Origin of the sequence: Pseudomonas kairouanensis (assembly GCF_004682055.1) — a bacterium.
In the GTDB taxonomy this organism is placed as follows: domain Bacteria; phylum Pseudomonadota; class Gammaproteobacteria; order Pseudomonadales; family Pseudomonadaceae; genus Aquipseudomonas; species Aquipseudomonas kairouanensis.
Genome location: NZ_QUZU01000049.1, coordinates 1 through 43,680 on the forward strand (window position 1 = coordinate 1; position 43,680 = coordinate 43,680).

Consider the following 43,680-nt stretch of genomic DNA (forward strand, 5'->3'; position numbering starts at 1 on the left):
CCCTTACCACCTGGATAACTGGGAAGGCGACTGGATCATCTCGTACCGTGGCGACTTCATCTTCCCCCAGAGCATCTACCAGAACGCCCGCAAAGGCGCGATCAACCTGCACCCAGCGCCGCCCAAGTACCGGGGGCTGGGCAGCCAGCATTACGCGATCTACTACAACGACGAAACCTACGGCTCGACCTGCCATCACCTGGCCCCTTCGGTGGACAGCGGGCAGATCATCAATGTGGCGCGCTTCAACGTCGCGCCCGCCGAAACGGCCTCATCGCTGCGCCTGCATGTGGGCGCCTATTGCCTGCAGCAGTTCATTCACCTGCTCACCGACTACATCCTGCTGGGGCGGCCACTGCCGGTCTCGCCGGAAAATTGGGGCGAGCGGCTGTACAAGCAATCGGAACTCAAGCCCTGGATGGAGAAGATTCGCGCCCAGGAGCCGGAGCATCGTTGCTTCAAGTAGTTTTTTCTTGGCCGTCACTTCAAGCCGCTGGTGGCTTGAAGTGCTCACTGCGCGCTGACGCGACGGGTATGAGTGCACCTATGTTTGAGTTTTCGAGTTTTGCAGCTGCGCTGGGGGTTTATGTGATCGGCACCGCCAGCCCCGGCCCTGGCAACCTGGCCATCGCCAACACCTCCCTGAACTACGGGCGCACACCGGGCCTGGCATTGGCGGCGGGGGTCATTTCCGGGTCGTTGTGCTGGGGCGCGATGACCGCGGCCGGCGTGTCGGCGCTGTTGATGTCCAACACCCAGATCATCCTGTGGCTCAAGGTGCTCGGCGCCTGCTACCTGTTCTTCCTGGCCTGGAAATCGGTGCGCAGCGCGCTGGCACACAACGCCACGACGGTGACCAAGGTGCGGGCAAAACAAACCCGCAACCTGGGCTTTTATTTGCAGGGCTTGGGCATTCACCTGACCAACCCCAAGGCAGCGTTGACCTGGTTCACGGTGACCACCGTGGGCCTGAGCGTCAACGCGCCAGCCTGGGCCAGTTTTGTGCTGGTGGCGGCCTGCGCGTTGCTGGGCTTCCTGATTTTCTGCACTTACGCCCTGGCGTTTTCCGCCCATTCGGCAGAACCGTTTTTCACCCGGACCCGCAAGTCCTTCGGGCTGATCTGCGCAGCGTTCTACTCGATGGTTGCCATTGGCTTTATCAGTTCGTTGTTCTGACTCCACCTACAAGTGGCCAGCGTGCACCTGTCCCCGTGCTGACCGGGTAACAGGTGACGCACGAAGGCCCGTTTCCAGGAACCCCCCATGTCCTTGTCGTATGATTTGATGCTGGCGTTTGCTTTGTTTGCGTTTGTCACCTCCGTCACCCCAGGCCCCAATAACGCCATGCTGTTGGCCTCGGGCGTGAACTTCGGGTTCCAGCGCACCATCCCGCATATCCTGGGGATCAGCTCCGGGTTCCTGGTGCTGGTGTTGGCGGTGGGGCTTGGGCTGGGGGCGGCCTTTAGCGCCTACCCTGTGCTCTACACCATCCTGCGTTACGCAGGTGCGTGCTACTTGCTGTACCTGGCGTGGAACATCGCCCGTTCAGGCCCTGCCTCCGAAGACACCGAAAGCAAAGGCAAGCCCCTGGGGTTCTGGGGGGCGGCGGCGTTCCAGTGGGTCAACCCCAAGGCGTGGGTCATGGCGATTGGGGCGATCAGCACCTACACCCCCTTGCAGGGCTACACCCTGAACGTGGTGATCATCGCCACGGTATTCGCACTGATCAACGCACCGAGCGTGGGCGTATGGGCCGGGTTCGGCAGCGTGTTGCGCAATGTGCTGCGTACGCCGCGCTGGTTGCGCGTGTTCAACTTCGCCATGGCGGCGTTGCTGGTGATTTCGCTGTATCCATTGTTGCTGCACACCAGCTGATCTCTCGGCGACAAAAAAGACGTCCACGGACGTCTTTTTTGTCGCCGAAACTCAGTCCGGTATAGCCGCCCTTCGCAGCCCCAGCACCACCACAAACAACACCCCCACGGCGCCCACCGACAGCATCAAGCCCTGCGTACTCACATACGACACCATCGCGCCTGTCACCACCGGCCCAATCACACTGCCCAAGGTATAAAACATCGCAATCGCCGTCATGGCCGTTGACACCTGCTGCTCCCCCACCCGGTCCCCAGCCTCGATGACCGCCAGCGTGTTCATCCCGCCAATGGCCCCGCCCCACAAAAACACCACCACGGTCGCCAACCAGGGAAACGGCTGGCTCAGGGGAATGGCCAGCGTACCCGCCAGCAACACCAGGCCGCAGATCAACTGGCCAACCCTGTAGGAACTGCGGTCGGCCAGCCAGCCGATGGGCAATTGCAGCACGGTGCCGCCAATGCCGAATACCGAGATCAGCAAGGTGGCGGCGGTGAGCAAGTAGCCGGCCGCCAGGCTGTAGCCGGCCAGGAACGAGACAGACGAGGTTTCTGCATAGCCGGCGATGAAGGCGCCGCAGAGCGCCGTGGGGATCAGGCTGAAGACCTTGCCGTGGCGTTTTTCGGTCGGAGTTTGCGGTTGGGTGTCGTGGCCCTTGAGGGTCAGGGCCAGCGCACCAGAGATGAGCACGATCAGGGCGCACGCGTAATACGGTGCAGCGCTGGCGACACCGAATACCACCAATAGCAGGGGGCCGACGGCGATGCCGAGGCCCATCAAGGTTTCATGGATGCCAATGGCTCGACCGCGCTGGTCTTTCGAGGCGACGGTGACGATCCAGGTGTCGCAGGCAATCCAGCGCAGGATCAAGCCGATGCCCAGCACAAAGTTGAGCGCAAAGATCACCGCCAGTTGGGTGGTGAGGGTCATGCCGATCAGCGCCGTCACGGTGAGCGCGGCGCTGAGCAGGTTGGTTCTGACCAGCCCCAGGTGTGCCAGCAAGCGCGGCACCCATTTGTACAGCAGCAGGATCGCCAGCCACGAAGCACTGACCACCAGGCCGATCCTGGCCGGCTCCACGCCCCGCTGCTCCAGCGATAGCGACAGCAGTGGCGTGACGGTGCCGATCTGTACGATCTGCGACAGCACCGAGAGGCTGTTGATCTTGGTCAGGGCAAACCAGCGCTGCTTGTCGGTGTATTCGATACTCGGATTTTCCATGGCAGGGCCACCTGGGTCAGACCGCCGTGAAGTGCTCGAACTGCCACGGGCACAGTTCACCTTCGGGCTTATGGAACAGGGTGTTGATGGTATCCAGGGGCGTCCAATCGGTCTGGATGCCTGTGAGCGTCCCGAGAAAGGGTAGCGCGATTTCCAGCACGCGCTGGTGGTCCATCTGTTCCGGTTCGACGATCCCACGCTCGGGGTTTTCAAGCGCCCAGAGGATGCCCGAGTACACACCGGCGGCCACTTGCAGGCTGGTGGCGGTGTTGAACGGGGCCAGTTGGCGCGCCTCGTCGATGCTCAGGATCGAGCCGTACCAGTAGGCGTTCAGGGCGTGCCCCATCAGCAACACGCCGAGCGCGTCGACGCCGCCGGGGGCAATCTCGTCGTTCAGGATCCGCTTGCGGTCCTGGAGTTTCCAGCCCCGCCCCACGTATTCATGCACCGAGAGCAGCGCGTCGTTACACGGGTGGTAGGCGTAATGCACCGTTGGCCGGTACAGCAGACGGTCGCCGTTCTTGACCGTCAAAAAGTCCGGGAGCGAGATGGCTTCGTTGTGGGTGATCAGCAGGCCTGTGCAGGGCCCGCCGTTGGGCGTCCAGGTTTTTACCGGCACCGAGGCGCCAGGGCGCTCAAGGTAGATGGCGTTGTTGGAACCGAACTGATGATGACGGGCAAAGGGCGGCCAGGTTTTTTCGTGGGAGCCCCAGCCCAGTTCGGCAGGCTGGCCAGCCTCGCTGACAAAGCCATCGACGGACCAGGTATTGACGAACTCGTCATCGGCCTTGATCCGCGCCGAGCGCTGGGTGTCGCGCTCGGCGATGTGGATCACCTTGACGTTCAGCGCCATCGCCAATTCGCCCCACGCCACGTCAGTGCGCAACTCCGGCACGGCAACGTCCAGTTGCGCCGCCAATTGCAGCAAGGCTGATTTGACAAAATGCGACACCAGCCCAGGGTTGGCCCCATGGGTCACCACCGCCGTCGGCCCAGGGCCAAGCGCTTGGCCAAGGGTAAGCAACTGGTCGCGCAGCGCGTAGTTGGAGCGCTGCGACGTGCTCAGGCTGGGTTCGTTGTAGGTGCCCTCCCACGGTTCGATGCAGGTATCCAGGTACAGCGCGCCTTGGGCATGGGCAAAGCGGATCAAATCGGCGCTGCTGACATTGACCGACAGATTGACGATGAAATCACCCCGCTGGACCACATCGCGCAACACCGTTGCCAGGTTATCCGGGGCCAGCGCCACCTCGATAAAACTCACCCCCAGTTCGACAAACGCCTGCTGCTGTTCGAGCTGCGGCGCGATCACCACCACCGACGCAAGGTCGATGGTACGGGCCCGCACCAGCAAGCCGAGGGTGGCCTTGGTGATCGAGCCGAAGCCGATAAATACCCATTTCCTGCCAGAAAAAATCGCGTCCTTGCTCATTTCATAGGGCCTCAAGGGTGGGTTCGCAGGCATCCAGGTGCTGGCTGCCGGGGGTGGCGGTTTCGCTGAAATCCGGTATGCGCCCGGTGGCGAAATACTGCTCCCACTCGCAGAAGATCTTGGGCACGTAGATCAGCGGCATGTCGTGGCGATACAGGGCTTTTTCCGACTCGGCAAAGGCCGGGTCCTGGTGATTGGCGTACCAGTAGCGGTTGTTGTCATGCAGGTACACGGGGCACTTTTCGACGTTGGTCATCTGGATGTAATTGCCCAGCGTCCTTTGCGCGATACGCTGCCACCCCTGCAACACCGCACCGTACAACTGGCTGCGCTCTATTGCGGTCAGCTCATAGACCTCACGGCTGAACTTTTGCAGGCTCATGTCCCGGCAAAATATCGAGAACGCGTAGACGTCGGAGTTGAAGTTCACGGCGGGAATGGGTGCGGCCATCAACGGGTCATACAGCGGGTCGTCCAGATCCTCCGACTGCGGGCAAAACGCCACGGCATCAAAGTCCTCGAACAGCACTTTCACGCCAGTGACCGGGCACGTCAGGTAGAGTTTTTTGTTCAGCGCGCCCCCGGTCGCCAGCGCCTCGGCCGAGTGTTCACCCAGGGGGCTGAACAACGCCGACAGGCGCCGTACCTCTTGGGAAACGTTGTAGCTGTTCTGCTCTGGGTGAACGGTGGGGCAGATGATCAGGCAGGCCACGGCGGTTCGCGCTTCAAGCGCTCGCACATAGGCCTCGAAGCATTCCCGTACCTCTTGCGTGGTGCGGGCAACCGCCAGCATGTAGCGGTTCTTGCTGAATTCCCGTCTACCGGCTGCGCACCCCAAGCAACTGATAAACCACTCTTTGACCTCATCCAAAATCTGTTGGTCATCCATGAAGCACCGTCCTGGTCACTGTCCAAGTGTTGTGACTGCCTGGCTGAGGACGGCTGAACTCTCTGGAACCCGGCGTGTTTGCGCAGCGATTAGTACATCGCCAAAAAGCTGAGCACCAATACTGTTAGGAAATAAGGTTATAAAAACTCCCACGTTGAGGCCCCGTCACCCACTCAAAGAAGGCAGCTGACGGGGTTGCGCAACTTGACCCAGAGGCGTTACCGAGGCTTGCCCAGGTAGACGCGCAGCACCAGGCGCTGCACCCAGCTTCCGTATGGCGGGTAGAACAGCTGGATGGGGAACCACCGCCGGCGATTCAACACCGCCTTGCCGTGGGACAAGGTGCGGAAACCTTCCTCGCCATGGTACGAGCCCATGCCGGAATTCCCCACGCCACCAAAGGGCAGGTCGTGCTGCAGCACATGCCAGGTGCAGTCCCCCAAGGTCACGCCGCCGCTGTGGGTTTGGCTCAACACGCGCTCGGTTTGCCGGGTATTCAGGCCGAACGGGTACAGCGCCAACGGCCGGGGTCGGGCCTGGATGTAGGCGATGGCCTGGCCTAAATCGCCGTATTCAACGATGGGCAGCAGCGGGCCGAAGATCTCCTCCTGGGCCACGCTCATGTCATCGGTAACGCCGGTAATCACCTGCAGCGGCAAACGCCGTGGCGAGACCTGCCCGCCCCCGCATTGCAGCACCACGGCGCCCTTGTCGCGGGCATCGGCCACTAACGCCTGCAATCGCTGGGCATGGCGCTCAGTGATGACACAGGTGTAGTCAGCGTTAGCGTCAGGGTTGGGGTAAAGCCGCTCGAACGCGCGCTTGACCGCTTCGGCAAACACCAGTGCCTTGCCTTCAGGCACCAGCGCATAGTCGGGGGACACGCAGATCTGCCCCGCATTGAAGCCCTTGCCATGGGCCACGCGCATTGCCACTTCATCCAGGTCGGCATCGGGGCCAACCAGTACCGGCGACTTGCCGCCCAGTTCCAGAGTCACCGGCACCAGGTGCTCGGCGGCGGCCTGCATCACCTGACGCCCCACCTGGGGCGCGCCGGTGTAGACCAGGTGATCGAACGGCAAGCGCGTGAATGCCTGGGCACTGGCCAACTGGCCGCCAAATACCGCGACTTCATCTTCGTCAAATACTTCGGCGAGCATTTCCTGCAGCACCTGGCGGCTGTTCGGCGAATACTCCGAGACCTTGATCATCGCCCGGTTCCCCGCCGCCAGTGCCGCGATCAGCGGGCCCAATGTGAGGTAAAGGGGGAAGTTCCACGTACCGACGATGCCCACCACGCCCTTGGGCTGGTACTGAACCCAGGCCTGGTTGCCCAACAGCAGCAGCTCGGTCTTGCGCCGCTCGGTTTTCATCCAGCGCCGCAGGTGGGCCATGGCGTGGCGTGCCTGAAGCACCGAGCCCAGCACCTCGATCTGCAGGGTTTCGAAGGCCGCACGGCCGCCGTAGTCAGCCTCAAGGGCACCGACAATGCGCTGTTGGTAACGACGCAACGCGGCCACCAGGCGCTTGAGGTTGTTCAGGCGCACACTGCGCGGGGGAAAAGGCTGGGCGTTGAAGGCCTGACGCTGGCGCTGCAGCAGCCACTGCATGCGCTCGATTTCCTGGGCGTCGAAGGCGTGTGACAGATCGTTCATGATTCATCCTTTCGGGTCTGTTCAGTCGTCACCTACGAGGGTGCGTTGAATGGGAAACAGGGTCAGAAGCGATAGCCAACGGTGAAGGAATACACGTCGGGGTTGGCTTCGATATCGATCTTGCGTTTGATCTCGCCAACACCCGGTGTCTGGGTCTTGATGGTGGCCGTGCTGTCGATCCAGTAACGCGTGTAGGCCAGGCCAATGCTCCAGTGATCGGCCACTGGGATATCCACGCCGACCTTGGCCACCGCACCAAACGAGTCGTCCAGGCTTGAGCGGCTGGAGGTGCCGCCGAACGCCCTGGTGTAGGCGCTGGTCATCTTCCCTTCGCTGAACCAGGTGTAATTGGCCCCTACCGCCACGTAGGGCTCAAGGCCGAACACCTTGAAGTTGTAGGCCAGCAGCACGGCTGGGAACCAGGCGTGGGCGCTGCCGACCTTGCCCAATGACGCCGCGGAACCTGCGCCATCAAAATGAATGACCGGTGGTGCACCGACCTGAAACACCAGCGACCAGGGGCCTTGCAGCTTGCGCTCGTACACCAGCGCCAGGGTTTCGCTGTCGCGAATCACCGCCTTGACGTGGTCGGGCGTGGTGCCGGGCGGGCCGGTCATGTCGGCAGAATCGGTGTTGAACTGGATATCGGCATAGCCGATACGCACGCTATTGCGCGGCTCTGACTCGTCGGCTTGGGAATACGCAGGCAGCAAGACGACGCAAGCCGCCAGCATCGGGGCAAACATAGGTTTCATAGTGGCCTCAAACGTTGTTGTTATTGTTCAGCGGTACTACAACTGCCGATGCTGCAGCGCGACGCCCTGCGACGGGAGGTTGAAATGTGCCAATGCGGGGGTTAATTTCTGCCATCGCCAAAGGGGGATTCTCTGGTGCCTCAGCTGATCGTCGCTTCGTATGGAACGTCCCAGGATGTACCGCAGCACAACATGCTCGGCCTGTCGGCGCTGGCTGCCGAATTGCAGGCCCAGGGCTTGGACCCGGCGGGCTTGCTGACCGGCACCGACTTGTCACTGGTGCAAATGCGCGATCCCAACACGCGAATTTCCCAGCGCCAGAAAGTCGCGATCTTCGCCAACATGCAGCGCCTCGCACGCCACCCCGACAGCGGCCTGCGCGCAGGCACGCGGCAACGCATCAGTGATTTCGGGGTACTGGGCCATGCCCTGTTGAGCAGTGAAGTCTTTGGCGAAGCGGTCGACTTCGGCATCAAGCACATTCGCCTTCTGGGGCCGGTGTTCGAAAAGTCATTCCGGATCGATGGCAACGAAGGGGTATTTGCGGCCCAGGGCTTCTACGCACTGGGGGAACAACTGCCCCTGGCGACTGAGTTCTGGTTCGCCTCGGTCCAGTCACTGGTCGAATGCGTGCTGGAAAAGCCCTTCCCCGCCGTGCGGCTGCTATTGCCCTACCCTGCACCTGCGCACTGGCAGCGTTATGAAGAGGTGTTTCGCTGCCCGGTAGAATTCGACAGCCCGGTCATGGAATGGCACTTCGACGCCTCGGTGCTGGAACAACTGTGCCCCAACGCCAACCCCATCACCTCCGCCCTGTTGACGGGTTTCTGCCAGCAATTGATCGCACGCCTGCCCGAGGACACCGACCTGATCGAGTCGGTACGCCTGGCCTGCCTGAGCCGCACCGGTCATTTCCCGAGTATCGAAACCGTGGCGGCCACCCTGAACCTCTCGACACGCACGCTGCACCGGCGCCTGTCCGAACAGGGCCGCACCTACCAAAGCGTGCTGGACGAAGTGCGCTGTGCACTGGCCATCGAGTTTCTTCAGCAAAGCAATATGCCCATGGAGGACTTGGCTGCCCAGATCGGATTCTCCGACGCCGCCAACTTTCGCAAGGCATTCAAAAAATGGACCGGCCAGTCGCCGGGGGACTATCGCAAGGGGTTGCGTAGTGGCGGGTGATGTTTCTTTTGTAATGAGCAGGCGCCTCGGGGTTGGAATAGGCCCAGAGGCGCCCGCCTTCACAGCGGTGGGTTACTTGAACGACAGCTTCTTCTTCAGCTCATCACCGATCAAAGCGATGTTGAGCTCCTTGCCCGGGTTGTTGTTGCAAAAATCCGTCAACACCGAGATGTAAGCCGCACCCAAGCCCTTGGTCAGGGTGGCGGCGGTGGTCGCGGCAATGGTGCCACCCACTGCGCTGCCCACGCCCGGGATCATCTTGAGCAGGCCGGTCACTACCGCGCGCCCCAGCAAGCTTGCCGCACTCGACCCCAGCGCCGAAGCCACCAGGGTGGTCAATGCGCTGGTGCTGACTTCCATGCCAAAGGTCACGCCGATCTTGGCCAGCATCCCCACCTGGATCGGCACCAGCACAAACGAGTCGGAAAAAGGAATCGGCGTCGCCCCCGCCGCCGCTGCCAAGCCACTGGCAATCAATACCTCTTTCTCGGCCTGCTCGACCTTGATGCGCATGGAGGATTGATGCCGCGAGTTCAGCGCATTAGCGAATGCGCGCTTTTTTGCTTCGGGAATCAGCCCCGCAGACGCCACGATCAGTTCATCGATGCCTTTGATGCCGAACTTGAACACGTTGCCTTCGTCATCTTCGACCTCTTGCGCTTCGGCACGCACCCGCACCACGGCCGAGGCGCCGGGCAGCAGTTCCTTGACCTTGAGGTGAAAGTCGATGTCCTTGGCGAACATGCTTTTGGTGACCACCGCCACCACCGGAATGGACTTGTCGATCAGCAGGCGGCACAGGTCAATTTCAGCCTGCTCGATGCGATCACCGCCTTCCTGGATGCAAATCCACGCCGCGTGGATGTGCTTGTTTTCATCGTGATGCCCATCGCGTTCTTCAAGGAAGTTTTCCAGGTCCTTGAGGATCGCTGTGTAGTCCTTGAGCTCCAGGCCTTTGCTGTCAATGATCGTGATCGGGTGACCGTCCTTGGAGATTTCCTCGATCTGCTGCGTCACCGGGGTGCCGGAGCCGGTCTTGGCCAACTGGCCACGGAACACCGTGTTGATCAGGGTGCTTTTGCCTACGCCTGTCTTGCCCGCGACCACGATATTGACCTTGCCGGAACCGCGTACGGCGTCACGAATGACGTCGTCGATTGCGTCCTGCTGCCGATCAGCTACTTCCACCATTACCGCCTCCTAAATAATCAAGAAAAGTCGATACATCAGATCGTCTGCAGCTGCTTGCATGCCGCTGCGTTTAGTTCCACGAACGCATCCCATGTCATCGTTCGCGAGTAAATCAATTCGTATTGCCGCTCCACACGGCAGATATCCGGCCGGGTTGCGTAAATGCGGCAATCACCGCGGTGCTCATCCAGGTGCCGACACACGCCGTCCCCACGGTCCATCCCGGCGGTTTGCGCCAGCAGGTGGACTCGCTTGCAACACTGCATGCAGCGGTTGCAGGGGAATGCCTGGCGGTGTTCAGACATAGGTGTCCAGGGCAACCTGGCACTGCACCAGCAGCTCGCGGTCTTCACTGAGCTTGCGTTCGGTCTGGTTGAGGCTGCCGCGCAAGGCCTTGAGCTTGTCGTTCACCAACGCGAAGTTGCCCTTGATATTGGCCTCCACCACCTCGGTCAGCGCCCGTGAAAACTCCCAGGCAATGTCGTCCCCCAGGCTTTTGATCGCTTGGTCACGACGCTCCTGCGCCTGCTGCTCCTGGCGCGCCTGGTCTTCCAGACGTTGCTGCTCGGGGTCACCGGCAAACGCGGAGTAAATCAACTGACCGACCTGATACACAACGCCAATGGCGGGTAACACCTTGCCCACCACCTGCTCGGCCACCTTGCCCATGGTGGCCGGGCCGATCCCCTTGAACAGGGCGGGCAACCATTCCTTGCCAAGCTTCATCGCCGTCACCACATGCTCAGCCTTCAACGCGCCGCCTGCCTGACGCACACCGGCTTCCAGCAGGCTCATGTCGACCACCGAACCCTTGGCCTCAAGGGTCGGCGCTTCTGAAACGCCGGGAATGTTCAAGTCGACGGTTGCCTGCATGCCGGGGTTCTGCACACGCACCTGGTCGAACATCTCTTCAAGCAGTTGCGCCGCATCCAGGGCCAGGCGCTTGAGCTCATCATCCAACTCCCCGCACACCTGTTGGTTGGCGTGACGGATAAGCCCGTCGATCTTGGCCTGGGCACCATCAGCATCCTGATGCATTGCCATCACCGCGCCCTTGGCGACGCCCTTTGCCTTGGCCTGCACCGTGGCCTTGAGCAACGAACGCAGATCAATTTCACGTCGGGCGATTTGCGCGTAGAACGCATCGATGCGCGCACTGGAGGCCTGCTCGCGTTGCTGGTCCAGCAATGCCACGGTCTCACCCACGAACCCACTCAGTTCAGTGGCCACGCCCGCCACAATCTGACGTTGTTCGAGGGAGGCAAAAAACCGATTGAGTTCACTCTCGAACTTGGGAAACCCCGAGTTCTGCAGCAGGTTTTGCTTGTGTTCAAGCTTGGCCTTGAGCGCAGTACGGGCGTTGACTTCCATGATCGGTATGGCCTGCAGCACCGGCGGCAAACCCCGCACCTGAGCCAGTTGCTGAATGCGTTCGCGCAGCTGGTCCTTGATGCGCTCGGCTTCCAACGGTTCCAGCGGGTTCTTGCGGTTGAGCACCAGAAAGATCTGCTTGTTGCGCGCCACCAGTTCCAGCAGTGCCGACAGCGTGGCCTCCTCTTCCACTACGCCCAAGGGGTTGACCACAAAGATCACCACGTCGGCGCCGTACAACTGCTCACGCGTAACCTGCTCGTGGGCTTGCGGTGCGTCGATGCCGGGGGTGTCGAGGATCTCGAAGTCGCCCCAACGATAGCCCTGGATCTTGTAGGTTTGCGGGGTGTCGGCCACTTGTGCCAGCTCGGCGCCGAGCAACGCGTTGATCAGCGTGCTTTTACCGGCGTTGTACACGCCGTATACCATGATGGTCGCGGCGGCATTGGCCTTGCGGGCCGCCACGCTTTTACGAATCGCAGGGATGGCCGTGGGGTTGTAGACGCCGCACAGTTCATCCACATCGTCGTACAACGACAGCACATGGGACATGGGAGGTTGTTGGGTCATGACCGGGTAGTCTCCACCAGGGAATCGAGTTCATCATTCAAGCGGGCAATCTCGTTCACGAGCACCTCGCAATAGTTCTGCATGCTGGCGCGCACGGGCTCGTACAGGCTCATGACGTGCTCACCCAACAAGGCCGGCACCGCATTGGCGAAGGCATCCAGGGCGGCCTGGCGTTGTTCCTCCAGGTTGTCGCCGACCACCACCTGGTGCGTGGCATACCGCGCCTTGGCGCTGCGGCCGGCCAGGCTGGAAGTGCTGCCCAGGGATGCCCCGAGCAAAGCCCCTGGCAGGCCTCCCACGAGAAACCCCAGCGCTCCTCCGATCAGCGTCCCGCCCGCGCCCCAGGCCGTCTTCGTGCCCGATTCGGTACCGGCGCGGTATTGCTTGGCCTCAGTGATTTCGCGGTACGCCGGCAACGCGCCCAAGCGGCTCGCGTCGAAGGCCTTTTTCAATCCGTCGCGCTGTTTACTGCCGATGAGCGCCATGGCCTCGTCCGCCAGGTTGCCCATCACCGTCGCTAATTCTTTACGCAGCTTGCTTTCAAGCTGGTCGTCTTGGCCGGCATCGAACTGTTGGTTGACGTAGCGGCTCATCCGCGCCGCGCCCGCCAAACCCAGGTTGCGCACCTCTTGCTGGATGCCATTGCCTTGCTCACGGATCTGCTGCTCGAAACCCTTGGCAAGCTCGGCCACCAGGGCCAGGTCCGCCGCCGTATCCTTGATGGCGTTGCGCAGGTTCTGCATCGGCGTGGTCAGCTTGAGCCGCAGCCCGTCGCTGACGCAGATGCCGTTGAGCGTTTCGAACAAGGCCCCTACACCGCTTTCGGCCAATGCCTGCGGATGGGTTTGGGCAAAGCGCGTCGACAGCGGCAACACCCGCGTGCTGTGCAAGGCAGTGGCCTTGAGCTTGACCAGTTCATCACTCACATACTGGACCTGCGCCTGCTGATCCTTCAGGGGTTTCATGACGATCTCGCAGGTCTCGTTGCCGTCGTCGTCCTCGTCTTCCTCGGTGGTATCGCTGCCGGTCAGCAACACCATCAGGGGCTTCTCATCGGCCAGCAATTGCGCGACTTCGCCCATGTCCGAATCCCGGCCCGGCGCCTGGGAGCTCATGGTGTAGAGGATAAGGTCGGCGTGCTCGACGTACTCACGCGCCAAGTCACCATTGGCACGGTTGACCGAATGCAGGCCGGGGGAATCGACCCAGGTCAGGCCAGGCAGGCGAAAACCCTGTATCGAGCTGGTGGCTTCGGTGGCGCCGACGCGAAACTGCAAACTGTGCTCGGCTTCCTTGTGCTTGTCGCCGCCCTCCACTGCGGTTTGCTCGGCGGAGAAATACACCGGCTGCACCGTCGCCTGGGCCTTCATCGGCGCCGTAGGTTCGGTGTGCCCCCAGGCCACATAGTTGCCCAGCGAACTCTTGCCCGACTTGACCTTGCCGTAGACGAAGACCAACAGCGAGTCGTTGAAACCCTCGCGAAATTGCGCGCCTTTGACACGGGACTCGACTTGCTTTCGCCACACCTCGAACTGATCGGCCAGGCGCTGCGACAGGCTGTGCGCCAGGGCGTGCAAGGGGTTGTCGGTGCTGATCGCATTGAGCATCGTCAGGGTGTGGTCAATGTTGCGCTGCACAAACGCCTCGCGCTGGGCATTGAATGCGCGGTCCTTGGCGTGGATGTCGCTTTTCTGCTGCTCGAAGCGGGCCTGGAGGTGCTCGAAGGCGCCCATCAGTTCGTCGCGGGTCACACCACTCATACAAGCTGCTCCACGGTTTTCTTCAGTTGCTGCAAACGCTTGATGCGCGCCGCCGATTGCTGGAGTTGCGCCAGGACTTGCTGGTCTGGCTTGGATGCCGCCAGCGGTGCGGTAAGGGCTTCAAACGCATGGAGTTGCACCAGGAAGCGCTTGCTGTTCACTGCGGCAAACGTGGTGTCGGCGCGCAGCAGGGCCTTCATCGTCTCGCCATAGGCCGAGCCCGAGGGTTTCCTGGCGGCCACAGCCTGCTCGATCTGGCTGGCTGTTTGGCCCGCCGCCATGGCCTTTTCCGGCTGGCCCAAGGTGTGTGCAGCAGTTTTGAGCTGTTGGTTCAACTGATCGCGACGGTCCTTTTCCAGGTTCGCGATCCGCTCCTTCAAGCCCTTTTCCTTGTGCTCGCGTTCGGCGGCTTGGGCTTGCTTGCGTCGCTCAGCGTCGTCGGAACTGGTGTTTGAAGAACCCGACGACTTGCTGTCATCGGTTGCCACATCAATGACCGCTTTGACCACCAGCAACGCGGCGGCACCGATCAACCAGGGTAGAGGCATTGCAAGTCTCCTTGACTTAAAGGCTATTGAGCGCTTCACGCGCGGCCTTGAGTTCGGCGGTCTTGGCGGCAAAGCTGCTTTGCACGCTGCTCATCAGTTCGATAAAGGCACTGGCCTTGTGGCCATAAGGGGCGCTGAGGGCCTGGCTCTGGAATTGCTCACGCTCGATGGCCTCATCCAGCACGGCACACAATTCGACACCGCGCTGCAACAGGCGCTGCTGGCGGGCTGTCGCCAGTGACGAGACCAACTCGGTCGACAGTTGCTCAAGGTGCAAGGCCAACTGCGGTATGCCGCTTTTGGCCTGCATCCCTTCGCGACCCAGCGTGACACCGCGCTGATAGCGGCGGCTGGAGACTTCAAAGCAGGTGGGCTGGAACCCCAGGCATCGCAGCACCTGGCCTTCGACGCATTCACGCACCTGGGCCATCGCACCGTTCTGGTCTTTGTCCTTGAGGCTGAACACCATCACCAGGCGCTCTTGCAGCGCGTCACCCAGCACCTCGTGCAACTTGAGCAGCAAGGTGATCTGCTCCTCATCCAACTCCCCCGGCGGGGCGTGCACGAATAGCACGATATCGGCGATATCCAGCCCTTGCATGGCCTGCTGGGTGTCACTGTGCTCGATGCCCAGGCCCGGTGTGTCCACCAGCACAAAATGCTCAAGCTCCAGTTGCTGATTGACGCGGGTGGTGCGTACGGCACCGGTGGCGAAATATTCCTGCTCCACATGGCCGCCCAGCATATTGAGCAGGGAGCTCTTGCCGGCCTTGACCAACCCCCAGGCGGCGATGCGTGGCTTGGTGGGGCCTGCCTCCGTGTGTTGCTGCTTGAGGCGTTTGCACTCGGCCTCAAGTGCATCGATATACAGCTCTGCCTGATCCATAAACCTGAAACTCCTTGGAACGCCGTCGTCCAACGACAGCGCTTGATCTCGCTGCGGCCTATCAAGCCATCCGCCAATAGTGACACATTGCCATTACTTCCCGCAGCCCACGCATGAATGCCTAGCGGCGTGCCATGAGTTCGGCAGCCGCGGTTTCAAGCCATCCCGCCGCACGCATCTTGAGGGCCGTGCTGCCGCACTTCGGGCAGGCGGCGAACCAGTCGCCCGGCATCAAGGCATCGCTGCGCGGTGCAACGGTTTTCTTCCAGTGGCAGTCTTCACACACAAACGTGAAAGGCTTGGGTTTTATCGGCATGAATACGTTCTCCTGGATGGCGATGCCGCACATTATTCGGTGACCGGCAGCAGTGCTTGCAGCAATTGCACCTTGCGTTGCAGCTGGGCGACATGCTCACGCTCTGCGCGCAACGCCGAGCGCAGCTCGCGGTTTTCCACTTCCCAGATCTGCGCCCAGCGCAGATCTTTCTGGTAATGAGCGACCATTTTCCAAAGCTCGCTCAACTTCAAACAGTGCTGTATCAGCACCAGCAGGATGATGCCCATCACAGCCAGCGCCCCCGTCGAAACCACTTCCGACATACTCATGTTGATGTCCTTTCCTGCCTTCGATGTATTCCGAAGACAGACACACGATATGTAGTGATTCACGACAGGTCTAGAATGTAGACTTATACAGGTAAAGTATTCACACACATGGAGCGGGTATGAAACGCAAGCAGTCCGTCGAACAAGTGCGCTGGGACCTGGCACTTCGCTATCGCCTGATCGAGACCGTCGCCTGGTGGGAAGGCCGCCTGAACACGGGGCACTTGATCCAGAGCTTCGGCATCAGCCGCCAACAGGCGTCCAAGGACATCAACACCTACATGAAGGAGCATGCGCCCCGAAACTTGACATATGACAAGCAACGTAAAGGCTACGTCCCCAGCAAACACTTCAAACCGCTGTTCATCGACGACAGCGCCAGCGCCTACCTGCACCTGCTTTATCAGAACAATGAACGGGCCCTGCACATCGACGGGCTGGCCCTGGCCTACGCCCATACCAAGGTGCTGGAAGTGCCCGACCGGCCGATTCGCCCGCAAGTGCTGCGGCCTCTGCTGGCGGCCTGCCGCGATGGTTTGCGCCTGGAAACCGAGTACGTGTCCCTCAACACCCCGAACGTGGAGATCCGCCTGATCGCGCCCCACACCCTGGTGTACACCGGGATGCGCTGGCATGTGCGCGCCTACTGCGAGAAGAACCGCCAGTACCGGGACTTCGTGCTCAGCCGTCTGCGCGGTGAGCCGGACCTGCTCGACGCGTCGCAGAACACCCAGGCGCTGGACGAGGACTGGAACACCGAGGTGCCGATCATCTTCACTCCCGATGGCCGCTTGAGTACCCCGCAACAGGCGATCATTGAGACCGACTTCGGCATGACCGACGGGCAATTGGTGGTCCCCAGCCGCAGGGCGCTGGTGAAGTACGTGTTGCGTCGCTACCAGGTCGACCCGCGCAACCAGGCCACCAACCCCGAGGCCCAGCAGATTGTGGTGAGCAATATCAAGGAACTGCGGCCATGGCTCATGCATGATTGAGACCCATCTCCCGCCACAGGCGCAGGGCACGCAGGCAGTTGTCGACTTCGGCCGCGAGTAGCTGCCGCGCCAGCAACTGATGCCCCTGCTGCAGGGCAATGGCGCGCACGGTATCGCCCTGGTGGTTCTTCGCGTTCAGATCAAGCCCGTACGCGTGGCAGTGGGTGATGAAGTAGCGAGCGGCCTTCACATGGCCGTTGATCAGCAGCCAATGCAGCGGTGTATTCCCCAGCGCGTCACGATCATTGAGGCTCGCCCCCAGCCGATGGCGGGCTTGCAGGGTTTTGACATTGCCATGGCGCGCCGGCAGGTGGATGAACTTGTCGTGGGGCATAAAGCTGCCTCGACCCGCCCACTGCCGCAGCTGCGGGTCGCTCTTGGCACCGAGGGCCTCCAGGGTGCGCGCACGCTCGCTGCGCCCAAGGCGGTAGGCCAGGTCCAGCGGTGTGTCGCCGGCCAGGTCGCGCTGGTTCAACCCCGGCGTATCAAGGGGCTGCGCCTCATCGAGCAACACCCACAGGTGCCAGTCGCCAAGGCCCAGTTCGGCCAGATCCTCCTTGCGATCAAACACAGTGATCCACCGCGCCATAGCGGATAGCCATGCACAGGCCATTGACCAGGCTCATCTCATGGGGCGTCACGCAACGCACGGCGCTCAGGTCCGGGCTGGCGATGATGCATGCCAGGGACTTGGCGCGGCTGACCGCCACGTTTAGGCGGTTTTTCGAGTATAGAAAACCGATGTCCCGTGGCAGGTAATCCTCGTTGGACGTGGCCATCGACACAATGACAATTTCCGCCTCCTGACCCTGGAACTTGTCCACAGTGCCCACGCGCGCGCCTGCTGGCAGCACCTGCTTGAGCCGTTGCACCTGCAGGTTGTAAGGCGCAACCACCAGGATATTCTCCAAGCCGACGCCGTGCGCCTGGCCCTTGCTGTCGACAAACCGCTGCCGCAAAAAGTACCCGTAAAGTGCCTGGACCTGCGCCGCTTCTTCTTCCGAACTCTGGCTATTGCCATCGTGCTGCACGGGGCAAAACATCAAACCGCTGCTGGGGATGTGCGGCTGCTGACCATCGAGTAGCAATACCCGCCGTTCAGTGCCAGGAGCAGAGGACAACTGCCCTTCGTAGACTGCCTGGGAAATGAACGAACACACCCGAGGATGCATCCGCCAGGTACGCGCGAGGAACACACCGCGGTCCGCCGCAATGGTCGGCGTGCCATCGAGCAGGTAATCGAGGATAGAGTCACCAGAGCGTCCGGGATGCACGCCCTGCACCGGCTGCGATAGCTGCATTTGGTCGCCCATCAACACGATATTGCGCGCCGCCATGCCCATGGTAACCAGGTTCGCCACGCTGACTTGGCCCGCCTCATCGATAAAGAGGTAGTCCAATTGTTCGCTGAACGCCTCGTCCGAGAGGATCCACGCGGTGCCGGCGACCAAAGCGGTCGACGGCCCACAGGCCGCGAGGAACGCCTTTTTGTCACTGAGGGAGCGAATGCAGCGGCCGTTGAATTCATTGCCCTCCCCGTCCGAAGACTTTTTGCAGCCGCTGAAGATGAACCCATCCTCCTCGGCGCGCGCTTCAACCGCCGCCAATAGGTTATGGATAGCCTGGTGCGAGTTGGAGGTCACGCCAATGCGCTTGCCCGCCTTGAGTAGGTCGACGATGACGTGGGAGCCGGTGAAGGTCTTGCCGGTACCCGGCGGCCCCTGGATAAACAGCACACTGTTGTCGAGGTTGCGCACGGCGTGCTTGATCGCTTCCAGCGGCTCCAGGGCTGGATCGAGCAACGCGGCGCCCGGCTCGATGCCCTTGATTCGAGGGGCGCGGCGGTGCAGGAAATCGCTCACCGCCGCGAAGCGCCGCTGGCCGGCCAGCACGCTGTCGGCATAGCGAAACAACGCATCGCGCAGGGCGGCCGTGGAGATCGGTGGGCCGGGGATTGCGTCGAAACGGTCTGACGGGGCGTTTTTCTCAGTGGCCTTGAAAGTGGCCAGGCCCTGCTCGGCATCGAGGTGGTGCAACTCAATTGGAGCAAGGGACTCGGCGATGGCCACCGTGGCACCGTCGCGCAATTTGGTTTCCTGAGGCTCGAAGCGGTATTCGTATAAAAACGACCGCTTGATCGGCTCTGGTGGGGTTTGCGTACGCACCAGCCCAGCCAGGCTTTCGATGTCGTCCAGCAGTTCCTCGGTGCTCATGTCCTGGCGGCTGAACATTTGCCACCAACTGGGCTTGTCGGCGCGACGGTGAAAGTCGAGCAACTGGAAGGTCAGCAGGCGTACCGGGTCTTCGCCATGGGGCCCGTCGAGCAGATGCTGGCGGTAGTGCTCCAGGCGAATTTCCAGGTCAGTCTGCTCAACGACGACCCGTTCACTCGCGGGCTCAGGCGTGGCGAAATTGCCCGTCCCCTCCGGTTTGATACTCAGCAACCAATTGCGCAAAAGGAAAGTGGAACGTACATCTTCTTGGTTGTACTGCTCAATTTGTTCCAGCAGTGCCAAGTCGCCGGTCTCTTTCCAGCGTTCATAAAACACAATGCTGGCGCCCGCGTTGGTGACATCACCTTCGCGCTGCTCCATGTAGAAACGCTCGATGTACTTGATCGAATAGCTGGGCTGCGACACGCGGATGGCCTCGCGCACCACCTTATACAGGTCCACTAGTTTGCCGTTGCGCAACAAACCGTCCACTTGGGCTTCGCGCGTGCCGTGCTGGCTCATCAGGCGCTTGATCGCCGTCTCTTCATAGCTGGCGTAATGGTAGATATGGGCGTTGGGGTAACGCTTGAGGTGGGCAACTACCCAGTCGATGAAGCACTCGAATGCGACTTTTTCTTCATTCCGGGTGTGGGCCCAGAACGGCAGGAAAGTTGGCAGACTACCCTCATCGATATACAGGCCGAAGAGGTATTCCAGCCCCCCCTCCTCCAGGGGGTTGCCCTCCATGTCAAAGAACAGATCCCCTTCGGCTGCAGGCGGCATCCGATTGAAACCGCGACGGTCACCTACCACCGGCAGCCGCTCAAACAAAGGCTCGTGACTTGTGCGCCCCTGAAACTGCAAACGCGCCTGATGACGCAACTTGCTCAACGACTCCCATGGCAGTTTCGGTACGCGCAAGGCATCGGGGCTCTGCGCCAGTTGGCGCAAGGTGGTCACCCCGGCGCCTTGCAGCTTGTTGATTTGCGAACGGCTGATGCCCGCAACGGCCGAGAGGTGATCGTCTCGCTGACGCTGCCCGTCACAGCGCTCGCGCCATGCGCAGAACCCACAATGCCCACAAGGTTCGGGGTAAGTGGTGGGCGGCTCGGCCAGCCGGGTGAAGGCATCGAAGCGTTGCAGCACCTGCTCCAGATAATCGGCGTAGTCCGCGACCCGGAATGCCTGCTCGGTTCGCGCCGCATCCCCCAGTACCACGTACATGAACTGCGGCTGCACGCCCTGGATCGGCACTAACAGGCGCGAATAGAGCGCGGTTTGCACCAGGAACTTGGCCTTGGCGGTTTTGGCCAGCTTGGTGTCGATGACCTCATAACTGAACGCGCCCAGTGTCGACGGCTGCGCCACTTTACGCAGGAAGTCGGCGTGGCCCATTAGGGCGCCGTCCTGCAGCGACGCCTGGAAGATGATATCGACGCCAGCGCGCATGGCCTCAATCGTCAGTTCGACGCGACGCTCGAAACTCGGATCGCCCTCGGCAATGTCGAGAACGTTGGCGTACTCGCTTTTGAGCCGCTGGAAAAAGGCCGCCTCATGGGCCAGCCCCTTGTCCTGGATCAGGCGGTTTTGCTCGCTGTCCTGCGCCTTTGGCATGGGGGTAACGAGATGCTCAAGGTCCAGCGCCGTTAGGTGCTGACATTCGAGAAAACCGCACAGATCGGAGGCGGAGTACAGCCGGGTGCCATTTCGGGTTTGCATGGTTATGCGTATTCCTGTGGCGTGCCCGGTACCGCTGCACGAGGGGTGGACTGGAGCAAGGGCTCAGGCGTCGAGGTTGCAGTCGTGGAAAAACTCCTCGAACAGCGGCGTGGGCAGATGATCGGCGTCGAGCAGGCCGAAGTGTTTGCCGACGTTGCGTCCCACAGCCATCAAGGTTTTTGCGCTGCCGGGTGTGCCGGCGTAGCCCGCGTTCAGAATCGACTCGACCCGTGCATTGAGGCTTGTTTCCCGCTGGTAGGCTCGCCCCGTGATCAACACGTCCACTAGGCAGACGTTATGTCGCTCGTCTCCCAGGGTGAACGGCTCCAGCACCTCGCTGCCGCGCACCGCATACAAGCCGTCCCGGCCACCGGCGACGATGCGCTCAAGGGTTTGGAGGGTGCAATCGAACAGGGCAAATTCATCCATGGAAAACGCAAAGCAGTAGCTCTTGGCAGTCGAGCGCGAAATCGGGCGGTGAGTCGACAGCCAGTCGATAAAGGGGGCTTCATTCGGCTCGCCGCCCTGGCGGCGGTACTCCAGGTAGTCGTTGAGGGTGTGGTTGAAGGTGTGCCCTGGGGGCACCCAGCCGGTGCTGCCAGGTGCGTCACCCTGCTCGTCATCCACCAAGGTTTTCGGCGCTACGCCAAAACAGTTCAGGTCATAACCGAGGATGAACAGGCTGGCTTCGAACGCATGGCAGCGCACGGGCAATGTGCCGTGCTCGGCGAACCAATCGGTGCGTTCAAGCAGTGCGCGGATAATCCAGCCCAGCCTCACCTGCGCGCGGGCCCATGCCGGATAGGAGATCGATGAAAACTGTGGCGCAGCCAAGCCGTTGACAAAATCGCCGGGGTTGCGCAGTTGGCTGCCACGGGCACGCCCGGACGGAAACACCAGCAAGGGCTTGCGGCTACCCGTCCATTGCTGGCGAAACAGCGAGTACAGCATGCCCATCGCGGCCCCCACACGGCTGTCATAGATCGGCGAGCCAGAGGTATCGAGCAGCGCGTGAATCTTGGTGAGGCCCGCATCAAAGCGCTGCACGCTGTGCTCGTTGAGGTTTTCCAGGTCAGTGTCACCATCCAGTGCCATGAGCCCGGCCATCTGACGCAGGTAAGCAGTCAACTCACCCTTGGCCGCCAACCGCTTCAGAAACAGAACCGCCCCGCTCACCCCGCCCCAGCGCAGCACTTGCAGGCAGGCCTGGAGCGCCTGTTTTTCGTCCCCGGCGTGTACCGAACTGGCCAGCCACTCGCGAAGTTGGCCGAGGGAGCGCTGGGTCTGCGCCCAGGTTTGAGCGTCGACCGGATTCTGATGCGTGTCCCGCCAGCTCGCCTTCCAGCGGTAGTGCTGGATGACGTGCTCAAACCCCTGCACGTCCTCACTCACCCCCCCTGGCACAGCGTTGCTGGGTTTGAAGCGCAGGTTGAAGGTGAGTGAGGGCAAACGTACGTGCAACCAGGCAACAAACGCCTCGACTTCAGGTTGAGCGAGGAACTGTTCACGCTTCATTCAGACCGCCTTGCGGGTAATATCGAATGGCCATACCCTATGCAAAACAACAGGCCGCGTCCACGTTGTGTGTACATACAGGTAAACAAAGAGAGCAGGTTATAACGCCCAAGCCAGACGCTTTGCAGACCGTTCAACGTTTACCGCCAACACCTGTCAAGTTTTCAGACATACGCACTCAAGGATCGACCGCCCATGGACCATCAAGTACTCAAGGCCCGTCATCGTCAGGAACGTGAAGGCCACCACCCCAACCTTACTTTGCGTGTACATCGAGCCTTGAGCTGGCTGAACCGCGCCGACCAGACCGAGGATGTCGATGGGCGCTTTATCTTCCTGTGGATCGCTTTCAACTCTGCCTATGCCACCGATATCGATGAGCAATACCGCCTTTCGGAACAGACCACGTTCAAAGCCTTCCTGGACAAACTCTGCGGGCTGGACAGCGACAACCTGATCGAAAACCTGGTGTGGTCCGAGTTTTCCGGCAGCATTCGGGCATTGCTCGACAACCCCTATGTATTTCAGAGCTTTTGGGACCACCAGAACGGCAAGATCAGCGAAGCCCAATGGACCGAACGCTTCACCAGCGGCCGTCGCGCCGCTCAACAAGCCCTGGCCAACCGCAACACGCCCGCCGTGCTCGGCGTGCTGTTCAACCGGATCTACACCTTGCGCAACCAGTTGATGCATGGCGGCGCCACCTGGAACAGCAGCGTCAACCGCGACCAACTGCGCGATTGCTCCAATCTGCTCGGCAAGCTGGTGCCGGTAATTATTTTGCTGATGCTGGATAACCCGCAGACCCTTTGGGGGGATGCGTGTTATCCGGTGGTCAGTTGAAACGGCCGTGAGGGCGAATTGAGTGCAGCCACTGTTTCACACGCCCACAAAGCCCGCATGACGCGGGTTTTGCCTTTTACTCTCAAGCGCCTCAGAAATTCCTCACTCGTTCACGAAATATTCAGAAACACCAACAGATACTAGCCCACTGCAATGACCGCTCTCCCGAGCCGTCCCTCTGCCTTGGTAGCCAACACCCATGACGCGCCCCGCTCCCCTGCTGTTGTTGCTGGTAGGTCTGTTGTTCTTTTTCGCCCTGGGCAAGCACGAACTGCAAGGGTCCACCGAAGCCCGCGTCGCCGGGATCGCCATGGCCATGCACCTGGACAATGACTGGGTGGTGCCGCGCCTGTTTCGCGAGCCCTTCCTGGAAAAACCGCCCCTGAGCCTGTGGCTCGACGCCGGGGCGATTCGGCTGTTTGGCGGTACTCCCTGGGCCGTGCGCCTGGCGTCGGCGTTTGCCGGGTTGTTCAGTGTGATGCTGGTCTACGGGATGCTGCGCCAGTTTGGCCGGCCCAAGGCATTGGCGTTCTGCGCCGCGTTGATCCTGGCGACCATGGCCAGTTTCTGGGGCAACGTGCGCGGTGTGGGCGAAGATGCATTGCTCACCCTCGGTGTGACCACAGCGTTGCTGGCGTTTTACCAAGCCGTGCGCCCTGATCGCCAAGGGTCGAGCGCCTGGGCCTGGGCGCTGTTTACCGCTGGCATGGTGATCGCCACCCTGAGCAAAGGTGTGCTGGGCCTGGCGATGCCGGGCATGGTGATTTTCGGGTACCTGGCCGTGACCTGCGCGATGGACAGGCGCCTGCACATCGGTCATTGGCTCAAGCCAGGGCTGTTGACCTTGCTGGCGTTGGTGCCGCTGATGATCTGGCTGGGGTTTCTGTACCAGCGCGGCGGCCTGCAGGCGGTGGGGGAAGTGCTGTGGACCAACAGCGTCGGGCGGTTCAGCGGCTCATTCGTCGAAGCCGGGCATTACGAGCCCTTCTACTACTACATTGCCAAGCTGCCCCAGGCGTTTTTGCCGTGGAATATCCTGGTGTACCTGGGCCTGTGGCATTTTCGTAAAAGCCTGATGCGCAATCGCTACCGCCTGTTTTTCAGTGTGTGGCTGGTGGCGCAGTTCACCCTGCTGACGCTGGCCTCCAGCAAGCGCACTGTCTATTTGATGTGCCTTACCCCGGCCGCTGCCGTGCTTGCGGCCGAATATGCCCTGGTGGTGCTGCACTGGCTTGAGGATCGCAAACCCGGCCTGTATCGCTACCATCGTCACGGGGTCGTCGGGGTATTTGCCGTGCTGTTTGCCAGCTACCTGAGCACCGCCTTCTGGTTTGCACCCAGGGCAGACAAGCGCGAGTCCTTCGTGCCGGTGATCAGCCAGGTCCAGGCGTTGCAGGCACAAGGGCGGGAGGTGGCGCTGTTTCAGCCGAACGAACGTATTGCCGGCGCCGGGGTGTTCTATATGCAGGCTTATGTGCCGATCCTGCAAACCGAGCCCGAGCTGCGGGCCTTCCTCAGCGCCAGACCGGGCAACGTTGCATTGCTCGATCACACCAACGGGCTGGCGCAGAAGGTGACCGTCATCCGGCAGATGGCAATCAGCCGCCAGCCTTACTACTTCGTCCAGCAGTAAGGCCGGCGCGGGGCATCAATGCTTGGTGACCTTGTCCAGGTAACCCATGGCAAATGCCGAGACCACGAAGGTCATGTGGATGATCACGTACCACATCAAGTGCTGGGGATCGACGTTCTTGGCGTCCATGAAAATGCGCAGCAGGTGGATGGACGAAATCGCCACGATGGAGGCCGCCACTTTCATCTTCAGCGACGAAGAATCCATGGTGCCCAGCCAGTTGAGTTTCTCTTTGTTGTCATCGATATCCAGCTGCGAGACGAAGTTTTCGTAGCCGGAAATCATCACCATCACCAGCAGGCCGCCCACCAGCGCCATGTCGATCAACGACAGCAGCAGCAGGATCACGTCGGCTTCGAGCATGGAAAACACGTTGGGCAACACATGGATGATTTCCTGGAAGAACTTCAGCGCCAGGATCAGCAGGCCCAGGGACAACCCCAGGTAGATCGGCGCCAGCAGCCAGCGTGAGGCGTACATCGTATTTTCGATAAAGCGTTCCATGGGACCTCATACAGCGTGGCTAAAAATGGCGGCGAGTATACCAGCCGCTACAAGACACCTGTAACCACGACAAAACTGACCCAGGCGGCATCTGTAAGAGAATTTTTCTGCTAGTGTCGAGCCCATCAAATCGGCTCGATGACGTCGGACAGGAAAAACTCAGATGATGGATGTGCGATCTCCTTTGGCCAGCATCGGCCTGTGTGCGCTGTTGCTGATGGCCAGCGGCTGCTCCCCCAAGGATGAACATAAGCAGCAGGCCACCCTCGAAGAGAAAACTGCAACGTTCGAACAGTCGCTGGACAAGATCCAGGACCCCAAGCTGCGCGACGCCATCGCCGATCTCGGCGGCTCGCTGCTGTTGCTGGAACGGGCGCGGGTCAAGCTCGCCGACAAACCCATCGAGGCCGAATACGGTGAAGACGCCCTGGCCCTGCTCAGGCACTACCCCACGCCCCAGGCGCTGGTAGACACCTACATCAATGGCCTGTTCGTACTACGCCGGACCTCGCATTCCGACTACCTGACAGATTTACAGCCAGTCTTCCCGTTCAGCTTCAACAGCCCCGACCAGTTCCCCTTCCCCCACGGCCTGGAATGGCAGTCGGTAACCTTGAGCAACGATAAAGTCATTCCCTTTCAGCCGGAGTGGTCAGAAACCGACCCCGGCATCCAGTTGAGCCCCAGCAGCTCCAACCTGACCAACCCGGATGACCTGACGGTAACCTACCCGTTTATCGAGGGCGTCGAGACAGAGAACAAAAGCCAGCCACAGCCCGTCAGCCTCAAAGGCGCAATAGAGGTGGTGGCACCGGGCAAGGTGTTGACCTTCGACCTGTCGAAAAAGGATGTGGGCCACAAGCGCACCGAGGGCAACATCACCCTCAACCTGCTGTTGCTGGAAAAGAACTACGCCGAAATCGAACTGACCAACAGCGCACCACTGGCACCGGAGGTCGGTGAAGACTCCCCCAACCCGTTGCTGGTACAGGCGCGTGACAGCACCGGGCAATTTCTGACCCGCTCAGGCTCGATCAACGAAAGTGCGGCCCAGGTGGCGTTCTATGAGAAACAACTGGCCGAGATGCAAAAGCAGCAAGCCTGGTCCGATACCTTCGAAAAACAGCTCACCGACGAACAGAAAGCCTTCGAGCACAAACAAAGCAGCCATTACGCCAAGGTGTATTTCAATGGTGTGATCGATAACCTGCAGGTCAACGTGCTGGATTTTTCCACGGCCACCCTCACCCGCAAGGACCTCGACCTGCCGGTGATGCGCTTTGATAAAAACAGCCTGCAACAGACCGTGCAGGCCTTGCCGATGCCCGTCACCGTGTATGACGACGGCGCCGCCAGCTGGCTCAAAGACGCTTCACTGACCGAAGACCAATTGAAAAACAGTGTCACCATCAGCCAGTCCACCGAAGATGCCAGCGCCGCCCATATCGTGTTCGACCACCCCTTCACCTTCAACGACGACCTGGTGGGCGCCGAGCGCAGCAGCGGCGAATCACCGGTGACCTTTTTCACCGCCGACGACAAGGGTGAGCGCGGCGAGCCCATTGAGTTGCCCGCTGAAGCCTACGAACTGAACCCCAGCCGGGGCACCCTGACCTACGACCTCAACCTGTTCCCCGAAAACCCGGCCTTTGTGGTCGGCTCGATCCCGCTGTTCCTGGCCAATATCGAAAAAGCCACGATCGATGCTGCCAAGTTGCCCAATGGGCTGACGCTCAAAGACAACGCACTGGTGGTCGATCAAAAGCAATTCCCGGCCGACAGTTGGCGCTTCTATGCCAAGGACGCCAGCGGCAACTACCTCAAGGAGATCCTCGGGGTGAGCCACCGCGCCGAGGAGTACGGCACGGCTACCTTTGATGTGCATTATTTTTATGGCCAGCCGACCACCCTGGAAAGTTACCAGCGCACCGACCTGAGCACCGTGCAATACGGTTTCGAGGTCAAGCTGGACAAACCAGTGGCCCAATGACGTTCAGTGCTGTGTGTCACTGAGGGCTGCTGTGCGTCCGCCATTGAGTTGTCGCAGATGGGCCTGCATGTGCAGGCACCAGATCTGTGGGTCGCCCGCCGTCTCGTAGCCGTGCAGCGTGAGGCTGTCGACAATGGATTGCAGAATGGTTTCGGCGACGAAAGGCCCATGGAACGGGCCTTGGGACTTGATGGTGGAGGGCTGTTCGCCGGTCATTCCGGCGGCAAACAATAGGGTCCACATCCCGTTATCCCCCGCGAGAGGGCGAATGGAGCATTCGATACGGGTGACCAGGCCCAGGCACTGGCGGGTAAGGCAAAGGTTGCGCGGCATGGCGGCGACCCTCGGTAGATCGGTGTTCAACCTCAGCCCTTGGCGAGGCTGTCTCTGTCCTGCGACCCCTGTAGAGATCCCTTGAGCTGAGAATAGAAGAAAACCACAACAAACCAAGGTTGTAGGGACCAACGGGCGTTGGGCCCCCAACCCTGAGTCAATTTCATGACATGCGCCCAATTTATCAAACCTCACCGCAGACCTAATGTGGGAGGGGGCTTGCTCCCTCCCACATTAGGTCTGCGGTGAGGCGAGAATCAGGTGGGCTTGGCCTCGGCCAGCGCCTGCTGCGCCAACTCCTTCTCAGCTTCCTTCAAGTCTTCTTCGCTGATCATCTCCGCAATCACCCGCAGACGCTCCACCACCCGCGCATTCACTGAGCCTTCGGGGAACTGCCCTTCAGCATCCGGCTCACCGGCTGGCTCGCCCACCAACAGGCTCAAGGCCTCATCCGCCTGGCGCACTGCATAGATATGGAACTGCCCGGCACGCACGGCCTGCAGCACCTTCTCATCGAGCATCAGCGTGGCGACGTTGGCCTGGGGAATGATCGCCCCCTGTTCGCCCGTCAACCCGCGGGCTTCACACAGGCGGAAGAAGCCTTCGATCTTCTCGTTGACCCCACCCACCGCCTGCACTTCACCAAACTGGTTGATCGAGCCGGTGATGGCAAAGCATTGCTTGAGAGGCGTCTTCGACAGGGCCGAAATCAAGGTGCAGGCCTCGCCCAGGGATGCGCTGTCACCGTCCACGTAACCGTACGACTGCTCCAGCGCGATACTCGCCGAGATCGCCAGCGGAAATTCCTGGGCATAACGGCTGCCCAGGTAACCGGTGAGGATCATCACGCCCTTGGAGTGGATCGGCTGGCCGAGGTTGACCTCACGCTCGATGTCGACAATACCGCTGCCGCCTGGATACACCGTAGCGGAAATCCGCGCGGGTACACCGAAGGCCGAGTCGCCCACTTCCAGTACCGTCAGCCCGTTGCACTTGCCCACGGCGGCCCCGGCGGTGTCGATCAGGATGACCCCGGCAAGCATGTCGTCCAGAATCCGCGCCGACACGCGCCCGGTACGCGTGGCCTTGGCCTTGAGAGCACGCTCGATATGGCCGGCATCAGTCATTTCGTCGCCCGCCAGGTGACGAATGAAATCCGCCTCGCTCACCAGCTGGAACAAATCGCCAATACGCGCCGACAAACGGCCCTGGTGCTCTGCCAAACGTGCGCTGTAAGTGGCCAGGCGCGCCACCGCATCGGAGGTCAGCGGCGCCATGCCTTCTTCCGAGGTGCGGGTTTTGAGCAACTGCGCGAACTGCTCCAGGCTCTCGTCCACCATCGGGATGTCTTCGTCGAAGTCCACCAGGACGCGGAACATCTCCTGGAAGTCCGGATCGGCGTCCTGCAGCGCGTAGTACAGCTGGCGTGAACCAATGATGATGACCTTGACCTGCAACGGGATCATCTGCGGGTTGAGGGTCACGGTGGCCAGACGGCCCAGCTCGCCCAGGGGCGATTCCATTTTCAGCTTGCGCGATTGCAGGGAACGCTTGAGGGCGTCCCACACAAAGGGCTCGCCGAGCATTTTTTCGGCCTCAAGGATCAGAAAGCCGCCGTTGGCGCGGTGCAACGCGCCGGGGCGCAGTTGGCGATAGGTGGTGTACAGCGCGCCCTGGTCGGTGCTGTATTCGATACGGCCGAACAGGTTGTCGTAGGTCGGGTGCGGCTCGAACACCACCGGGGCGCCGCCGTTGACCGGGTGGCCCACCACCAGGCTTGGGCAGTATTGCTCTTCGAGCAGCTTGCGCGCCTGGGCGTCGGTCTTGGCGTCGTCCACCAATTGCTCGACCACGGTCTTGAGCAAGTACACCTGCATGGCTTGCAGATAGCCGCATACTGCCGCGTTTTCTGCGTACTTTTCCGACAGCGGTGCGAGTAAAGGCTGTAGGGCCAGGGTGATGGTTTCTTCGTTGAACTGGCGCAGTTGGTTGTTGGACTCACGCTTCCACTGCGGCAGGCTGGCCAGTTCTTCGTTGAGGCGCTCTTCCAGCTCGGAGATATCGGTGTGGAAGCGCTCGCGGTCGGCTTCCGGCAGTTGCGAAAACTCAGCTTCGTCCAGCGCCTTGCCGTCGAGCATCGGGGTGAAGGCGATATTCGTGCTGTCGCGGTACAGCGCCACGTCCTTTTCCAGGGCCAGACGTTCGATCACGTCCAGGGCCTTGTCGTAGCGCTGGTTGAAGGCGCGGTCGATGGCGCTTTTGCGTTGCTGGTAAGTCGGGTGTTCGAAGACCGCCGGGAAAGTGGCCACCAGGTTGTCGATCAAGCCGTTGATGTCGCTGATGAAGGCCGCCGCGCCCCCTGCGGGCAACTCCAGTGCACGGGGCTCGCGAGGCTCATCGAAATTATTCACGTAGACCCAGTCCGCCGGGGTCTGCAGGCGCTTGCCTTCGGCCTTCAGGTAGCGTTTGACGAACGAAAAGCGGCCAGTACCGGGCTCGCCCATGACAAACACGTTGTAACCGGGGCGTGGCATGGCCACACCGAACTGCAAGGCTTCAACCGCACGTTCCTGGCCAAGCACACCGCGAAAGGGCTCCAAATCATTGGTGGTCGAGAAGCTGAACTGTTCAGCGGAAAAAGGACGGGTCAGCGCTTCGGGCGCTAGACGCAAGCTGGCAGCAACAGGATCAGGCATCGGGCTTCCTTACATCAGGCGGGGCAGATGACGGCATTCTGGCTCTCGCTTGCGCGCTCTGGCAAGGCGCGTCGTTGGGAAAGCGTGAGCTCGGAACAGGTCCTACAAAAAAATCGCGATAACGCTGATTGTTTTATAAAAAAACACGGAACCCCTGGAACGTGCCTAAACTCCAAACTGCGCGGGTTGGACTAATAACCGATCCCTCAGGGCGCTGCGACGCGCCTGAACCCTTGTCCATTGGTTTGCACACAAAGAGAACAAAGCTATGAAACGGATCCTTCTCGGTACTCTTTTCACCGTCGTCTCCCTCAATGCAATGGCAGAAGCACCAGGTGGCCCGAACTGCGGTTGGGGCAACATGTTGTTCGAAGGCCAGCGCGGCACTCCAGCTCACTTCCTGGCGTCCACCACCAACGGCACTTCGGGTAACGCCACCTTCGGCATGACCTCGGGCACCAACGGTTGCAGCACCAACAGCGCCCTGACCTACGGCGGCAAGTCCTGGATTGCCATGAATGGCATGATGAACGAGCTGTCCGAAGACATGGCCAAGGGTAACGGCGAAGCGCTGACCACCTACGCCGTGGTATTGGGTGTGGCTCCGGAAGATCGCGAGCACTTCGCGGCCGTGACCCACGAACACTTCCAGCAAATCTTCAGCAAAGCTGACGTGACCGCTGACGACGTGCACAACAACACCATTGCAGTACTGAAAAGTGATGCGCGCCTGGCGAAATACGCTACCCAGGCTTAAGCTCGACCGGCCCGCGCCTCCCCAGGCGCGGGTTTTATTTTTGGGCCCGCCTCCCCTTTGGGTCTCACTTTTTCCGACTTAAGTTGCCCCTATGCTCAAACGCTTTGCCTGGATGGCACTCTTCGCCTGCGCCCCGCTGTACGCGGCCCCGCATCTTGATGATCAACGTTTGCAGCAATTGGCCAATGATCCGTTCTGGCTGTCTTTGGGCCATTACGAGGCCGGTAAAATCAGTGGCTGGCGCAGTTATGTCAGCGACCAGAAGTTCTTCCTCGCCGCCGACGGTGCCCACCACCCGGACGCCGAACTCAAGGCCACGGTTGAAGCGCTGTATGCGCCCGCCAGCCTCGGTGAAAAACACGCCCAATGCGTGTACCCCGCACGTACCCGCTGGCTCAAGGATCAGTTGCACCTCACTGACCTGCCCGCCGTGGACTGCACAGAATTCAAGCAATGGTTCAAGGATGTCGCCCCCCATAGCGCGGTGATGATCTTCCCGGCGGCCTACCTCAACAGCCCGTCGTCAATGTTCGGCCACACCCTGCTGCGCATCGACCAGGCTGACGTACAGAGCAACAACACCGCCCTGCTCAGCTATGCGATCAACTTCGGCGCCTATATCGAGGGCTCCGACAACAGCATCCTGTATGCCTGGAAAGGCCTGATGGGCGGTTACCCCGGCCTGTTCGCCCTGGTGCCCTACCAGGAAAAACTCTCCGAATACCGCAGCCTTGAGAACCGCGACCTGTGGGAATACCGCCTGAATCTCACCCAGGTCGAAACCGAGCGCATGGTCGAGCATGTGTGGGAACTCAAGCAGATCCAGTTCGACTACTTCTTTTTCGATGAGAACTGCTCCTATCGCTTGCTCGAACTGCTGCAAGTGGCTCGCCCCGGCCTGCGCCTGACCGAGCAATTCCCGCTGACGGCGATTCCCACCGATACGGTCAAGGCCGTGAAAGAGGCCGGGCTGGTAGAGAAAATCGACTACCGCCCCTCCCGCGAGCGCGAGTTGCTGGAGCGAGCCAAGCCGCTCGATGGCGACGAGCAAGCGTGGGTACTCAAAGTCAGCGATGACCAGAAGCAATTGCAGGAACCCGCGTTCAAGGCCCTGCCCCGTGAGCGTCAGGCCCTGATCATCGATGCCGCCTACCGCCTGGGCCGCTACCGCGCCAATGGCCTGGAGCGCGACACCGCACGCTCCCAACGCAGCTTCGAACTGTTGCGCGCCATCAACCAGAACCCGGCGCCCGACTTGAAGATAGAGCCACCGGGCCTGCCGGAAAACGGCCACGAGTCGCGCACCTGGCAAGCCGGCATCGGCACTCGGGGTGACAAGGCCTACGGCGAATACGGCCTGCGCATGGCCTACCACGACCTCAACGACAACGCCGAAGGCTTCCCCTTGGGCGCGCAGATCGAAATCCTGCAGATGAAACTGCGCCAGTACGAAGGCAACCACTGGCAACTGCAGCAACTGGACCTGGCCACCATCCGCTCCCTGACCCCGCGTAATGCCCTGCTGCAACCGTGGTCATGGCAAGTCACCGGCGGCCTGGAGCGCGTGCCCGGCAAACACGACGACGAAACCCTAGTGGCCCACGTCAATGGCGGTGCCGGCGGCACCTGGCAACTGCGCGACGACATGCTCGGCTTCGCCCTGGGCACCGTGCGCGTGGAGCACAACAACGACTTCAGCGAAGCCATCTCCCCCGCTGCGGGCTTCAACACTGGCGTACTGTGGAGAAACCCACTGGGCAACCTGAGCCTGGAGGCAAAGGGCGACTTTTTCACCAATGGTGAAGTGCGCCGCAGTATCAGCCTGAACCAGCAGTGGGAATTGTCGCGCAACCTGGGCCTGCGCTTGAGCGCACAGCGCGAGTACAGCCACTTATCAACGCCAGTCAATGAAGTGATGCTTGAAGTGAAGTGGTATCACTACTGACTCAAGCCTGGCAGAGATCAAATGTGGGAGGGGGCAGGCCCCTCCTACACCTAATCCGCATCTAGACGGTAGCGCTGCGTATGCCAGAGAGTCAGAGCAAGTGTTGGTATAGTAAAATTTGAAATCCATCATGAACATCGAAACTTTGATGGTGGCGATATTGATAACCTGACAATAGTAACGACCAAATATAACTTTGAAATTCATAGTACAGACAAGAACAATGACTAACCAAATTAGCGACTATACAGAAGATCAATTCCTCGAATTTACACGGAATTTATACTTTAACAACAAAGCTATATTCCCAACCGAAGACGATCATATTAAGGCTGTTCTTGAATTCAAACGTCTGACCGAGCACCCAAGCGGCTCCGATCTTCTTTATTATCCAGACGGACATAGAGAAGACAGCCCCGAAGGTGTGGTTAAGGAGGTAAAAGAGTGGCGAGCCGCTAACGGTAAGCCAGGCTTCAAAATCGCCTAACTTAAGTCAGTTGAACTGGTCACCGATTCAATTTCGGTGACCGGGCTTTCTGTTTGTGAGCGGCCGATCATCTAGCTTGCATCTTTCTCACCTCCCTTTCACACCGTCCCGACAATTCTCTATCTAGACTCTCCCCATCAGCCGTGAAACGGCCAGGGAGTACGCCATGTGGCGGTATGCGCTAATGCTGTGTGCGGTGGTGGGGCTGGCGGGTTGCCAGTCTACCCATCAGGATTTATTGGCCAAGGGCTATCCCCCTGCCTTTGCCGATGGCTTTGATGATGGCTGCAGCAGCGGCCGACAGGCTGCGGGGGTGATCACGGGTGAGTTTCGCAAGAATGTGCCGCGTTATCTGAAAGACAGGCAATACGCCGAAGGCTGGGAAGACGGCTTTCGCCAGTGCAAGGCCATGCGTGAGAACGAAGAGTTGCGCGACTACAAGGACAATCACTGGGACGACCGTGAACGCGCCTGGCAACAGGAAAAAGACCGCGACGCCGCCAGGGCTTATCGCTCGCAATAGGTCGCTTTCAGACATCCATCGAAACTAAAGCGCGGCGAACATGGCCCAAACTCCATTGAGGGAGATCAGCATGAGCCGAGCTTTTGTAAACGAGGACAACGCTGCCGCCCAGGCTGACCAGCCGGTGGAGCGCCAGGTCAGTGAGCAGCCCAATCGCGTTACCGCGCAGGGGTTGGTGCAGCTGCAGGCCAAGGTGGCGCAGTTGCAGCACGCGTACAGCATGGCCTCTGCCAAGGACGACAAGCAGCGCCAGGCGGATCTTGAAAGGGATTTGCGCTACTTCAACCAGCGGGTGCAAAGCGCTCAGGTGGTGGCGCCGGCCACGTCCACCGACAAGGTGCAGATCGGCAGTTGGGTGACCTTCGCCAACGAGCAGGATGAGCAGCAGCGCATCCAGTTGGTGGGCGAAGATCAGGCCGACGCCACGGCAGGCCTGATCAACTGGGGTTCGCCTCTGGGCCGCGCATTGCTGGGGGCCCAGGTGGGTGACGAGGTGCTGTGGAAGCGCCCCGTCGGCGATCAAATGATCGAAGTGCTGCGCATCGAGCCCGAGGTTTAGACGATGCCTTGGGCCAGCATTGCATCGGCCACTTTCACGAAGCCTGCGATGTTCGCGCCTTTTACGTAGTTGATCCGGCCGTTTTCTTCGCCGTAGTGCACACACGCGTGGTGGATCGACTGCATGATGTTGTGCAGCTTGCTGTCCACTTCACCGGCGGTCCACAACAGGCGCATGGCGTTCTGCGACATTTCCAGGCCACTGACGGCCACGCCACCGGCGTTGGAGGCTTTGCCCGGCGCGAACAAGATGCCCGCCTCGATAAAGATATCCACAGCCTCAAGGGTGGTGGGCATGTTGGCCCCTTCGGCCACGCAGGTGCAGCCGTTGCGCAGCAAGGTGCGGGCGGCTTCGGCGTCGAGTTCATTCTGGGTCGCGCAGGGCAGCGCGATGTCGCAGGCCAGTTCCCATGGTGTTTTACCCTTGCGGAATTCCAGGCCAAAACGCTCGGCCAATTCGCTGATGCGACCACGCTGGACGTTTTTCAGCTCCAGCAGGGCCGACCATTGTTCTTCGGTCAAACCGCTTTCGGCGTACAGGGTGCCCTCGGAGTCGGACAGGGAGATCACTTTGCCACCCAGGTCCATGACCTTGCGCGCCGCGTACTGCGCCACGTTGCCGGAGCCAGAAACCGCCACGCGCTTGCCTTCAACCCGCTGGCCGTTGCGCTTGAGCATTTCTTCGGCGAAGTACACGCAGCCGAAACCGGTAGCTTCCGGGCGGATCAGGCTGCCGCCGTAGGTCATGCCCTTGCCGGTCAGTACGGAGGTGAACTGGTTGCTCAGGCGCTTGTACTGGCCAAACATAAAGCCGATTTCACGGGCGCCCACGCCGATATCACCAGCGGGTACGTCCACGTCTGCGCCGATATGGCGGTACAGCTCACTCATAAACGACTGACAGAAACGCATCACTTCAGCGTCGCTCTTGCCCTTGGGGTCGAAGTCCGAGCCGCCTTTGCCGCCGCCCATGGGCAGGGACGTCAGGGAGTTCTTGAAGGTCTGCTCGAAGGCGAGGAACTTGAGAACCCCCAGGTTCACCGACGGGTGGAAGCGCAAACCACCTTTGTACGGGCCGATGGCGCTGTTCATCTGGATACGGAAACCGCGATTGACCTGGACCTTGCCGTGATCATCCACCCACGAAACCCGGAAGGTAATGGCGCGTTCCGGCTCGCAAATGCGCTCCAGAATGCCCGAGGTCAGGTAGTGGGGGTTGGCTTCCAGAAACGGCCACAGACTGCGTAACACCTCTTCCACGGCTTGGTGGAATTCAGGCTGGTCCGGGTCGCGCTTTTTGAGGCGGGCAAGGAAGGATTCGACGGATTCGATCATAGAAAGTCTCGGCAGATTTTTAGTTTTTAACGGAGATTGGGCCGGACTTTATCAATTCATTTCGCACTGCGACAGGGCAAAATGTCGCCTTTGTGAATTTAAATGGTGCATTTGATATAAATAGCCGCCATTTTTTGCCCTCAAACAGGGATTTCACCCCAAGTCATGCACCAACAGTTACACCGTCTTCGCGAGCAAGCCCGCTCCCACAGTTGATCGGGATTCCAACTCTTAATGCGGTCGAATGTGGGAGCTGGCTTGCCTGCGATGAATCCAACTCGGTCCACCTGAAAAACACAAAAAAAAACGGAGCCCGAAGGCTCCGCTCTTTCAAACCAGCCCGAATCAGGCCAGTTTTTTGTGACGCACGCGGTGCGGCTGGGCAGCTGCTTCGCCCAAGCGCTTTTTACGGTCCGCTTCGTACTCGGTGTAGTTGCCTTCGAAGAACACCGCTTGGGAGTCGTCTTCGTACGCCAGGATGTGGGTCGCGACGCGGTCAAGGAACCACCGATCGTGAGAGATCACAATGGCGGCGCCCGGGAAGTCCAGCAGGGCTTCTTCCAGGGAACGCAGGGTTTCAACGTCAAGGTCGTTGGACGGTTCGTCGAGCAGCAAGACGTTGCCGCCCTCTTTCAAGGTCAGGGCCAGGTGCAAGCGACCGCGCTCACCACCGGACAGGTCCTTGACGAACTTCTGCTGGTCGCCGCCCTTGAAGTTGAAACGGCCTACATAGGTGCGCGACGGGATTTCATAGTTGCCGATGCGGATCTGGTCGGAACCGTCGGAGATCTGCTGGAACACCGTCTTGCTGCCATCGAGGTCGTCGCGGCTCTGGTCAACGCAAGCAAGCTGCACGGTTTCGCCGATCTCGATGCTGCCGGAGTCCGGGGTTTCCTTGCCCATCAGCATGCGGAACAACGTGGATTTACCCGCACCGTTACCACCAATAACGCCGACGATTGCGCCTTTTGGCATGGCGAACGACAGGTTGTCGATCAGCACGCGGTCGCCATAGCCTTTGGAAACGTTCTTGAACTCAATGACCTTGTCACCCAGGCGCGGACCGGCCGGGATGTAGATTTCGTTGGTCTCGCTGCGCTTCTGGAATTCCTGCGATTGCATTTCTTCGAAACGCTGCAGACGCGCCTTGGATTTGGACTGACGGGCCTTGGCGCCTTTGCGCACCCACTCCAGTTCTTCCTTCATGGCTTTTTCGTGGGCCGATTGCTGCTTGGATTCGGCCGCCAGACGGTCGGACTTGGCTTCCAGCCAACCGGAGTAGTTACCCTCGTAAGGGATACCGGCGCCACGGTCGAGTTCCAGAATCCAACCGGCAACGTTGTCCAGGAAGTACCGGTCGTGCGTGATCGCAACCACGGTGCCTGGGAAGTCGTGTAGGAAATGCTCCAGCCAGGCGACGGAATCGGCGTCCAAGTGGTTGGTCGGTTCGTCGAGCAGCAGCATGTCGGGGGCCGACAGCAGCAGGCGGCACAGGGCCACGCGACGCTTCTCACCACCGGACAGGTGTTCGACCTTGGCGTCCCACGCCGGCAGGCGCAGTGCATCGGCGGCCACTTCCAGCTGGCGCTCCAGGTTGTGACCGTCGCCGGCCTGCAGGATGGCTTCGAGCTTGGCCTGTTCGGCGGCCAGTTTGTCGAAGTCGGCATCTTCTTCAGCGTAAGCGGCGTAGACCTCGTCCAGGCGGGCCTGGGCGTTCTTGATCACGCTGACGGCTTCTTCAACCACTTCGCGCACGGTCTTGGTCGGGTCCAGGATCGGCTCTTGTGGCAGGTAACCGATGTTCAGCTCCGGCATTGGGCGGGCTTCACCTTCGAACTCGGTGTCGACGCCGGCCATGATTTTGAGCAGCGTGGATTTACCCGAACCGTTGAGGCCGAGCACGCCGATCTTGGCGCCTGGAAAGAAGGACAGCGAAATGTTTTTCAGGATTTCCCGCTTCGGCGGAACAACTTTTCCCAGCCGATGCATGGTGAAGACGTATTGAGCCATGGTAAACCTAGCGTCAGTGACGGATGAATTAAGTGGGGCAAGCCCTTGCCAAGCCATGCGCGGCGCGGGCCGTTGACGATGATCAATGCCTGCGTGCGGAAAAAGCCTGAATGTCTGGGGCTGGAACGCCCCCGCGTAACCGGCAAAGCTACCTGAATGCGCTTTGTCAGTCCAGCCAGGCGGGGCTGGCACTTTGCCACAAGTCAAGGCATGCTAGCCGCCCTCCGGGCGTCCGGCTTATAGTGCACGTCGCGCGCCAGTCCAGCCAAACCGCAGGATCACAGCTTGTCCAAAGTCACGCCGCCAACTCCCCTGCGCGCCGCTCATATAGCGCCGGGAGCGCCCCTGCACGGCACCCTCAAAGGCGCATTGGCGACGCTCGTCCTCATGTTGCTCGCGTTATTGTTCTGGCAGTTGCTGGACCAGTTGCAACAAAACCAGAAAAACCAGCAGCAATACACCATCGACTACAGTGCCGACCTGGCTGAGCAAATCAGCCTGAACATGGCCCTCAGTGCAAAAATTGCCCTGAACCTGCTGCCCATCGTCGAACCGCCGCGCGACAGCGAACAACAGCAAGCCCTGATGCACACCTTGCAGCGCTCCCTGCCGGAGCTGCGCAGCATCGCCCTGCTCGCCCCCAGCGGCGCGATGATCAGCGACAGCGCCACCGACAGCCAGGACGCTGCCTGGCTCGAAGAGTTGGTGCAACGCAGCCACGCCCAGTCCTATTACCTGAGCAACAACAGCGATGGCAGCCTCATCTATCTATTGCTGCACCAGCCCAGCGGCGGCTCCAGGGTGTATTGGGTCTTGCGCCTGGCGCCCAACTACCTGACCAACCTCACCCGCCAGGATGGCCAGGGCCAACGTCCGATGTGGGTGATCGAGAACCGTCTCAACCACCGCGTCATCAGCCGCGACAGCGGCATGCCGGCCCAATGGGCCAGCGCCCTCACACCGGACGAGCTGAACAAAAGCGTGCTGGTCACGCCTCTGAGCAAAAGCGACTGGCAACTGCGCGGGCTGTTCGACCGCACCGCCGTGCTGGAGCAACTGCTGCCGGCATTTATCGGCAAATGCCTGCTGGGCCTGGCGTTTTCGCTGATCCCGGTGATCGTGCTGCTGAACATGCGCCGCCGCCAGCGCCAGGTGCATGAGGGCCGGCGACGCTACCAGGATATTTTCGAAGGCACCGGCGTGGCCCTGTGCGTACTGGACCTGTCGGGCCTCAACGCGTTCTTCGCCAAAGCCCAGTTGGAAAACCGGGCACAACTGCACGCCTGGCTGCAGGACAACCCCATCGAGCGCCAGCAACTGCTCAAGGAGTTGCGCATCACCGAGGTCAACCAGGTGGCGGTGCGCCTGTTGAACGTAGGCTCTTGCGAAGAAGCCTGGGAGCGTCTGATCGACGATTGCCCGCGCAACGCAACGTCCATCGGTTACCAGATCCTCGAAGCCGTGCTGACCCAACAAAGCCAGCTTGAACTGGAGATCCAGCTCAAGGACGTGGCTGGCAACGATCAATACCTGTGGCTGGTGATGCGCCCGCCGGAGCAGCAGGACGACTTCAAGGCGGTGATCCTCAGCATCAGCGATATCACCAGCCGCAAGCTGATCGAGCTGTCGCTGGTGGAGCGTGAGAGTTTCTGGTCGGACGTGGTGCGCACCGTGCCCGACCACCTGTATGTGCAGGATGTGATCAGCCAGCGCATGATTTTCAGCAACCACCACCTGGGCCACACCCTCGGCTACAACAAGGCCGAACTGCAGCAAATGGGCGAGTATTTCTGGGAGATCCTGCTGCACCCCGAAGACGCCGAGCATTACCACGACCTGCGCCAGCATCAGCGCCAGGTCGGTTACACCACCCAACTGCAATGCCAACTGCGCTTCCGTCACCGCAATAACCAGTGGCGGCGCTTTGATATCCGCGAGCAAGCCCTGGCCCGCGACAAGACGGCGGTGGTCACCCGCATCATCGGCGTGGCCAAGGACATCACCGACCAGATCGAAGCCAGTGAATCCCTGCGTGACAGCGAGCAGCGCTATCGCATGCTGGCCGAGAGCATCAGCGACGTCATTTGCTCCACCGACAGCCAGTTGGCCCTCAATTACATCAGCCCTTCGGTCAATACCGTCTTGGGTTATGACGTGGATTGGGTGTTGAAGAACGGCTGGCAGTCGATCATCGCCAACCCGCAGCAACTGAGCGGCATCTATAGCCTAGTGGAGCAAGTGAGCCGCGCCTTGGGCGATGCCGATGCGCTGAACAGGCTGCGCGATGAAGTGCAGACCCAGTTGTTCCTGTTCGACTGCCTGCGCGCCGATGGCCGCAAGGTGCCGATCGAATTGCGCCTGGTGCTGGTGTGGGACGAACATGGCGCGTTCGAAGGCATCCTCGGCGTGGGCCGCGATATCAGCCAGCAACGCCGCGCCGAGAAAGACCTGCGCATGGCGGCCACGGTATTCGAGCACTCCACCTCGGCGATCCTGATCACCGACCCGGCGGGTTACATCGTGCAGGCCAACGAGGCGTTCAGCCGGGTCAGCGGCTATGCGGTCAGCGATGTGTTGGACCAGTTGCCGAACATGCTCACCGTTGATGAACAGCAGGAAGCCCACCTGCGCTACGTGCTCAAGCAGTTGCACCAGCACAGTACCTGGGAAGGCGAAGTGTGGCTCAAGCGCCGTAACGGCGAGCATTACCCGGCGTGGGTGGGCATTACCGCCGTGTTCGACGACGAAGGCGACCTGGCCAGCTACGTGTGTTTCTTCAGTGATATCAGCGAGCGCAAGGCCAGCGAACAGCGCATTCACCGCCTGGCCTACTACGACGCCCTGACCCACCTGCCCAACCGCACGCTGTTCCAGGACCGCCTGCACACTGCGTTGCAATCGGCAGAGCGGCAAAAGTCGTGGGTGGTGCTGATGTTCCTGGACTTGGACCGTTTCAAACCGATCAACGACTCCTTGGGCCACGCCGCCGGCGACCGCATGCTCAAGGAAATGGCCACGCGCCTGCTCGGTTGCGTCGCCGAAGACGACACCGTTGCGCGCATGGGGGGTGATGAGTTCACCTTGTTGCTGCAGCCTCGGGTCAGCCGCGAAATGGCGCTGAACCGGGCGATTCATGTGGCCGAGCAGATCCTCGCCAGCCTGGTGAAGCCGTTTGTACTGGAAGGCCGCGAGTTCTTTGTGACCGCCAGTATCGGCATCGCCTTGAGCCCCCAGGATGGCAACGAACTCAGCCAACTGATGAAAAACGCCGACACGGCGATGTATCACGCCAAGGAGCGCGGCAAGAACAACTTCCAGTTCTACCAGGCCGACATGAACGCCAGCGCCCTGGAACGCCTGGAGCTGGAAAGCGACCTGCGCCACGCGTTGGACCAGAACGAGTTCGTGCTGTATTACCAACCGCAGTTCAGCGGCGACGGCAAACGCCTGACTGGCGCCGAAGCCTTGCTGCGCTGGCGTCACCCGCGACGCGGCCTGGTACCGCCGGGTGACTTCATCCCGGTGCTGGAAGAATTGGGTCTGGTGGTGGACGTGGGCGACTGGGTTATCAGCGAGGCGTGTCGCCAGCTCAAGACCTGGCACCAGAACAAAGTGCGCGTGCCGAAAGTCTCGGTGAACATCTCGGCGCGCCAGTTCTCCGACGGCCAACTGGGCACGCGCATCGCCACCATCCTCAAGGACACCGGCCTGCCGCCGGCGTGCCTGGAGCTGGAGCTGACCGAAAGTATCCTGATGCGCGAAGTCAACGAAGCGCTGCACATCCTCGACAGCCTGAAAAACCTGGGCCTGAGCATTGCGGTAGACGACTTCGGCACCGGCTATTCGTCCCTCAACTACCTCAAGCAATTCCCCATCGACGTGCTGAAGATCGACCGTACCTTCGTCGATGGCCTGCCCTCGGGCGAACAGGATGCGCAGATCGCCCGCGCCATTATCGCCATGGCCCACAGCCTGAACCTGGCGGTGATCGCCGAGGGCGTGGAAACCCATGAGCAGCTGGACTTCCTGCGTGAGCATGGTTGTGACGAGGTGCAGGGGTATCTGTTTGGGCGGCCGATGCCAGCGAGTCGGTTTGAGGCGCAGTTCAGCAATGATGCGCTCTTCATGTTCGACTGAAGTGTTGTGGTGAGGCTGCTGGCCTCTTCGCGAGCAAGCCCGCTCCCACATTCGACCGCATTTCAAAGATGGAACTCGGTCAAGTGTGGGAGCGGGCTTGCTCGCGAAGAGGCCCTCACAGCCACCGCCCATCCCTAGATGAGCCCCACTTGTCCGCGACATGATGTCCTTTCATATGCCATCTAAAACCCATTGGGTTAGAATGCCCTCCTTTTCTGCCCCCGATCCTTGAGGACCGCCATGTTCAGCCGTGATTTGACTATTGCCAAGTACGACGCCGATCTCTTTGCCGCCATGGAGCAAGAAGCCGTGCGCCAGGAAGAGCACATTGAGCTGATCGCTTCGGAAAACTACACCAGCCCAGCGGTCATGGAGGCTCAGGGTTCGGTTCTGACCAACAAGTACGCCGAAGGCTACCCAGGCAAGCGCTACTACGGCGGTTGCGAGTACGTCGACGTGGTTGAGCAACTGGCCATCGACCGTGCCAAAGAACTGTTCGGCGCCGATTACGCCAACGTTCAGCCACACGCCGGTTCCCAAGCCAACAGCGCCGTGTACCTGGCCCTGCTGCAAGGCGGCGACACCATCCTGGGCATGAGCCTGGCCCACGGCGGTCACCTGACCCACGGCGCCAGCGTTTCTTCCTCCGGCAAGCTGTACAACGCCGTCCAATACGGTATCGATGCCAACGGCCTGATCGACTACGACGAAGTCGAGCGCCTGGCGGTTGAACACAAGCCAAAAATGATCGTGGCCGGTTTCTCTGCCTACTCGCAGATCCTGGACTTCCCACGCTTCCGCGCTATCGCTGACAAGGTTGGCGCTTACCTGTTCGTCGACATGGCTCACGTAGCCGGTCTGGTCGCCGCTGGCGTCTACCCGAACCCGGTGCCGTTCGCTGACGTGGTGACCACCACCACCCACAAGACCCTGCGCGGTCCTCGTGGCGGCCTGATCCTGGCGCGCGCCAACGCCGACATCGAGAAGAAGCTGAACTCCGCTGTATTCCCAGGCGCCCAGGGCGGCCCGCTGGAGCACGTAATCGCCGCTAAAGCGATCTGCTTCAAGGAAGCGTTGCAGCCTGAGTTCAAGACCTACCAGCAACAAGTGGTCAAGAACGCCCAGGCCATGGCCAGCGTGTTCATCGAGCGCGGCTTTGACGTGGTCTCCGGCGGTACTGAAAACCACCTGTTCCTGCTGTCCCTGATCAAGCAGGACATTTCCGGTAAAGATGCTGACGCTGCTTTGGGCCGCGCCTTCATCACCGTGAACAAAAACTCCGTGCCGAACGACCCACGTTCGCCGTTCGTCACCTCCGGCCTGCGCTTCGGCACCCCGGCTGTGACCACTCGTGGCTTCAAGGAAGCAGAGTGCAAGGAACTGGCTGGCTGGATCTGCGACATCCTGGCAGACCTGAACAACGAAGCCGTGATCGACGCGGTCCGTGAGAAGGTCAAGGCCATCTGCAAAAAACTGCCGGTGTACGGCGCTTGATTGCAGTTGCTTGAATGAAAAGCCCGGCTCTTGAGCCGGGCTTTTTTAT

At 60.6% G+C, this 43,680-nt stretch carries 36 protein-coding genes; 15 read left to right on the plus strand and 21 right to left on the minus strand.

Annotated elements, in window-relative coordinates; all coding sequences use genetic code 11:
* The 3 genes from DYL59_RS26710 to DYL59_RS26720 form a co-directional block, all read left to right on the plus strand.
* A partial coding sequence (locus DYL59_RS26710) for a formyltransferase family protein (protein ID WP_135291837.1) occupies window positions 1-466 on the plus strand: 466 nt, incomplete at its 5' end.
* 80 nt (window positions 467-546) lie between these two features.
* Window positions 547-1,176 (plus strand): LysE family translocator, encoded by a 630-nt coding sequence (locus tag DYL59_RS26715; protein WP_135291838.1) that lies wholly within the window; start codon window positions 547-549, stop codon window positions 1,174-1,176.
* A gap of 87 nt (window positions 1,177-1,263) precedes the next feature.
* Complete coding sequence (locus DYL59_RS26720; RefSeq protein WP_135291839.1) at window positions 1,264-1,875, plus strand: LysE family translocator; 612 nt, start codon at window positions 1,264-1,266, stop codon at window positions 1,873-1,875.
* A gap of 51 nt (window positions 1,876-1,926) precedes the next feature.
* Here the strand turns inward: DYL59_RS26720 and DYL59_RS26725 are convergent, their stop codons facing one another.
* From DYL59_RS26725 to DYL59_RS26745, 5 genes are all read right to left on the minus strand, one after another.
* A complete protein-coding gene (locus DYL59_RS26725) occupies window positions 1,927-3,096 on the minus strand; it encodes an MFS transporter (protein ID WP_135291840.1) in 1,170 nt (389 codons plus the stop codon).
* A 16-nt stretch (window positions 3,097-3,112) separates the two neighbouring features.
* A complete protein-coding gene (locus tag DYL59_RS26730; protein WP_135291841.1) occupies window positions 3,113-4,528 on the minus strand; it encodes a saccharopine dehydrogenase C-terminal domain-containing protein in 1,416 nt (471 codons plus the stop codon).
* Window position 4,529: 1 nt separating this feature from the next.
* The gene (locus tag DYL59_RS26735; RefSeq protein ID WP_135291842.1) at window positions 4,530-5,417 is read right to left on the minus strand and encodes a hypothetical protein; all 888 of its coding nucleotides are present in this window, start codon (window positions 5,415-5,417) and stop codon (window positions 4,530-4,532) included.
* A 218-nt stretch (window positions 5,418-5,635) separates the two neighbouring features.
* Window positions 5,636-7,072 carry a coniferyl aldehyde dehydrogenase gene (locus DYL59_RS26740; protein WP_135291843.1) on the minus strand — a complete coding sequence of 479 codons (1,437 nt, stop codon included), beginning with the start codon at window positions 7,070-7,072 and terminating at the stop codon, window positions 5,636-5,638.
* Between the two features lie 62 nt (window positions 7,073-7,134).
* Entirely contained in the window at window positions 7,135-7,827 is a 693-nt protein-coding gene (locus tag DYL59_RS26745; RefSeq protein WP_135291844.1) for an OmpW/AlkL family protein, read from the minus strand.
* A 135-nt stretch (window positions 7,828-7,962) separates the two neighbouring features.
* Here DYL59_RS26745 and DYL59_RS26750 point away from each other — a divergent pair, with 135 nt between their 5' ends.
* Window positions 7,963-9,012, plus strand: coding sequence for an AraC family transcriptional regulator (locus DYL59_RS26750; RefSeq protein WP_202877209.1), 1,050 nt, complete (start codon window positions 7,963-7,965; stop codon window positions 9,010-9,012).
* A 72-nt stretch (window positions 9,013-9,084) separates the two neighbouring features.
* On the opposite strand, the gene DYL59_RS26755 is transcribed toward DYL59_RS26750, so the two are convergent.
* From DYL59_RS26755 to DYL59_RS26790, 8 genes are all read right to left on the minus strand, one after another.
* Window positions 9,085-10,203: a GTPase gene (locus tag DYL59_RS26755; protein WP_135291845.1), complete on the minus strand. Its 1,119-nt coding sequence runs from the start codon at window positions 10,201-10,203 to the stop codon at window positions 9,085-9,087.
* Between the two features lie 35 nt (window positions 10,204-10,238).
* Entirely contained in the window at window positions 10,239-10,508 is a 270-nt protein-coding gene (locus tag DYL59_RS31940; RefSeq protein WP_135291846.1) for a YkgJ family cysteine cluster protein, read from the minus strand.
* On the minus strand, window positions 10,501-12,144 hold the full coding sequence (locus DYL59_RS26765; protein ID WP_238340770.1) for a GTPase: 1,644 nt from the start codon (window positions 12,142-12,144) through the stop codon (window positions 10,501-10,503). Before DYL59_RS26765 ends, DYL59_RS31940 begins: the two co-directional genes overlap by 8 nt.
* Window positions 12,141-13,904: a dynamin family protein gene (locus DYL59_RS26770; RefSeq protein ID WP_135291847.1), complete on the minus strand. Its 1,764-nt coding sequence runs from the start codon at window positions 13,902-13,904 to the stop codon at window positions 12,141-12,143. The genes DYL59_RS26765 and DYL59_RS26770 overlap by 4 nt, the downstream gene beginning before the upstream one ends.
* Window positions 13,901-14,452 carry a hypothetical protein gene (locus tag DYL59_RS26775; protein WP_135291848.1) on the minus strand — a complete coding sequence of 184 codons (552 nt, stop codon included), beginning with the start codon at window positions 14,450-14,452 and terminating at the stop codon, window positions 13,901-13,903. Before DYL59_RS26775 ends, DYL59_RS26770 begins: the two co-directional genes overlap by 4 nt.
* Before the next feature lie 16 nt (window positions 14,453-14,468).
* Window positions 14,469-15,338 carry a GTPase gene (locus DYL59_RS26780; RefSeq protein ID WP_135291849.1) on the minus strand — a complete coding sequence of 290 codons (870 nt, stop codon included), beginning with the start codon at window positions 15,336-15,338 and terminating at the stop codon, window positions 14,469-14,471.
* A gap of 121 nt (window positions 15,339-15,459) precedes the next feature.
* Window positions 15,460-15,654, minus strand: a complete 195-nt coding sequence (locus DYL59_RS26785) for a hypothetical protein (protein WP_135291850.1) — start codon at window positions 15,652-15,654, stop codon at window positions 15,460-15,462.
* Window positions 15,655-15,686: 32 nt separating this feature from the next.
* Window positions 15,687-15,944, minus strand: a complete 258-nt coding sequence (locus DYL59_RS26790; protein WP_135291851.1) for a hypothetical protein — start codon at window positions 15,942-15,944, stop codon at window positions 15,687-15,689.
* A gap of 119 nt (window positions 15,945-16,063) precedes the next feature.
* Here DYL59_RS26790 and DYL59_RS26795 point away from each other — a divergent pair, with 119 nt between their 5' ends.
* Entirely contained in the window at window positions 16,064-16,939 is an 876-nt protein-coding gene (locus DYL59_RS26795; RefSeq protein ID WP_135291852.1) for a BrxR family helix-turn-helix transcriptional regulator, read from the plus strand.
* On the opposite strand, the gene DYL59_RS26800 is transcribed toward DYL59_RS26795, so the two are convergent.
* From DYL59_RS26800 to DYL59_RS26810, 3 genes are all read right to left on the minus strand, one after another.
* Window positions 16,926-17,510, minus strand: coding sequence for an ankyrin repeat domain-containing protein (locus tag DYL59_RS26800; RefSeq protein WP_238340772.1), 585 nt, complete (start codon window positions 17,508-17,510; stop codon window positions 16,926-16,928). The two genes, DYL59_RS26795 and DYL59_RS26800, sit on opposite strands and share 14 nt — an antisense overlap.
* Window positions 17,503-20,871: a TM0106 family RecB-like putative nuclease gene (locus DYL59_RS26805; protein WP_135291854.1), complete on the minus strand. Its 3,369-nt coding sequence runs from the start codon at window positions 20,869-20,871 to the stop codon at window positions 17,503-17,505. The genes DYL59_RS26800 and DYL59_RS26805 overlap by 8 nt, the downstream gene beginning before the upstream one ends.
* Window positions 20,872-20,934: 63 nt before the next feature.
* A complete protein-coding gene (locus DYL59_RS26810; protein ID WP_135291855.1) occupies window positions 20,935-22,386 on the minus strand; it encodes a hypothetical protein in 1,452 nt (483 codons plus the stop codon).
* Window positions 22,387-22,581: 195 nt separating this feature from the next.
* Here DYL59_RS26810 and DYL59_RS26815 point away from each other — a divergent pair, with 195 nt between their 5' ends.
* Window positions 22,582-23,229, plus strand: a complete 648-nt coding sequence (locus DYL59_RS26815; protein WP_135291856.1) for a HEPN domain-containing protein — start codon at window positions 22,582-22,584, stop codon at window positions 23,227-23,229.
* A gap of 199 nt (window positions 23,230-23,428) precedes the next feature.
* Window positions 23,429-24,862, plus strand: coding sequence for an ArnT family glycosyltransferase (locus DYL59_RS26820; RefSeq protein WP_135291857.1), 1,434 nt, complete (start codon window positions 23,429-23,431; stop codon window positions 24,860-24,862).
* 15 nt (window positions 24,863-24,877) lie between these two features.
* Here the strand turns inward: DYL59_RS26820 and DYL59_RS26825 are convergent, their stop codons facing one another.
* Window positions 24,878-25,366, minus strand: coding sequence for a TIGR00645 family protein (locus DYL59_RS26825; RefSeq protein ID WP_093514377.1), 489 nt, complete (start codon window positions 25,364-25,366; stop codon window positions 24,878-24,880).
* 163 nt (window positions 25,367-25,529) lie between these two features.
* On the opposite strand from DYL59_RS26825, the gene DYL59_RS26830 reads away from it, so the two are divergent.
* The gene (locus DYL59_RS26830; protein ID WP_135291858.1) at window positions 25,530-27,356 is read left to right on the plus strand and encodes a hypothetical protein; all 1,827 of its coding nucleotides are present in this window, start codon (window positions 25,530-25,532) and stop codon (window positions 27,354-27,356) included.
* 3 nt (window positions 27,357-27,359) lie between these two features.
* Here the strand turns inward: DYL59_RS26830 and DYL59_RS26835 are convergent, their stop codons facing one another.
* Both DYL59_RS26835 and DYL59_RS26840 read right to left on the minus strand, forming a co-directional pair.
* A complete protein-coding gene (locus DYL59_RS26835) occupies window positions 27,360-27,689 on the minus strand; it encodes a PA4575 family protein (RefSeq protein ID WP_135291859.1) in 330 nt (109 codons plus the stop codon).
* A 257-nt stretch (window positions 27,690-27,946) separates the two neighbouring features.
* Window positions 27,947-30,385: a Lon protease family protein gene (locus DYL59_RS26840; RefSeq protein ID WP_135291860.1), complete on the minus strand. Its 2,439-nt coding sequence runs from the start codon at window positions 30,383-30,385 to the stop codon at window positions 27,947-27,949.
* A gap of 268 nt (window positions 30,386-30,653) precedes the next feature.
* Between DYL59_RS26840 and DYL59_RS26845 the strand changes: the two genes are divergently transcribed.
* From DYL59_RS26845 to DYL59_RS26865, 5 genes are all read left to right on the plus strand, one after another.
* Window positions 30,654-31,142 (plus strand): DUF3015 domain-containing protein, encoded by a 489-nt coding sequence (locus DYL59_RS26845; protein WP_015885974.1) that lies wholly within the window; start codon window positions 30,654-30,656, stop codon window positions 31,140-31,142.
* A gap of 91 nt (window positions 31,143-31,233) precedes the next feature.
* The gene (locus tag DYL59_RS26850; RefSeq protein WP_135291861.1) at window positions 31,234-33,087 is read left to right on the plus strand and encodes an Lnb N-terminal periplasmic domain-containing protein; all 1,854 of its coding nucleotides are present in this window, start codon (window positions 31,234-31,236) and stop codon (window positions 33,085-33,087) included.
* Window positions 33,088-33,310: 223 nt separating this feature from the next.
* Window positions 33,311-33,574, plus strand: a complete 264-nt coding sequence (locus DYL59_RS26855; RefSeq protein WP_135291862.1) for a bacteriocin immunity protein — start codon at window positions 33,311-33,313, stop codon at window positions 33,572-33,574.
* A gap of 166 nt (window positions 33,575-33,740) precedes the next feature.
* Complete coding sequence (locus DYL59_RS26860) at window positions 33,741-34,097, plus strand: hypothetical protein (RefSeq protein ID WP_135291863.1); 357 nt, start codon at window positions 33,741-33,743, stop codon at window positions 34,095-34,097.
* 70 nt (window positions 34,098-34,167) lie between these two features.
* Complete coding sequence (locus DYL59_RS26865; protein ID WP_135291864.1) at window positions 34,168-34,656, plus strand: GreA/GreB family elongation factor; 489 nt, start codon at window positions 34,168-34,170, stop codon at window positions 34,654-34,656.
* On the opposite strand, the gene gdhA is transcribed toward DYL59_RS26865, so the two are convergent.
* Window positions 34,653-35,990, minus strand: coding sequence for an NADP-specific glutamate dehydrogenase (gdhA, locus tag DYL59_RS26870; protein WP_135291865.1), 1,338 nt, complete (start codon window positions 35,988-35,990; stop codon window positions 34,653-34,655). The genes DYL59_RS26865 and gdhA overlap by 4 nt on opposite strands.
* Before the next feature lie 345 nt (window positions 35,991-36,335).
* The gene (gene ettA, locus DYL59_RS26875; RefSeq protein ID WP_135291866.1) at window positions 36,336-38,000 is read right to left on the minus strand and encodes an energy-dependent translational throttle protein EttA; all 1,665 of its coding nucleotides are present in this window, start codon (window positions 37,998-38,000) and stop codon (window positions 36,336-36,338) included.
* A gap of 285 nt (window positions 38,001-38,285) precedes the next feature.
* On the opposite strand from ettA, the gene DYL59_RS26880 reads away from it, so the two are divergent.
* Together DYL59_RS26880 and glyA are read left to right on the plus strand one after the other, a co-directional pair.
* Window positions 38,286-42,137, plus strand: a complete 3,852-nt coding sequence (locus tag DYL59_RS26880; protein WP_135291867.1) for a bifunctional diguanylate cyclase/phosphodiesterase — start codon at window positions 38,286-38,288, stop codon at window positions 42,135-42,137.
* A gap of 240 nt (window positions 42,138-42,377) precedes the next feature.
* Window positions 42,378-43,631 carry a serine hydroxymethyltransferase gene (gene glyA, locus DYL59_RS26885; RefSeq protein WP_135291868.1) on the plus strand — a complete coding sequence of 418 codons (1,254 nt, stop codon included), beginning with the start codon at window positions 42,378-42,380 and terminating at the stop codon, window positions 43,629-43,631.
* The last annotated feature ends 49 nt before the right edge of the window (window positions 43,632-43,680 follow it).

Bases quoted from the DNA above. Each gene is read 5' to 3' on its own strand.
- DYL59_RS26715 (WP_135291838.1), top strand. From the start codon at position 547: ATGTTTGAGTTTTCGAGTTTTGCAGCTGCGCTGGGGGTTTATGTGATC.
- DYL59_RS26720 (WP_135291839.1), top strand. From the start codon at position 1,264: ATGTCCTTGTCGTATGATTTGATGCTGGCGTTTGCTTTGTTTGCGTTT.
- DYL59_RS26725 (WP_135291840.1), bottom strand. From the start codon at position 3,096: ATGGAAAATCCGAGTATCGAATACACCGACAAGCAGCGCTGGTTTGCC.
- DYL59_RS26730 (WP_135291841.1), bottom strand. From the start codon at position 4,528: ATGAGCAAGGACGCGATTTTTTCTGGCAGGAAATGGGTATTTATCGGC.
- DYL59_RS26735 (WP_135291842.1), bottom strand. From the start codon at position 5,417: ATGGATGACCAACAGATTTTGGATGAGGTCAAAGAGTGGTTTATCAGT.
- DYL59_RS26740 (WP_135291843.1), bottom strand. From the start codon at position 7,072: ATGAACGATCTGTCACACGCCTTCGACGCCCAGGAAATCGAGCGCATG.
- DYL59_RS26745 (WP_135291844.1), bottom strand. From the start codon at position 7,827: ATGAAACCTATGTTTGCCCCGATGCTGGCGGCTTGCGTCGTCTTGCTG.
- DYL59_RS26755 (WP_135291845.1), bottom strand. From the start codon at position 10,203: ATGGTGGAAGTAGCTGATCGGCAGCAGGACGCAATCGACGACGTCATT.
- DYL59_RS31940 (WP_135291846.1), bottom strand. From the start codon at position 10,508: ATGTCTGAACACCGCCAGGCATTCCCCTGCAACCGCTGCATGCAGTGT.
- DYL59_RS26765 (WP_238340770.1), bottom strand. From the start codon at position 12,144: ATGACCCAACAACCTCCCATGTCCCATGTGCTGTCGTTGTACGACGAT.
- DYL59_RS26770 (WP_135291847.1), bottom strand. From the start codon at position 13,904: ATGAGTGGTGTGACCCGCGACGAACTGATGGGCGCCTTCGAGCACCTC.
- DYL59_RS26775 (WP_135291848.1), bottom strand. From the start codon at position 14,452: ATGCCTCTACCCTGGTTGATCGGTGCCGCCGCGTTGCTGGTGGTCAAA.
- DYL59_RS26780 (WP_135291849.1), bottom strand. From the start codon at position 15,338: ATGGATCAGGCAGAGCTGTATATCGATGCACTTGAGGCCGAGTGCAAA.
- DYL59_RS26785 (WP_135291850.1), bottom strand. From the start codon at position 15,654: ATGCCGATAAAACCCAAGCCTTTCACGTTTGTGTGTGAAGACTGCCAC.
- DYL59_RS26790 (WP_135291851.1), bottom strand. From the start codon at position 15,944: ATGAGTATGTCGGAAGTGGTTTCGACGGGGGCGCTGGCTGTGATGGGC.
- DYL59_RS26795 (WP_135291852.1), top strand. From the start codon at position 16,064: ATGAAACGCAAGCAGTCCGTCGAACAAGTGCGCTGGGACCTGGCACTT.
- DYL59_RS26805 (WP_135291854.1), bottom strand. From the start codon at position 20,871: ATGCAAACCCGAAATGGCACCCGGCTGTACTCCGCCTCCGATCTGTGC.
- DYL59_RS26810 (WP_135291855.1), bottom strand. From the start codon at position 22,386: ATGAAGCGTGAACAGTTCCTCGCTCAACCTGAAGTCGAGGCGTTTGTT.
- DYL59_RS26815 (WP_135291856.1), top strand. From the start codon at position 22,582: ATGGACCATCAAGTACTCAAGGCCCGTCATCGTCAGGAACGTGAAGGC.
- DYL59_RS26820 (WP_135291857.1), top strand. From the start codon at position 23,429: ATGACGCGCCCCGCTCCCCTGCTGTTGTTGCTGGTAGGTCTGTTGTTC.
- DYL59_RS26825 (WP_093514377.1), bottom strand. From the start codon at position 25,366: ATGGAACGCTTTATCGAAAATACGATGTACGCCTCACGCTGGCTGCTG.
- DYL59_RS26830 (WP_135291858.1), top strand. From the start codon at position 25,530: ATGATGGATGTGCGATCTCCTTTGGCCAGCATCGGCCTGTGTGCGCTG.
- DYL59_RS26835 (WP_135291859.1), bottom strand. From the start codon at position 27,689: ATGCCGCGCAACCTTTGCCTTACCCGCCAGTGCCTGGGCCTGGTCACC.
- DYL59_RS26840 (WP_135291860.1), bottom strand. From the start codon at position 30,385: ATGCCTGATCCTGTTGCTGCCAGCTTGCGTCTAGCGCCCGAAGCGCTG.
- DYL59_RS26845 (WP_015885974.1), top strand. From the start codon at position 30,654: ATGAAACGGATCCTTCTCGGTACTCTTTTCACCGTCGTCTCCCTCAAT.
- DYL59_RS26850 (WP_135291861.1), top strand. From the start codon at position 31,234: ATGCTCAAACGCTTTGCCTGGATGGCACTCTTCGCCTGCGCCCCGCTG.
- DYL59_RS26855 (WP_135291862.1), top strand. From the start codon at position 33,311: ATGACTAACCAAATTAGCGACTATACAGAAGATCAATTCCTCGAATTT.
- DYL59_RS26860 (WP_135291863.1), top strand. From the start codon at position 33,741: ATGTGGCGGTATGCGCTAATGCTGTGTGCGGTGGTGGGGCTGGCGGGT.
- DYL59_RS26865 (WP_135291864.1), top strand. From the start codon at position 34,168: ATGAGCCGAGCTTTTGTAAACGAGGACAACGCTGCCGCCCAGGCTGAC.
- gdhA (WP_135291865.1), bottom strand. From the start codon at position 35,990: ATGATCGAATCCGTCGAATCCTTCCTTGCCCGCCTCAAAAAGCGCGAC.
- ettA (WP_135291866.1), bottom strand. From the start codon at position 38,000: ATGGCTCAATACGTCTTCACCATGCATCGGCTGGGAAAAGTTGTTCCG.
- glyA (WP_135291868.1), top strand. From the start codon at position 42,378: ATGTTCAGCCGTGATTTGACTATTGCCAAGTACGACGCCGATCTCTTT.